We start from the raw sequence: 57,671 nt of genomic DNA on the forward strand, positions 1-57,671 counted from the left end.
TCACCCCAATCATTTGTCCCACCTTCGACGGCTAGCTCCATAAATGGTTACTCCACCGGCTTCGGGTGTTACAAACTCTCGTGGTGTGACGGGCGGTGTGTACAAGACCCGGGAACGTATTCACCGTAGCATGCTGATCTACGATTACTAGCGATTCCAGCTTCATGTAGTCGAGTTGCAGACTACAATCCGAACTGAGAACAACTTTATGGGATTTGCATGACCTCGCGGTTTAGCTGCCCTTTGTATTGTCCATTGTAGCACGTGTGTAGCCCAAATCATAAGGGGCATGATGATTTGACGTCATCCCCACCTTCCTCCGGTTTGTCACCGGCAGTCAACCTAGAGTGCCCAACTAAATGCTGGCAACTAAGTTTAAGGGTTGCGCTCGTTGCGGGACTTAACCCAACATCTCACGACACGAGCTGACGACAACCATGCACCACCTGTCACTTTGTCCCCCGAAGGGGAAGGCTCTATCTCTAGAGTTTTCAAAGGATGTCAAGATTTGGTAAGGTTCTTCGCGTTGCTTCGAATTAAACCACATGCTCCACCGCTTGTGCGGGTCCCCGTCAATTCCTTTGAGTTTCAACCTTGCGGTCGTACTCCCCAGGCGGAGTGCTTAATGCGTTAGCTGCAGCACTAAGGGGCGGAAACCCCCTAACACTTAGCACTCATCGTTTACGGCGTGGACTACCAGGGTATCTAATCCTGTTTGATCCCCACGCTTTCGCACATCAGCGTCAGTTACAGACCAGAAAGTCGCCTTCGCCACTGGTGTTCCTCCATATCTCTGCGCATTTCACCGCTACACATGGAATTCCACTTTCCTCTTCTGTACTCAAGTTTCCCAGTTTCCAATGACCCTCCACGGTTGAGCCGTGGGCTTTCACATCAGACTTAAGAAACCGCCTACGCGCGCTTTACGCCCAATAATTCCGGATAACGCTTGCCACCTACGTATTACCGCGGCTGCTGGCACGTAGTTAGCCGTGGCTTTCTGATTAGGTACCGTCAAGATGTGCACAGTTACTTACACATTTGTTCTTCCCTAATAACAGAGTTTTACGATCCGAAAACCTTCATCACTCACGCGGCGTTGCTCCGTCAGACTTTCGTCCATTGCGGAAGATTCCCTACTGCTGCCTCCCGTAGGAGTCTGGACCGTGTCTCAGTTCCAGTGTGGCCGATCACCCTCTCAGGTCGGCTACGTATCGTTGCCTTGGTAAGCCGTTACCTTACCAACTAGCTAATACGGCGCGGGTCCATCTATAAGTGATAGCAAAACCATCTTTTACTTTAGAACCATGCGGTTCCAAATGTTATCCGGCATTAGCTCCGGTTTCCCGAAGTTATTCCAGTCTTATAGGTAGGTTACCCACGTGTTACTCACCCGTCCGCCGCTAACTTCAAAGGAGCAAGCTCCTTATCCGTTCGCTCGACTTGCATGTATTAGGCACGCCGCCAGCGTTCATCCTGAGCCAGGATCAAACTCTCCATAAATGAATTATGATGTTTGATTAGCTCATAAAATACTAATTTGTGTGTTATCTCTAACACGTTTGAACCAACAATTTAATGTTGTGTTCGGAATTAACGTTGACATATTGCAATTCAGTTTTCAATGTTCATTTCTTAATCACAAGACTTAATTCTACAGGTTATAACTTGAAAAGTCAATAACTTTTTAAAATTAATTTTCGTTGTGTTTCGTATTTCTTTTTGTGTTTGTCGTCTTGTTTCGCTCGACTAGTAATACTATACACGCATAAAAACCTTTTAACAACAGTAAAATTTACACTATCGCTACAAAACTTACATTTATTAAACAAATATAATTCATTAAGGCTATATTATAGACGAATCTCTAGTAACTACAGTTCTTTCAATGCAGAAAATCAAAATATAAGGAAGCTTAATCCCTTTCTAAAATAGCTATATATCACTCTATTCGGAAAATTATTCACTATTCTTTTATCGTTGCTCACTGTGTTTTTCAAACTAATTCTCTAATTTATAATTTATATATTCTATTTCTTCCAAATGATAAACGTAAAAATTCCAAAAATATTGGTGTAATTATTCTTCTAAAAACTATAGATCAAGTAAAAATAACCTATGTCTTTGATTTTCTGAATATCAGAACTATTAAATAAATTCATATTTGCGCATTAAAAATTCACAAAAGGAAATTCCATACAAAAAGGAATGACACCCTACTTCTTATACCAGTTGAAAAGTTGTATATTAACAGGCCATTTTGAATAATATAATCGAAAATTTTTTACTGTATGCAGTAGTAAATTAAGCAAATACTAAACATTAACTAGAACTTTTGAACACTTTATTTAACTAAACCAAAAATAAATCACGTTTAATATAATCTTCAACTCTTTTATTCCTATAAACTACCACTTTTTAATTTATAAAGAACCACTTTTTCGCTTGCGAAATTAGTAGTTCTTATACAAGAGCTGGTGCTCTTGTAATCCTTAAATTATTCTCATATCTCTTGGAACGAGATCCACACTATTTTTTGCATAAAAAAGAAACCTCTCAGTCTCGACTTCTCGTACCTTATGACGCTGACTGTAAAAACTCTACTTTTCAATTTATTGAGGTTAGTAACTCTTACACATGAGCTTCAGCTTATGTGCTCATGGCTTAAACCAGCTATTTTTGGAAGTTAAGCTCCTTTTGCGCATAAAAAAAGAGACCCTTTCGGGTCCCTAATTGCCTGGCAACGTCCTACTCTTGCGGAACGTAAGTCCGACTACCATCGGCGCTAAGGAGCTTAACTACTGTGTTCGGCATGGGAACAGGTGTGACCTCCTTGCCATTGTCACCAGACAATGAACTGTATAAAAAATTATACATTCAAAACTAGATAGTAAGTAAAATTTGATAATGCCAAACAAAACACTTTTAAATTTGATTAAGTCTTCGATCGATTAGTATTCGTCAGCTCCACATATCGCTATGCTTCCACCTCGAACCTATTAACCTCATCATCTTTGAGGGATCTTATAACCGAAGTTGGGAAATCTCATCTTGAGGGGGGCTTCATGCTTAGATGCTTTCAGCACTTATCCCGTCCATACATAGCTACCCAGCGATGCCGTTGGCACGACAACTGGTACACCAGAGGTATGTCCATCCCGGTCCTCTCGTACTAAGGACAGCTCCTCTCAAATTTCCTGCGCCCACGACGGATAGGGACCGAACTGTCTCACGACGTTCTGAACCCAGCTCGCGTACCGCTTTAATGGGCGAACAGCCCAACCCTTGGGACCGACTACAGCCCCAGGATGCGATGAGCCGACATCGAGGTGCCAAACCTCCCCGTCGATGTGAACTCTTGGGGGAGATAAGCCTGTTATCCCCGGGGTAGCTTTTATCCGTTGAGCGATGGCCCTTCCATGCGGAACCACCGGATCACTAAGTCCGTCTTTCGACCCTGCTCGACTTGTAAGTCTCGCAGTCAAGCTTCCTTATGCCTTTACACTCTATGAATGATTTCCAACCATTCTGAGGAAACCTTTGAGCGCCTCCGTTACTCTTTAGGAGGCGACCGCCCCAGTCAAACTGTCCATCTGACACTGTCTCCCACCATGATAAATGGTGCGGGTTAGAAATCCAACACAGCAAGGGTAGTATCCCACCAACGCCTCGACGTAAGCTGGCGCTCACGTTTCAAAGGCTCCTACCTATCCTGTACAAGTTGTACCGAATTTCAATATCAGACTACAGTAAAGCTCCACGGGGTCTTTCCGTCCTGTCGCGGGTAACCTGCATCTTCACAGGTACTATGATTTCACCGAGTCTCTCGTTGAGACAGTGCCCAAATCGTTACGCCTTTCGTGCGGGTCGGAACTTACCCGACAAGGAATTTCGCTACCTTAGGACCGTTATAGTTACGGCCGCCGTTTACTGGGGCTTCGATTCGTAGCTTCGCCGAAGCTAACCACTCCTCTTAACCTTCCAGCACCGGGCAGGCGTCAGCCCCTATACATCACCTTACGGTTTAGCAGAGACCTGTGTTTTTGATAAACAGTCGCTTGGGCCTATTCACTGCGGCTCTCCTGGGCGTTAACCCTAAAGAGCACCCCTTCTCCCGAAGTTACGGGGTCATTTTGCCGAGTTCCTTAACGAGAGTTCGCTCGCTCACCTTAGAATTCTCATCTTGACTACCTGTGTCGGTTTGCGGTACGGGCACCAAAATTCTAGCTAGAGGCTTTTCTTGGCAGTGTGAAATCAACGACTCGAGGAAACAATTTCCTCTCCCCATCACAACTTGACCTTAAGAGTGCCGGATTTGCCTAACACTCAGTCTCATTGCTTGGACGTACAATCCAATAGTACGCTTCGCCTATCCTACTGCGTCCCCCCATCGCTTAAAACGAAATTTGGTGGTACAGGAATATCAACCTGTTATCCATCGCCTACGCCTATCGGCCTCAGCTTAGGACCCGACTAACCCAGAGCGGACGAGCCTTCCTCTGGAAACCTTAGTCAATCGGTGGACGGGATTCTCACCCGTCTTTCGCTACTCACACCGGCATTCTCACTTCTAAGCGCTCCACATGTCCTTGCGATCATGCTTCAACGCCCTTAGAACGCTCTCCTACCACTGTCCTTACGGACAATCCACAGCTTCGGTAATATGTTTAGCCCCGGTACATTTTCGGCGCAGTGTCACTCGACTAGTGAGCTATTACGCACTCTTTAAATGATGGCTGCTTCTAAGCCAACATACTAGTTGTCTGGGCAACGCCACATCCTTTTCCACTTAACATATATTTTGGGACCTTAGCTGGTGGTCTGGGCTGTTTCCCTTTCGAACACGGACCTTATCACCCGCGTTCTAACTCCTAAGATAAAATTGATTGGCATTCGGAGTTTGTCTGAATTCGGTAACCCGATAAGGGCCCCTCGTCCAAACAGTGCTCTACCTCCAATAATCATTACTTAAGGCTAGCCCTAAAGCTATTTCGGAGAGAACCAGCTATCTCCAGGTTCGATTGGAATTTCTCCGCTACCCACAACTCATCCGCTCACTTTTCAACGTAAGTCGGTTCGGCCCTCCATTCAGTGTTACCTGAACTTCAGCCTGGTCATGGGTAGATCACCTGGTTTCGGGTCTACGACCAAATACTCAACGCCCTATTCAGACTCGCTTTCGCTACGGCTCCACATTAACTGCTTAACCTTGCATCAAATCGTAACTCGCCGGTTCATTCTACAAAAGGCACGCCATCACCCATTAACGGGCTCTGACTACTTGTAAGCACACGGTTTCAAGTTCTATTTCACTCCCCTTCCGGGGTACTTTTCACCTTTCCCTCACGGTACTGGTTCACTATCGGTCACTAGAGAGTATTTAGCCTTGGGAGATGGTCCTCCCGGATTCCGACGGAATTTCTCGTGTTCCGTCGTACTCAGGATCCACTCAAGAGTGAACAAACTTTCGACTACAGGATTATTACCTTCTTTGATTCATCTTTCCAGATGATTCGTCTAATTTGTTCTTTTGTAACTCCGTATAGAGTGTCCTACAACCCCAACAAGCAAGCTCGTTGGTTTGGGCTCTTCCCGTTTCGCTCGCCGCTACTCAGGGAATCGATTTTTCTTTCTCTTCCTGCGGGTACTAAGATGTTTCAGTTCCCCGCGTCTGCCTTCAGATATGCTATGTATTCACATATCGATAACACGACATAACTCGTGTTGGGTTTCCCCATTCGGAAATCTCTGGATCAAAGCTTACTTACAGCTCCCCAAAGCATATCGTCGTTAGTAACGTCCTTCGTAGGCTTCTAGTGCCAAGGCATCCACCGTGCGCCCTTAATAACTTAATCTTTTCGACCTTCAACACGATAAAATCGGTTGAAAACCTAAAATGTTATTAATCTGTGAGTGTTCTTTCGAACACTAGCGATTATTTCTATTTTTTTGAATTCAAGCTTTTTAAAACTCTAATTCACTCGGTTTTGCTTGGTAAAATCATAAATTTTACTTACATATCTAGTTTTCAATGTACAAAATAACGCAATGAATACTCGTAATGAGCATTCAAAACTGAATGCAATATGTCAATGTCGTTCCTCTTCATCTTCTCAAGGAAGATGTTCCGAATATATCCTTAGAAAGGAGGTGATCCAGCCGCACCTTCCGATACGGCTACCTTGTTACGACTTCACCCCAATCATTTGTCCCACCTTCGACGGCTAGCTCCATAAATGGTTACTCCACCGGCTTCGGGTGTTACAAACTCTCGTGGTGTGACGGGCGGTGTGTACAAGACCCGGGAACGTATTCACCGTAGCATGCTGATCTACGATTACTAGCGATTCCAGCTTCATGTAGTCGAGTTGCAGACTACAATCCGAACTGAGAACAACTTTATGGGATTTGCATGACCTCGCGGTTTAGCTGCCCTTTGTATTGTCCATTGTAGCACGTGTGTAGCCCAAATCATAAGGGGCATGATGATTTGACGTCATCCCCACCTTCCTCCGGTTTGTCACCGGCAGTCAACCTAGAGTGCCCAACTAAATGCTGGCAACTAAGTTTAAGGGTTGCGCTCGTTGCGGGACTTAACCCAACATCTCACGACACGAGCTGACGACAACCATGCACCACCTGTCACTTTGTCCCCCGAAGGGGAAGGCTCTATCTCTAGAGTTTTCAAAGGATGTCAAGATTTGGTAAGGTTCTTCGCGTTGCTTCGAATTAAACCACATGCTCCACCGCTTGTGCGGGTCCCCGTCAATTCCTTTGAGTTTCAACCTTGCGGTCGTACTCCCCAGGCGGAGTGCTTAATGCGTTAGCTGCAGCACTAAGGGGCGGAAACCCCCTAACACTTAGCACTCATCGTTTACGGCGTGGACTACCAGGGTATCTAATCCTGTTTGATCCCCACGCTTTCGCACATCAGCGTCAGTTACAGACCAGAAAGTCGCCTTCGCCACTGGTGTTCCTCCATATCTCTGCGCATTTCACCGCTACACATGGAATTCCACTTTCCTCTTCTGTACTCAAGTTTCCCAGTTTCCAATGACCCTCCACGGTTGAGCCGTGGGCTTTCACATCAGACTTAAGAAACCGCCTACGCGCGCTTTACGCCCAATAATTCCGGATAACGCTTGCCACCTACGTATTACCGCGGCTGCTGGCACGTAGTTAGCCGTGGCTTTCTGATTAGGTACCGTCAAGATGTGCACAGTTACTTACACATTTGTTCTTCCCTAATAACAGAGTTTTACGATCCGAAAACCTTCATCACTCACGCGGCGTTGCTCCGTCAGACTTTCGTCCATTGCGGAAGATTCCCTACTGCTGCCTCCCGTAGGAGTCTGGACCGTGTCTCAGTTCCAGTGTGGCCGATCACCCTCTCAGGTCGGCTACGTATCGTTGCCTTGGTAAGCCGTTACCTTACCAACTAGCTAATACGGCGCGGGTCCATCTATAAGTGATAGCAAAACCATCTTTTACTTTAGAACCATGCGGTTCCAAATGTTATCCGGCATTAGCTCCGGTTTCCCGAAGTTATTCCAGTCTTATAGGTAGGTTACCCACGTGTTACTCACCCGTCCGCCGCTAACTTCAAAGGAGCAAGCTCCTTATCCGTTCGCTCGACTTGCATGTATTAGGCACGCCGCCAGCGTTCATCCTGAGCCAGGATCAAACTCTCCATAAATGAATTATGATGTTTGATTAGCTCATAAAATACTAATTTGTGTGTTATCTCTAACACGTTTGAACCAACAATTTAATGTTGTGTTCGGAATTAACGTTGACATATTGCAATTCAGTTTTCAATGTTCATTTCTTAATCACAAGACTTAATTCTACAGGTTATAACTTGAAAAGTCAATAACTTTTTAAAATTAATTTTCGTTGTGTTTCGTATTTCTTTTTTTGTGTTTGTCATGTTGTTTCGCTCTACTAGTAATACTATACACGCATAAAAACCTTTTAACAACTATAAAATTTACACTCTAACCGGCTCACAACAACCTCTGAACACTAATAAGCATACTTTATTATAATAATTCATATTAAAGTTCGTTTTATAACCAGTAAACATCTGAAATCTATCTTCAAACCATTGGAACACACTTGTTACGCGTACTTTAAATTCTTTTACATATTTTTAATTTTATTTACAAATGATTAAAGCTACCTATATAGGTAGCTTTAATCATTCATATATATGTTTAATAATATACTACATCTCTGTTCGGCCCATAATCGCTTTCGACAATGTAACTTCATCAGCGTATTCTAAATCGCCACCTACAGAAAGACCTTGAGCTAATCTCGTTACAGTAACACCAATCGGTTTTACTAACCTCGAGATATACATCGCTGTAGATTCACCTTCTAGGTTTGGGTTCATCGCTAAGATAAGCTCTTTAACTTCTTCATCTTTCAAACGATTAATTAAACTCGGTATATTAATATCCTCTGGTCCAATACCATCCATTGGAGAAATAGAGCCATGTAACACGTGATATAAACCTTTATATTCACGCATCTTCTCCATAGCAATGACATCTTTATCATCTTCAACTACACAAATAATTGTGCGATCTCTCTGTTTATCTTGGCAAATGTAACATGGATCTTGTTCAGTTATATGTCCACATTCACTACAATAGGTAAGTTCTCGTTTAACATCCACTAAAGATTTAGCAAATTGGACAACATCGTCTTCTTTCATATCTAATACATGAAACGCCAGACGTTGAGCGGTCTTCGGCCCAATGCCTGGCAGTTTCATGAAACTGTCAATAAGTTTTGAAATCGGTTCAGGATAGTGCATATGATCACATTCCAGGAATGTTTAAGCCTTGAGTGTGCTTGCCTAAGCGTTCTTGTGTAAGTTCATCAGCTTTATTCATTGCTTCATTCGTTGCAGCAATCACTAAGTCTTGTAACATTTCAATATCGTCTGGATCTACCGCTTCTTCTTTTATTTCTACATCTAGTACTTCTTTATGACCTGATACCGTTACAGTAACCATGCCACCACCAGCTGTACCTTGTACTTTCTCTTCTTTTAATTTCTCTTGCTCTTCGCCCATTTTCTTTTGCATTTTTTGCATTTGTTTCATCATTTGTTGCATATTTCCGCCACCGCGCATAAATTTTTCCTCCTTGAATCTTCTATATCATTTTTATGATTATTCTTTCGTTTCATTATACATGCCTTTTTATTCATTGTCATGTATCACTCTTCATCTATTACATTTACAGTACTCTCACCAAATAAATCTTTAGCTTTTTGAACAACGTCAACTTCTTCCGTTACTTCCGGAGTAGAGGATTGGCTATTACTTTCACCTTCTGTTGCTGTGCTACTCTTTCTATTTTGTAGATATTCCGTTCTAACTTTCATCCATTGATCGGCAGGCACACCTACAACTTTGACTGTTTTATCGATGATTTTACAAACAACATTCTCAATATTCTCTCGTTTTTCATCATCTTTATTAACAATTTCACAGTGTATTTCTTCTTCAAACTTAATCAGAACGTGCGTTTCACTTGCTGCAACTGGTTCTGAATTTTGCAAGAGGCTCACTAACGATTTCATATCATTGCTTTTCGCGTGATTAATGACCTCTTCCCAATGGTCTTTCAATTGCTTAATATCATCTTTATTGGCTTTGTCTAATACTTTAGCAATTTGTTGCATAGAAAAAGTGTTCTTAGACTGCCCACCTTTGTTGGTAGTTCGTTTAGTTTGTTGAGGCGTGTTGCTCGTAGTCACACCTTGCGCTTTTATAGTCTTCAATTCACTTTCTAACTGTTCCATTCTTTGCAACAGAACGTCATTATTAGGTTCTGTTGCAATACCTGTAGTCGCTACTGTTTGAACGCTCTCGGGTTTTTCTTTTATCATTTCAGCGATTTTAACTAGTAATACTTCGAAATGTACACTTTGATTTACACTGAATCGAATCGAAACGAGTGTATCATTGATGATATCAATCATTTTATAAAGAACATCTAAATCAAAATGCATTAATGCATCATATTCAGTTTCTACATTAGAAGTCTTATTCATTATCGTATCTCTCACAAAATAAATCATATCGTTAATCAAACGATTGACTTCTTTCCCTTGTGATATGAATTGGTGGTAAGTTGAAAAAGCACTTTTCACATCTCCTTGAACTACTTCTTTCAGTAATTCATTTAAGGCACTAGCATCTACACTACCAGTTACGTTCAGTGCATCTTGTAACGTGAGGTGCTCATCTCCAAAAGCAATGGCTTGATCCATGATACTTAACGCATCACGCATACCGCCTTCTGACGCTTTCGCAATAAATTCCAATGCAGCAGTATCGTATTCAATTTCTTGCGAGTTTGCTACAAACTTTAAACGTTCAACAATTTCATCTTCACTAATTGCTTTAAAATCAAACCTTTGTGATCTTGAAATAATCGTCGGGGGTATTTTGTGAGGTTCTGTCGTCGCTAATATAAATATTGCATGTGCTGGTGGCTCTTCTAACGTTTTAAGCAACGCGTTAAAAGCACCCGTTGTTAGCATGTGTACCTCATCTATAATATATACTTTGAATTTCGATTCACTAGGTGCATATTTAACTTTATCTCTAATGTTTCTTATTTCATCTACACCGTTATTACTTGCTGCATCAATTTCAATGACATCTGAATTCGTTCCACGCGTGATTCCCTTACATATTGCACATTCATTACAAGGTTCACCATCGGTACGTTCAAGACAGTTTATGGCTTTTGCGAACACTTTTGCAATACTCGTTTTACCTGTTCCTCTAGGCCCGCTAAATATATAAGCATGAGATTGTTTACTTTTAGCAATCGCATTACGTAGTGTCTTAGTTACATGCTCCTGACCCACAACATCTTCAAAGCTTTGCGGTCGGAACATTCTATATAAAGCTTGATAATTCACTTTCGCACCTCCAATAGCATTCATCAACTATTATAGCATTGTACTTTATACTTTGAATATCAATTAAAAGATTCTGGATAAACCACTTTTCCATTAGGTTGCTCCGTTAGTTGTTCCCAAAGGAATTTGACCATAAAATTTTTCGAAGGTAAATCAAACGGACTGTATATACTGTATATATGGTATTGTTCCGCTTCTTCATAACCTAATTTGCTGTAATACTCCGTAGCTCCTAAGACAATAATCGTTGTATAACCTTGCGCTTTTGCTCTCTCTTCTGCTGCTTGCACGAGTGCTTTTCCCAACCCCATATTTCTATATGCTGGTAAAACAGATAGTGGCGCTAATGCTAATGCAGTAAAACTTGTTTCTTCATTAACGATTTGGATTTCTGATAACAAAATATGACCGATTACTTCGCCGTCATCATTTTTCGCGACAACTTCTAATTCATAGTTATATTCTAAAGTTTTTCTCAATTTCACAACTAACGCTTGCTCATCATGCTGTGACTCAGCGATATCTTCAAACGCAGATTTTATTGTTTCTAAACTTGTATCATAATCATTTTCAGTTAAAGTACTTAAGTATATTTGCATCGACATCCCCCTTGTAACGTTTAATTTCCAAACTTTGACTCAACAACATCGGCTTTGTGAGAAGTTTTAAACGATACCAACATCCTATCAAAGTATTCCTTATATTTTAATATAAAAAAAGAGCGACTGCTATCAAAAGATACGTCGCTCAGTATTTATATAAGTTTATTTCATTCTTTAAAAAATTAAAACCGTGCACCTTCACTTCGAATGTGTATCACAAACGTAACCAAAGTCGTTAGCTAAATCTCGGCAACCCTACGGCACATACGATAATCCACTTAATGCTGCTTCCGTCAGGACCTGACATGGTTCGTGGGTTCATATTGCATAGGACCGAGATCTTCAAACACTACGTGCTTTGGGCAGACTTCACAAAAACACACCCTTAGCAAAGGAATTCAGTCTCGCGTAAAGCGGATTTCGAGTACAGGGAACCGCTACCTCCCCACTTAGCACGGCAAAATATATCATACTATAATTTAACAACTGATTGCAAGTATAACCTATCCTGGATACTATATCTTCATTATATAAATCACATTTTAGTCATTTTTACGATAAAATATATTACCTTTTGTGACGTCTAGAAAAATCATTGAATTTAAACTCTGTAGCTAAGTGTTTCGAAACATTATATTGGAATATTGTAGTATCTTTCAAATGTACAATGCCTCGAACTGTTGCCGTATATGGTGGTACCACATCGCCAAATATTTCTTGTTCTCTTTCTCCGAAGCCCTCAAACGTAATCGACTTATTAGAGTAGCTAATTTCTAAACCTAATATATCTTCTATATACTCATATAGTGATGCTTTAGCAATCTCCGTAGTAAGGTTCGGGACAATTGCTTCTATTAAGTAATCTTCATCTATAATCTTTACTCTGTCTTCTATTTTTCTAATTCGAACGATATGCCACAATACTGTTCCTTGTCGAACATTCAAGGCCTTTTGTACTTTAGGAACTTCACCCGCAGTTATCTTTTTAAACACCTTGACGTCAGTTTCATGTCGCAAGCCTAATCCTTGTTGAACTTCTCTAAAACTGGTTAAATCTGCAAAAGGAAATTCTGTTAAGCCTTGATAGATAACAACCGAACCTTTGCCGCGAATCTTCTGAATCATACCGTCTCTCACTAATAAGTTCAGTGCTTTACGTACTGTTTCACGAGAGGCACTATAGGTTTCTACTAACTCATGCTCAGATGGCAATTGAGTGCCATACGATATGCGTGACTCTATGATGTCTGTACGTATTGTTTCATATATCGTAATAAATTTTTTCTGTGTCATGCGCGCTCACTCACTGCCCTTTTCTAAATTATTGTGCAATTACAATTGCGCCAAATCCATCAATTAATTCATTTGTTACTTCACCATGTTGGATAATAATTTCTCCCTCAATAGCTAAATCTTCTGGAATCGTTACTTGTTCATTTGAAAAGTTTGCAATAACAAGCCACGTTTCATCATTGTAATGGCGTTTATAAACAAACAACTCATTATGCTCCATATATAAAGGTACTATACTCCCATACGTAATAATATCGTGTTCATGACGTAATTGAATCAAATGTCTATAAGTGTGCAATATAGATGATTCATCTTTAATAGCCGCTTCAACATTGATTTTATCAAAATTATTTGGAACATCAATCCATGGAGTACCAGTAGTAAAGCCCGCGTTCTCTGTATCAGTCCATTGAACTGGTGTTCTTGAAGTATCGCGAGATTTTTGCCCTAATATAGTAATAATTTCTTCTTCTTTATAACCTGCATCTTTCATATTTTGATAAGCATTTAAAGATTCAACATCACGATACTGGTCAATGTTTTCAAAATCTGGATTTGTCATACCGATTTCTTCACCTTGGAAAATATAAGGCGTGCCTTGTAACATATGCAGTACAGTAGCTAACATCTTAGCACTTTGTTTACGCATTTGTTCAGACGAGTCATCACCAAAACGAGAAACAACACGAGGCTGGTCATGGTTACACCAGAATATTGCGTTCCAACCGCCCCCTTCATATATACCAAGTTGCCATTCCATAAGTATATCTTTTAATTTATGGAAATCTAATTTAGCATTCGTCCATTTTTCACCATCGGCATAATCTACTTTTAAATGATGGAAATTAAAGACACTACTTAATTCTTGGCGCTTAGTATTCGTATATTTAATACAGTGATCTATTGTAGTTGAGGACATTTCACCAACCGTCATTATGTCTTTGTCTCCAAACGTACGACGATTCATCTCATGTACATATTCATGTACGCGTGGTCCATCTGTATAAAACTCTTTGCCGATTTTTTCAGAGTCTTTAAACTCACCTTTAGAAATCAAATTAAGCACATCAAATCTAAATCCATCTACACCAAAACTAATCCAATGGTTAACAATGTCATATAAAGCATCTCGCACCTCAGGATTATCCCAATTTAAATCAGCTTGAGTAACGTCGAATAGGTGCAAATAATATTCATTTGTTTTTTTATCATATTTCCATGCATTACCACCAAATTTTGACTCCCAGTTTGTTGGTGGTTGATTATCTGCTGATCGTCTAAAGAAGTAATAATCTCTATAAGGACTTTCTTTATCTGCATATGCTTGTTTAAACCATTCATGTTTTGTAGAGGTATGATTAATTACAATATCCATCATAACTTTTAAATCACGCTTATGCGCTTCACTTACTAATGTTTCAAGATCTTCTATTGTTCCAAATTTTTCATTAATTTTGTAATAGTTACTAATATCATAACCATTATCGTTCATTGGCGATTCATATACTGGTGTTAACCAAATGTAATCTACACCTAGATATTGTAAATAATCTAGTTTTTCAATAATACCTTGTAAATCACCTTCTCCATTACCTGTTGTATCATTAAATGATTTTGGATAAATTTGATAAACAACTGATTTTCTCCAATCATTATGTGCCATAACAATTACCACCTTTTCTTTTACTGTTTTCAAAAAGAAACTCGCTAATGAATTTTAGCGAGTTTAATTGTACTTATCTATATAACTTAAATTATTTTTCAACCATTTCTTTTGTTTCTTCTTTACTAAATCTTGATAGAACAACAGTTAAAATTGCTGGTACGACAATTGCTAAAAGAGTACAAATAGCATATATTAACCAGAAATCCTTTTGGATAGAAATAATAGCTGGCACGCCGCCTACGCCTACGCTACCTAGCACACGACTTGCACCTATAATACCACCTATCACACAAGATGTTGAAATCGCTGCTAGAAATGGATATTTTAGTGGTAAGTTCACCCCGAATAATGCTGGCTCTGTTACACCTAAGAAACCTGAAATACCTGAAGTCATAGCAAGACCTTGTTCTTTGCCCATTTTACGTCTTCTATAGACAAACCATGCGCCAAATGCTGCTGACCCTTGGCAAATGTTAGATATTGCAAGAATTGGCCATAGGTATGTGCCGCCAAGACTACTTCCCATTAATTGGAAATCTACCGCTAAGAACATATGATGTAAACCTGTGATAACGAGTGGTGCATAGAACAGACCATAAAGTGCGCCACCTAACCAACCAGCATGTTCAAAGACAAATGTCACGCCTTCTGTAATTCCTGTACCAAGCCATAATGCAACTGGCCCAATAACTATAAATGCTAAGAAACCTGTAATCAGTAGCGCTACCGGACCTACAACTAACATTTTAATTGAATCATGAATATATTTATTTAAGAACTTCTCAATTTGAGCTAATACATAAGCTGCAAGTAAAATCGGCAACACTTGTCCTTCATAGTTCAATTGCTTAATTTCTAAACCGAAAATATCCCAAGTAGGAATATTACCACTAGCAATATCATATTGTGAAGCTAGTTGTGGATTCATTAAAATTAAGCCTAGTACTAGACCAAGTATTTGACTCCCACCAAACACGCGCATACTACTCCAACCAATTAATGCTGGTAAGAATATGAATGCTGTACTTGCAATTACATTGATAATATTAGAGATATCTCCAAGTTGAGGAAATTGTTCTACTAACGGTTTAGGACCAAATAGCCCTTCCATCGTAAGTAAATTATTAATCCCCATAAGTAAACCAGCAGTAACAATTGCCGGTAAGATTGGAATAAATATGTCCCCCAACAATTTAATCAATCTTTGGACCGGATTACCCTTTTTAGCCGCTGCAGCTTTCGCGTCATCTTTTGACGCTTCACCTACACCTGTTTCTTCAATAAATTGTTTGTAAACTTCATCGACTGTGCCTGGACCAATGACAATTTGATACTGGTTATCAGCTTTGAATTGTCCTTTTACTAAATCATTATCACCCAATCGATCCTTATCTACTTTATCATCATCTTTCAAGACAAGTCGCAAACGCGTTACACAGTGTGTTGCTGTGTCCAAGTTGTCTTTGCCCCCAATAGCTTCGACTATATCTTGCACATCTTTCTTTTTAACTGCCATGATGATTCACTCCCTTTTTCTTTTAACATCACTGAAAGTATAACTTGTATAGACAAGTTTTGTAAAGGCTTTCATGTTAATTTGAAAAAATAATGTTATTTTCATGTTTTTGTATAATAATTTCAATAAATCCATTTAATTATTATACAATACCCTAAAACGACAAATAAAAAAGACAAGTACTCAATACACGATTGATTACTTGTCTACTCTATTTATTAGTCTTAGTTTTATAATATTATGGCGGAGGAAGAGGGATTCGAACCCCCGCGGGCCGTTAAGCCCCTGTCGGTTTTCAAGACCGATCCCTTCAGCCGGGCTTGGGTATTCCTCCAAATAAATACATTATTTATAATATTATAGCCCGTTTCAAAAGTCAATTAAAATTTCAGCACTATACCAACGCTTTTTCTTTTAAGTAAGCATCTACTGAATCTGCTACAGCTCTTCCTTCTTGAATAGCCCAAACCACAAGGCTCTGCCCCCTTCTCGCATCGCCCGCTGCAAATATATGTGGTTGATTCGTTCTGAAATCTTTATTATCAGCCACAATTTTATTACGTTTGGTTTGAATATCGAAAGCATGAGGCACGGTCGTTTCTGTACCGACAAAACCGATAGACAATAAGACTAGGTCTGCTGGCCAGTGACGTTCTGTACCATCCACCACGACCATGCCATCTTCTGTTTCTTCAAGTATTTGAGTATAAACACCTTTTACATTGCCGATACGATCAACATCGTAACGCATCGTCTGTACGCCATATGCACGTGGTTCAAAACCAAAACGCGACTCATATTCTTTATGCGCGTAGTCCATCTTGAATACAGGCATTGCTAATGGCCAGTATGTGTTCTCATCAAATGTAATCTCTTCTGGCTGCTTTGTGTATTTATTAAATTGAACGATAGACTTACAATTTTCACGCAGTGCTGTCGCTACACAGTCAGCACCTGTATCACCAGCACCAATCACAATAACATTTTTCCCTTTAGCCGAAATTTCAGGTTCGTTAATTTCTCCATTTAAAAATTGCCCTTGTTCAGTTAAATAATCCATTGCAAAGTGAATTCCAAATCCCATGCGCCCTTCCAATGGTAAATCTCTCGCATTTTGTGAACCTGTACAAAGTATAATTGCATCGTGTCGTTCATTTAATTCATCACGACTCACGTCTACACCAATTTCTGTATCTGTCATAAACTCAATACCTGATTGTTTCATCACTTCAATTCTACGACGTACGACATCTTTATCTAATTTCATATTAGGAATACCATACATTAGAAGCCCACCCGCTTCATGTGCACGTTCATATACTGTTACTTTGTATCCTAGTTTATTTAATTCATCTGCCGCTGTTAACCCAGCTGGACCACTGCCGACGATTGCTACTGTTTCAGATTGACGTTGCTTAGGCTTTGTTGGTTTAACCCAGCCATTTTCATAAGCTTCATCAATAATAGTGCGCTCAATACCTTTGATAGCCACAGATTCACGATTAATTTTCATCACACATGAATGTTCGCAAGGCGCAGGACAAACGCGCCCCGTAAATTCTGGAAAGTTATTTGTCTCGCTCAAGCGTTCATATGCTGTTTTAAAATCTTTTCTATAAACGAGATCATTCCATTCCGGAATATAATTCCCAATGGGGCAACCAATTGTTTCTTTTCCATGAGGTTCTCCCGTTTGGCAAAACGGGGTCCCACAATCCATACAACGTGCACCTTGTTCTGCTGCTTCATCTTTCGTAAACCTCTGTTGAAAGGCATCGTGATTACTTATACGTTCAACCAATGACAATTCATCTAATTGCTGTTTGTCATAATTCATAAATCCTTTGAATTCGCCCATGACAAATCCCCCTTTATGGTTAATATACCGCAGTCTGCTGTTGTTCTGATGCTAAGCTTGTACGTTTATCATTAAATGCATTCAACAAAGCTTCATCTAACTCACTCGAATCACGTTTTTGTAATTCTATTTTTTGCATCATCAATTTATAATCTTTCGGAACTACTTTGACTACTTTGTGTGCCACATTTTCAAAATCATTTAAAATAGCTTGTGCTTTTGTGCTCTGTGTATATTTAACATGAGCTTGTAGCATATCGTTCAAAATTTCACGCTCTGCTTTTACACTAATCGTATCGAAATCCAGACTATCTAATTTATGTTCTTTTTTAAAAGCTTCAACGTCTGATGGGAAAATGTAACTCACACCACCACTCATACCTTGGCCAAAGTTTTTACCTACATCTCCAAGTATAACGACACGTCCGCCAGTCATATATTCAAGCCCGTGGTCGCCAATACCTTCGACAACTGCTTGCACACCACTATTACGGATACAGAAACGTTCTCCTGCCTTACCATTAATGTACGCTTTACCATGTGATGCACCGTAAAAACAAACATTACCAATAATAATTTCATTCTCACGGTGTTTATTCGGCGCTTTCACAATAATCTTACCGCCAGATAACCCTTTACCAACGTAATCATTTGAATCACCTGTATGATGTATCGTTAATCCACTAGGCGTATATGCCGCTAAGCTTTGTCCACCATGACCCTGTGTTTGTGCATAAATCGTATCTTCAGGTAAACCTTCAGGTCCATGAATCTTAGTAATTGCACTACCAGTGATCACACCTACATCTCTTTGTTCATTTTTCAATTTATATTTACTTGTAAATGCTTCACCTTTTTCAATAGCCGTTCGTGCGTCAGGATACAATCTTGTTAAATCAAATCCTTCATCAAGATGATGATTTTGTTTTATTTTATTAAATCTGTCACCTTCATGTTGATACAACAACGCTTCAACATTCATAGTAGCTGCTTTAGAGCGACGTGTTGATAACTGGCTACTTCGTTGTAATAAATCCGTTCTCCCTACTAATTCATCGACTGATTTCAAACCGAGTTCAGCTAATATTTCTCTTACTTCTTCCGCTACAAAATGCATGAAGTTAACTACATGGTCTGCTCTGCCATTGAATAACGCGCGTAGATCTTGGTTCTGTGTAGCGATACCTACTGGACATGTGTCTTTATGACATACACGCATCATAATACATCCCATAACTACTAATGGTGCAGTGGCAAAACCAAATTCTTCAGCACCTAACGCACATGCGTAAGCGACATCTTTACCTGTAAGTAGTTTGCCATCTGTTTCCACTTTCACTCTTGATCTTAAGCCGTTCATCATTAAACTTTGATGCGTCTCTGATAGTCCAATTTCCCATGGCACGCCTGCATGTTGAATGCTTGTTTTAGGTGATGCACCTGTACCACCATCGTAGCCACTGATTACGATTTTATCAGCGTATGCTTTCGCGACACCTGCCGCAATCGTACCGACACCTGTTTTAGAGACAAGTTTCACTGTAATATTTGCATCTTTATTGGCATTTTTTAAATCGTGGATTAATTGTGCTAAATCTTCTATTGAATAAATATCGTGATGTGGCGGTGGTGATATTAAGCCAATACCTGGTGTAGAACCCCTTACTTCCGCAATCCACGGATATACTTTCGTACCTGGTAATTGTCCGCCTTCCCCTGGTTTAGCGCCTTGCGCAACTTTAATTTGTATTTCTTTTGCATGTTGTAAGTAATCACTCGTTACTCCAAAGCGACCTGAAGCAACTTGTTTAATAGCACTTGAACGATTTCTACCTGCTTCATCTATCACAAAACGTTCAGGATTTTCGCCGCCTTCACCACTATTACTTTTACCGCCCATTTGATTCATTGCTTCTGCAAGCGTTTGATGTGCCTCTTCTGAAATCGAACCATAACTCATCGCTCCAGTATTGAAACGTTGCACAATATTACTCGCAGGTTCAACTTTATCGATATCTATGGATTTCTGCTTTTTAAATTCCATCAAATGGCGAATATGATCTGTGCGCTTGTGATTAACTTCATTTGAAAATGCTTTGAATTTTTCATAATCATTTAAGCGACATGCATGTTGTAATAAGTGTATCGAAGTTGGATTAAACGCGTGATGTTGCCCTTGTTTGCGCCATTGGAACGTACTACCTGATTCAATGTACTCACTCTCAGGTGTTTGTCTCGCTTTATTTTCTTTATCAATTAACTCCATCGTTATCCCAGATAATTTCGACTGGGTGCCAGTAAAATATTTGTCTACAATTTCATTTGAAAGTCCTACAGCTTCAAATATCTGTGCCCCTTGATAACTTTGAACTGTAGAAATACCCATCTTAGCCATTACTTTGATGACACCTTCAGACAAGGTATGTGTGTAGGTTTGAACATTTTCATAAATATCCCCTTCTAAACGTTGGCTCAAGACCAATTGTTCAATCGTACGTTGTGCTAAATAGGGTACTACCGCATTCGCACCATAACCTAATAAGCATGCAACGTGATGTACCTCTCTCGTTTCGCCCGACAAAGCAACAATACTCGTACGCATACGTAGACCTTCTCGGATAAGCAATTGATGAATATGACTCACCGCAAGCAATATCGGCATGGCATAACCATTTTCCGTTACAAGTGTACGATCATCTAATACTAAAATTTCACTACCTTCTTTAACAGCAAGTATTGCTTTACCCCCTAAAGCGTCTAATGCTGCTTCTAAATCATCTTTATAAACAGTTGATAGATGTCTTACATTAAATCTACTCTGCTCAATTTCCTCAAGTTGCGCTTCTGTCATCACAGGACGTTTCAATTGAATTCTATTCAATACGTCCGCATCAGGGTTTAACAAATTCCCTTCACTGCCTAAATAAGCTAACTCACTTGTGACAATTTTTTCCCGATAAGCGTCAATAGGTGGATTCGTTACTTGAGCAAATAATTGCTTGAAATAATTAAAAAGTGTTTCATTTTTTTCATTTAATACCGCGATAGGTACATCATAACCCATTGCTCCGATTGGATCTTTTTTATTTTCAACCAGTTCTGTCATGTATTTATCCATTTCTTCCTTTGTATAGACAAATTGTTTTTGCAATCGATTCAATGTTGCACTATCCCACTCGGATGATTTATACGTCACATTTTCTAAATCCAAATCTACTTTAAAATCATTTAACCAACTTTCATAAGGTAGTTCGTCTGCGATGTTTGCTTTTAACTCATTATTTTCAATCACTTTATGTTGGTTAAAATCAACAAGTAATAGCTTTCCAGGATTCAACTGACCTTTAAAAGCAACATTCTTTTCGGGTACATCAACTACACCAACTTCAGATGAAAAAACAATGTAATTATCTTTTGTTATTGTGTAACGTCCTGGTCTTAAGCCATTTCTATCAGTTAAAGCACCAATCTTGTCTCCATTACAAAATGAAATCATCGTCGGTCCATCCCATGGTTCCATTAAATAACTATAAAACTCATAGAAAGCACGTACATTCGCATCATTGGCTTTGTTATATAACCAAGGCTCTGGAATCATGAGCATCGCTGCTCTTTCAGGCTCCATAGCTAACGATAAAAATTCTAAAGCGTTATCGACTATAGCCGAGTCACTGCCATCTTCATCAATAATTTCTTTCACCTTGTCCTTTTCGTCACCAAAAATAGTCGTGATCAGCTCATCTTGTCTAGCGCGCATCCAGTTTACATTACCTTTAATTGTATTAATCTCACCGTTATGCATGAGTAATCTATTAGGATGTGCACGTTTCCAACTCGGAAAAGTATTTGTACTGAAACGCGAATGAACAAGTCCTAATTTCGAAACATAAGATTCATGGTTCAAATCTTGATATAAAGCCTTGATTTGATCTGACCGCAACCATCCTTTATATACGATTGTTCTGTTTGACAGACTTGTAAAATATAAATCTAGCTGTTGCTGATTCGCATAATTTTCAATTTGTTTTCGAGCTAAAAACAATTTACGTTCTACATGTGAAACATCATTTAATGACACGAATACTTGTTGAATAAAAGGCATTGTATCGGCAACATGTGAAGCAATTGCATTGATGTCTACAGGTACATCTCTATAACCAATTACACTTAAACCTTCCGCTTCAAAGTGTGCATTAAACTGCGCCTCGTGCTGAGAACCTGCAATTTGTTCATTTGTAAAAAACATTCCAACGGCATATTGACCTTCTCCAGGCAAATCAAAGTCAGTTTGTTTTGAAAAATAATCGTATGGCACTTCGGTCATAATCCCTGCACCATCACCTGTCACACTGTCCGCACCAAGACCGCCACGGTGATCTAACCTACGTAGCATCTCCAATGATTTTTCGACTATAGCATGGTTCCTTTTATTATCCATATTGGCATAAAAGCCAATACCACATGCATCATGTTCCTCGCGACTATCATATAAGCCAATTTTCTGATTGTATTCGAGCATGATCTTCACCTCTTTTTCAAAAATTCTGAATATTAAATTAGTAAGTAAACTATATAGTAGTTGATCAATCTGTTCAATATATAAAATAGATGATATTATTCTATTTATTAGAACATTTTTGAATTTGGGGGGATACAATGGAAATCAAACAACTAAAATACTTTATAGAAGTCGCAAAAAGAGAGCATTTATCAGAAGCTGCACTTGAATTGGAAATTGCACAATCTGCAATAAGTCGTCAAATAACGCAACTCGAAAAAGAATTACAAGTTAAATTATTTAATAGAGAAGGACGTAATATTTATCTAACTGATGAAGGAAAGCAATTATTTTCAGAAGCAACTAAAATTATAGATCAATTCGACGAAACTGTCCGTTTATTTCACAAACAATCAGAGTCTAATCATTTTATAATTCGTATTGGTTATGTTGAAAGTTATATCTCACAAGTACTCACGCTATTAATACAATCTTTCGAAAACCAAAGCGATTCAATTGTCGAACCTATTCTAATGGAAGAGAGTGAAATTTTAAATGCTTTAACTACTGATCAAATCGATATTGCATTTACCGACCTATCAAATGACATCAAACAAAATCGCGAACTAAAAGTAAATGCTTTGTTCGAGGAAAACTACCACATCTATGCCCCTAAAGATGCACCAATTACTATGGCAACCCATCCGCCTCTAGTCCAGTTTTCGAACAAAACAATTTATGAGCTTTATCCATTACCCTCGCATATCAAGCAAACACTAGCCAATATTGTAATAAAACCTATACGTACCATCACCCATCCACAACTCGCACAATACATTTTAAATAAAGAGCGCGGATATATTATTGCAGCTTCCTATCACCTACTAGATAAGAATCCTGATAAATGGGTGGACATCTCCCTTGGGCACACAGAGCTAAAACGCACAATTTGTAGTGTGATGCGCCAAGATAATCGTAAAAATGACATTCGCTTAATGCTTTCAATGATCGATCAATTGTTGAGTCGCAGTACAACATATCACTAATCCAAAATTTATCCGCAAACCTATAAATCGTTGAATTCAACATATGAGACGCGTATAATCGCATTGTCTATAAAGAGAGGATTGAAATAGAGCGATGCCAATCAAAACACTACTTAAACGCCCTTTCAATTGGGTATTATTGTTGTTTTGCATCATATTTATTGGGTTGTTTATTTTCACATTTGTAAATGCTAAGTTTTACGATACACCTATTGGTCAAATTACAAATATTGAAAATAAATCTACATCTAAAACCATGGATGACCATCATAATAAAGATATAAAACATACAGAAACATTGAAACTTACAATTTTAAATGGAAAATTCGAAGGTCAAACTGCAGCGATTCCACACGAATATTATGAATCTCAAGCAGATAGTGAAAAATTTTCTGAAAACAATAAAGTTTTGCTACATATCGATAAATATCCAAATGATGCATATATATTAGAGAAAAAGCGTGATAGCCTCGTAGTAGCCATGACAGGTTTATTTTTATTAACTGTACTACTTGTAGGTAGGAAAATCGGACTTCAATCCATTTTATCTTTGGCAATTAACACAGCCGTCGTCATTCTAGCGATTTATATTTATAACCAATTTCATATTATGACTTTATTCAGTCTAATGAGTATTGGAGTTATCATATCTACTATATTAACCTTACTGCTAGTTACTGGTTGGCAATGGCGGACACTCATTACTATTGTCAGTACCTTGCTTGGTACATTTATATGCGTTGGGTTAACACAATTAGTAATTCAAATAACTGGTGGCGAAGGCTTAAAATTTGAAACGATGAGTTTCTTAACATTACCACCCAAAGAAGTCTTTCTCGCATCGGTAATGATTGGATCACTCGGTGCAGTGATGGATGTCGCCATTACAATTGCAAGTGGGATGACTGAAATCCTACGTCGCACACCCAATATTAGTATGACGCGTTGGGCACTTGCCGGACGCAATATCGGCCAAGATATTATGGGAACGATGACCAACATTTTACTTTTCTCTTATTTATCTGGAAGCTTACCGATGTTACTTATTTATTTAAAAAATGCAAATACCATTACCTACACAATTTCTATGAATTGGTCATTAGAAATTTCCCGGGCAATTACAGGTGGTATTGGTATTGTCTTAACAATTCCTATTACAATATTAATGATGCAAGTATGGTTCAAAATGCGAGGTGCTAAACAATGAGTGCAATAACAATTTTAGGTATCATACTGTTCATACTTATGCTTATTTTTGGTGGTAAAAAAGGACTCATCTCTTATCTGACATTATTCTTAAACTTTGTCATTCTATTAATAAGCTTGGTTATCATTATGTTTGGTGCGCCAATTTACCTTGTAACCTTAGTATTTTGTATCGTTATCGCAGCGTGTAATCTATTTGTACTTAATAGTTATAATACCAAGACACAAGCAGCTTTTTACGCAACAATTCTAACAACGGTAATCTTGATTGCTGCCATCTACTTGTCTGTATCTATTGGTAACCTACAAGGATTCACAACTGAGCAACAAGATGAAACGTACATTTTCTCTATGAATATCGGTATAGACATGGTTAAATTCATGGTCTTCACCATAGTACTTGCTGTCATTGCTGCAGTTATTGATTTAGCTATTACAATTAGTTCCCCCATGTACGAATTAAGTGAGACCAACCCTGATTTAACTCAAAAAGAACTATTTCATTCAGGGATGCGTGTAGGAAGAGAAATCTTAGCCACATCAGCTAATACAATTTATCTTGCTTATTTTGGAGGCCAACTCACATTATTTTTCTGGTTTTTCAAATTAAATTATTCGTTTGGTCACATTATCAACTCCAAAATATTTGCGCAAGAATTCATCTCTATTTTATTAGGAGGTATTGCAATTGCTATAAGTATCCCTATTACGGCTTGGCTATCCTCAATATTAATTAAAAAGGAACACAAAACAAATCCACCTACAACAAAAACAGTTGATTAAAATAAAAATCACTCACCTGCACTTATCAAAAGGTGAGTGATTTTTATTTTACTTTTTATATTCTTAATTCATTATAAACGCTTATTAAATTTGTTTATCTCTCCACTAAAATAAGCACTTTCTCCATGAACAACATAATCTAAGCCTTTTTCATCTTCAACTTTATCCGTACCTAAAGCACTAAACAATTTTATTGTTTTTGCAATTAAAAATGTCATTGCACCACTAAAAATAACTGTTACGAATACCGCGACAAATTGTACCCAAACTGTTTGAAGCGTCCCACTATATAGCATTCCATCAACAATCTCGTTATTCACTTTATGAGATTGAAATACACCAGTTAAAATTGCACCGACAATGCCACCAATACCATGTATACCAAATGCATCTAAAGCATCATTATATTGTAATTTTACTTTGATATAATTAATTGCAAAATAGCAACTAACACCGCCAATAAATGCAATTACTATTGCACTCATATAGTTTACAAAACCAGCAGACGGCGTAATGGCTACTAAACCAGCTAACATTCCCGATAACATTCCTATCAAACTTGTTGTTTTTTTCATAAAATATTCCATAACAGACCAACCAAGTGAACCTGCACTTGCTGCGAGCACAGTATTCACGAAGGAGGTCATCGCAATATCATTAAAAGTTAAGGCACTGCCTACGTTAAAACCATACCAACCAACCCATACCAATATGCCACCTATTAGTGTAATTATAAGATTATGTGGTGGTCGTTTTTCAAAGTTTTTTCCTGCTCCTATCATAACCGCTAGTACAAGTCCTGATATACCTGATGTAATGTGAACTACTGTACCACCTGCATAATCTATTGCACCTAATTGATCTATCCAACCACCACCCCACACCCAATGTGCAACTGGACTATAGACTATAATGACCCATAAAAACACAAAAATTAAATAAGGTATAAACTTCATTTTTTCTGCAATTGATCCTGACAAAATCGATACAGCAATTGTACAAAACATTAATTGGAATAACATGAAAAGTGCTAGAGGGATATGTGTAGCGATATCCGCTTGTGTATTGAATCCAACTTCCTTTAAACCAAAATACGTAAAGCCGCCTAAAAATATCTCTCCAGAACCAAAACTCAGGCTAAAACCTAAAATAACCCATGCAAATGTCACAACAACAATTGCAGACATACTTTGCATAATTGTATTCAACACATTTTTAGATTGTACAAGCCCACCATAAAATAAACTCAACCCCGGTGTCATTAACCAAACTAATAAGGTACACAAAAATAAAAACAAAACATCATTCATATTCATCCAAATCACTCCTTTGGTCAAAATCATACCCCAGGCCAAAATGAATAGCAAAAATGCGTCATGTAAATTAACACTATATGTTAAGTTACATGACGCATTTTTAAATTTATTATATTTGTTGTTGTAATATATAGACAGGTCTACCTTCTAATAAGGTTTCACCTACCATATTATAATGACACTGTTGATATAAGTTTTGAGCCACTTCATTATTATCATTGACCGCTAGACAAATTTCGTCGATATCTGGAAAGTGATGGTGTATATATTCTGGCAAGGATTGAATAATTTGTTTTCCATATCCGTGCCCTCTATAGTGAACATCTACACTAAACGACCTAAAAAACACCGCATTTTCATTTAACGAATAAGGCGCTACACCAGCACCTTCATGCAGTGTAAAAAAACCTATACATTGTTGCTCATCATTATATACGAGTACAGGATGTCGCTCCGAATCATATTGTGCAAGTTCAATGTTCACTTTCGGCGTTTTAGTAAATTGACGGTCTTCTGGCGTAATAGTAATTTGTTCAATATCTGAAATTAGTTCTGCACTATATGGAATCATACTTATACCTGTTAATTGTTCATTGATCCAAGTCACGACAGCAGGTGCAATTTTATTATACTCTAACTTATGTATCCATCTTATATCCGTAATTTCTTGGTCAGTTTCAACTTTGGACCAATCTATCTGCGCTGTTGTGTAAAAGCAATTCAGTTCAGTCTGCTCATTTTTTTGTGGATAAGCATCTCCAATTACCGTATCCATATAAACAAGCGAAATTTCCGGTACATCAACTTGAAGTTCCTCTTTCAACTCCCTCTGTAATGCTTGTTTATAAGTTTCCCCATCATCTATCTTGCCGCCTGGAAAATAATATTTCTCTCTATTTCTAGCTTGTACTAGTAGCAGTTCGTCATCTTCTTCAACAACTAAGCAAACACATTTAATCATAACTACGCACTCCAAACGTACTTCTTTTATTTTTATACGGAAATAATCGTACCATTTTCATACTAACTGCGCTTATGTTATCATATTTTATTATTCAAGAACATCTCATTTAGAGCTACATCATAGTATTGAACATAATAATCAACTTATAAAATGTTATAATATTAAACAATATATGAGTTTTCAAAATGGAGGATCCAATAAGAATGGCTAAAAAACCAAGAATTAATCGTATTTCTAACACAATCAATTTTGTAGGCATTGCAGTTGAAGGTTTCAACTGGTATGCCTATCAATCAAAAAACAAAAAGTTACTTTACGCTAGCATGGCAATTACAGGCACAGGCGCCATACTCGATTTATATACAGCATTAAAATCACCGCGTAAATTCGTTAAAGTTTTTTCAACTTTTACAGCAGCTAGTACATTATTCACGACTGTTAAACGTGTACAATCTATACGTAAAGAAGCATAATTTGTCATTTTCTGTATTAAAATAGTAACACAATTCAACTGCCCACAGTAAAACATACTCTGTGGGTATTTTTCTATTCATAACAACATAAAAGTGCCTCTAATGTATTATATACTGAATACGTTAGAGGCACTTTTTAAATTAGTGAATATATTTATATGAACTTACTTGTGATGCAGGAATCGTTCTATAAGTTACAATTCCTGGTGACGCACCGTAATTCATTTCTGAAATAGTAATACTACCGTTAGAATTAACAGATTCTACAAATGCAACATGACCATAATAACCTTGATCAGATTGTAAAATAGATCCTACTGTTGCCTTATGGTCAACTGTGTAACCATCAGCTGCAGCACCAGTATCCCAACTATTAGCATTCCACCAATATGTACTAATACCTTTACCAATTTGTGCACGTTTGTTAAATACATGATATGTACATTGGCCCCAGTCATATAAATTAGAATGATTGAATATCGGCGTGTTATAGCCAGTAGAACCTGATGAGCCTGATCCACCAGTTGAAGCTGTTCCCGATACTTTCAACTTCTGTCCCGGATAAATATTAGTATTTGATAAACCATTTAAACTCATGATTTTTTGATAAGTCGTGCCATATCTTGCAGCGATTGCTGATAAAGAATCGCCTGATTTTACTGTATATGTCGTTGTACTACCGCTGCTCGTCCCACCTGATGAACTTGAACCACCAGTTGAAGCTGTTCCCGATACTTTCAACTTCTGCCCCGGGTAAATATTAGTGTTTGATAGGTTATTTAAACTCATGATTTTTTGGTAAGTCGTACCGTGTTTAGCAGCTATACCTGATAACGTATCTCCTGATTTCACAGTATATGTTGACCCTGATGATGTATTCGTTGATGTACTTGTTGAACCAGAAACTTTCAATGTTTGATTAGGAAAAATAACGTTAGACGTCAAATTATTCAACGATTTCAACTTTGAAATTGAAATATCGTATTTATTCGCTATTGACCACAGGGAATCCCCACTCTTAACTTTATAAGTTGTTGCAGCATCAGCATTTGCTGAAGTTACAGCCGCTATCGCGCTTGTCCCTATTACAGTTGCAATTATTTTTTTACGCAATTATGTAAACCTCCCAATATTTCTTTTTACATTTTATCATTCATTGCTCACTATATTATTATACAACTTAAAATTGCGCGTGAGTATATTATTTGTATGACATTCATATTACAAACAAGCACTACTCGTAATATAAACGCCTTCATGATTCCCCATTCATTTAATACTGTTCAAATGTTTGAATCCGAATATCATCTATGCCAAAGTAATCACTTAGTAATGTTTGATAATTGTTTTGTGTTACTGGAATTTTTTGAACTTCCCCATTCTTTGCTATCGTTAAATGTGCATTAGATAATGTAACTCTTCCGTATGTTTTCGCTTTACTAACCAATAATTTTTGAACAAAAATAGAGTCTGAATGATGTTGATTAAATTCAATTCCCGCTGCAAAATCCTTAAGTGTTTTAGAGATATCAATTGCTCTATATTGTGTTTCCCAATCATCTTTTTTATACTTTTGCATTTCAATTGTATATGTATCAATATGTTTAACTCGAAACTTACCATTTACATCTATTACTTCATTTTGATTTGTAATAAGTGGCATCGCTTTCTTAGGAACATCCGCATAACCAACATCGACAAGATATTTATGATGATTCAAACTTACAATCAAAGCCATATGAGAGCCTTCCATTGCCCACTCTTTACCTGTATTAATTGTTGCAGAAACCATATAAACGTCAAAACCTTTTTCCTTTAAAAAGCTGTGAAACAATCTATTTTGTTCATAACAAAAACCACCTCTATGCTCTTGAATGATTTTATGAAGCATAGTTTCATCATCTAGTGCGATGAGTTGCTTATTTTGAACATTAATATTTTCAAACGGCACATGTAGTACATATTTGTGAATATAATGGTTCAACGTTTCTAAATCTACTTTATTGTAATAATCAGAATTAATATTTAAGTACGCTTCCAATCGTTTAAAGTTTGTCATTTACTGATACTCCTTTTAACACGATATTCTATTACTTGTACCATACTATTTTAGCTGATTTAATCCGCATCAGACAAACAGACTGTTTTGACGAGCATGGCATGTTATTTATGTCCAGTCCTTAAAATATTGTTGTCTCATAAATACCTAACATTCATATTCTGCTTTCATATAATAGATGTTATGATGATTTGTATAAATCATTTTAATATTGACACGAAGGAAATATACCGATACTGTGTATATTCAATATCATTTTTTAATTTACTTAGCATATATGGTGTAATTTTCAAAAAATGTGCTTTACGAATGGCTCAACAGCCCTATCTCGCACTTTTATTTTAAATTTATAACCGTTTTATATTCCTATGCAGGTTACATTAGAAAATGTATTAAATATTTTTTAGCGAACAAAACATTTGATTATTTTAAATTTTCAGAGTATTCATACAATATAGACTTATTAATGGGGGTAATTTTTTGACTAAAGAAACAGAACATACAGAAGATAAAAAAGATTTGCGTATACGCAGCAAAGTCATTAGTGAAGGTGTAAGTCGTACACCTAACCGTTCCTATCTACGTGCACTTGGCTTTGAAGATGAAGATTTCAAAAAACCGATGATTGGTGTAGCAAGTACATGGAGTGAAGTAACACCATGTAACATGCACATTGATGGTTTAGCGCGTGCATCTAAACAAGGTATTAGTGAAGCTGGGGCCTCACCTCTTATTTTCAACACCATTACTGTCTCTGACGGTATTTCCATGGGTACAGATGGCATGCGTTTCTCACTACCGAGTCGTGAAGTTATTGCTGATTCAATCGAAACTGTAGTAAGTGCAGAGAATTTAGATGGCGTTGTGGCAATTGGCGGCTGTGATAAGAATATGCCTGGTTGTATGATTGGTATTGCACGTCTTAACTTGCCTGCTGTTTTCGTATTTGGTGGCACGATTATGCCTGGTAAATTAGACGGCAAAGATTTAGATGCCGTTTCAGCATTTGAAGGCGTAGGTCAATACAATAACGGAGAAATCGAAAAAGAAGCATTACATAAAGTAGAATGTGCAGCATGTCCTGGCGCAGGCGCTTGTGGTGGTATGTTTACTGCAAACACTATGTCTTCAGCTATAGAAGCAATGGGCATGAGTTTACCTGGAAGTGCCTCTCATCCAGCTGTATCGACAAACAAAATGAAAGATAGTAGAGCTGCCGGAAAAGCAGTTTATAACTTATTAGAACAAGATATTTATCCTAAAGACATCATGACGAAAGAAGCCTTTGAAAATGCAATCACAGTCGTTATGGCATTAGGTGGTTCTACAAATGCTATTTTACATCTATTAGCTATTGCACATACGATTGAAGTAGATCTGACACTTGATGATTTTGAAAAAATTCGTAAACGTGTGCCACACATTGCTGACTTAAGACCAAGTGGTAAATACGTTATGGCACATCTTGATGAAGCAGGTGGTATTCCTGGAGTAATGAAATTACTTTATGACAACGGCTTAATCCATGGCGATTGCCTAACAGTAACTGGTAAAACTGTTGCTGAAAACTTAGAAAATGAATCTGGCTTAACTGATAATAAAGAAATTATTAATTTTGATAAACCTAAACATGCGACTGGTCCACTTGTTATCTTAAAAGGTAACCTTGCACCAGAAGGCGCAGTTGCTAAAATTTCAGGATTAAGTGTAACTTATATTAAAGGACCAGCACGTGTATTCGATTCTGAATCTAAAGCAACAAAAGCGATTCTTAATGACGATATTAAACCTGGTGACGTCGTAGTTATCCGTTATGCTGGTCCTAAAGGCGCACCTGGCATGCCTGAAATGTTATCCGCATCATCTATTTTAGTAGGTAAAGGATTAGGCGAATCTGTTGCTTTAGTCACAGATGGCCGTTTCTCAGGTGGTTCACATGGTCTCGTAATCGGACACGCTGCACCCGAATCAATGGTAGGTGGACCAATGGCCTTACTAGAAGAAAACGACACTGTTACAATCGATGCTGAAAATCTTGAAATAAGCTTTGATGTATCAGATGAAGAACTTGAACGTCGTAGTCAACAATGGCAAGCGCCACCATCAAAAGCTACTCGAGGTACACTCGCAAAATATGCTAAACTCGTGTCTTCTGCTTCTAAAGGTGCTATCACAGACTAATATATTAAAACATTTCTACCCACTTTAACTAAAGTATTATCATAATGAACATTTATTCCGTTCTTTATGGTAATGCTTTTTATTTTTGAATATTTTAAAAAAAGAATCGTGAAAAACACTTTTGCATGCGTTGTCGTTTTATTTTGCGAATTATTCGCACTTACGAATGATTTGTTACTATATAAGAAATTTTAAACAAAATTAAGCACAATTATATTAAAGTGAAGATAATAAAACGAAGTGAGGTGAATTATATGAGCTTTATCATTGATATCATCAAAGAAATCATCGGTTTATTCACTGGAAAATAATTTCTGAAATTGCTTTAAGGGACTGATATTTAATTAAATATCAGTCCCTTATTGGTAGTGTTAACTGAGTCATATTAAATTTTTATACATAAAACACCTCATTTTAAAGTTATGTTGGTGCATCTTTAAAACGAAGTGTCTTATTTTTGTATGAATTTATATAATTGTCCATTTTTGTAAAGCGCTGACGTCTATCGGAATAGTATGGAATCGGGTGAGAAATCTAATATTCTAATAAGATTTCATCGTACGAACGTAGCCCGTCAAAGAGGACTTGAAAATAGAATACAAGAGCTAAAGCTCTTGCATAAGAACTACTTGTCTTCATAAATGCAGTAGTAGTTCTTTAAAACCTTTATATGAATTGTACTACAAAGATCAAAATAATTACTATAGGTAAAATAAATTTAATTAAGTAATACCAAGGTATAAATAATCTAAGTTTATCTTTGCCAAAATGTGCTTTCAAATCATTTTTATCTAATAATTGACCAACAACTAGTGTTGTTCCTAATGCTCCCAATGGCATTAATATATTCGATACTAAAAAGTCCATATTATCAAAGATAGTACCTGCTGCAAATTGTATATGACCTAAACTCCCAAAAGATAGTGTTGCGGGGATACTGATTACGAACACTAATATACTTACATAAAATGCAACTGGCTTACGTTTTGAATTATCATTTTTTGTGAAGTTCGAAACGTTCAATTCTAATAGTGAAATAGAAGAAGTAAGTGCTGCAAATAAGAATAATATTAAAAAGATTAGGTAAAATCCTTGGCCAAATGCCATTTGATCAAATACTTTTGGTAATACTTTAAATAGTAACCCAGGCCCTTCTGTTGGGCTGTAGCCAAATGCTGAAATCGCAGGAAATATAGCTAAACCTGCCAAAATTGAAACCAGTATATTCATCGCTACAATAGAAATTGCTGAAGTCTTAATAGTCATCTCTTTTGACGCATAGCTCGCGTATGTAATCATGCCTGTTGTCCCTAATGATAATGTGAAGAAGGATTGCCCAAGTGCAAATAAGACACCCTCCATAGAAACTTCTTCTAGGCGTGGTTGCAAAATGTATTTTAGTCCTTCAAATGATCCTTCAAGCGTTAAAGATTTAATAACAATAACAATTAAAAAGATAAACAATAGTGGCATCATAAACTTAGAGGCTTTTTCTAAACCTTTTTCAACACCCATCATCACAATAAACATCGTTAACAATATAAAGATGCCTTGCCCAGTAATCGTTAAGAAAGGATTACTAATAATAGATTCAAACTGTATACTTCCTAATTGATTACCATTAAGGGTTAATATTTGAAGTGCAACGTTAAATATATAAATGATAATCCAACCACCTATCACACTATAAAAGCCAAATAGTATGAATACAGCTAAATTACCGTTCCATCCAATAACGTTCAACCATTTTTTCTTTGTTAACTTTTCATAAATTACAGTTGTATAAGTCTTCCCCAACTTACCAACAGTAAATTCCATCATTAATAGAGGTAGTCCGACAACTATCGTAAATATTAAAAACATTAATAAAAATGCGCCTCCGCCATACATACCAGCCATATATGGAAATTTCCACATTGCTCCTAGCCCTATAGCAGATCCTGCACTTGCTAAAATGAAGCCCGTCGATGACTTCCATTGTGATTGTTTACTCATAATTTTACATCCTTTGTGTTTTACAAAACTTCATTGCGTTAAAGCGTTTTAGTAACATAGCAATTACTATAACATTTTTCAGTGATTGTCTCAATATAAATTTCCTTTGTTGGTGCGCACTATGTATCTTAAGACAAAACATGAGAGCCTTCTGTTACATTGAACATTTTATGACGTTTATAAAACACAATACTTTTAATATTGAAAATTATCTGACATCTTATTGAATTAACAAGAAATATATGTTAAAGTTGCTTACGTTTTGTGCAAGTAAATTTCCTTTAAATCGAGGTATTAGAAATGAACAGACTCATCTTAATTTCTGGTCTAATGTTATTCTCATTTTTCTTTGGAGCCGGAAATTTAATATTTCCACCTATGTTAGGTTATACAGCTCAAGAAAATATGTGGGTTTCTATGACTGGATTCGCTATAACAGGCATCTTATTGCCTTATCTTACAGTAATCGTCGTAGCTTATATGAATGGCGGCGTTGAAAGTATTGGTAACAAAGTCCACCCTATTTTTGGGACAATCTTTGCTATCTTTATTTATTTATCTATCGGTGCATTATATGGTATCCCACGTGCTGCAAATGTTGCGTACGAAATTGGAACAAATCATGTTTTACCAGTACATAATCATGTTACATTAATCGTATTTTCAATAATATTTTTCCTAATTGTTTATTTTATCGCATTATATCCAAATCGTATTATAGATAATTTAGGTAAATACCTTACACCTATTTTAATATTTATTATAGCTATTTTATGTATTCTAGTAATCATAAATCCAGAAGGTTCAATTGGCCAACCAAGTGGTGATTATGCACAAACTCCACTCGTATCAGGTATTTTAGAGGGGTATTTCACGATGGATCTTGTGGCTGCGCTAGCCTTTTCTGTTGTGATTGTGCAAAGCTTCAAAATGAACGGCATTACCGATCAAAAAACACTCGTTAAAAACGTAATTAAAGCTGGTTTGATCTCTGCTATTTTACTATTAGTCATCTATTTTGCACTGGCTTATGTAGGTGCTACAACAACTCAAGCTGGCTTTAAAGATGGCACAGGAATTTTAACTTTTAATTCGTTACGTGTATTTGGCTCATTTGGCAACCTATTATTTGGCATCATCGTTATATTGGCTTGCTTAACTACTTGTGTTGGATTAGTAAATGCATGTGCGGCCTTTGCGATGAAAAAATTACCGAAAGTATCATATAAAATTTTCGTGCTTATCTTTTCATTATTAGGCTTTTTAGTTTCAACATTAGGTTTAGAACTGATATTAGAAATTGCAGTGCCCTTGTTAACATTTATATATCCAACGTCGATTGTATTGGTACTCATTTCATTAGTAAGTATTTTTATTCCATTTGAAATGAAATTTGCGTTTATCATTCCTACTATCGTGACTTTAATTATTTCAGTGTTACAGATACTCAATGATTTCAAATTATTCCAACCACTGAATGCGTTATATCAAGTGTTACCACTCTCTGATATTCAATTAAGTTGGCTCATACCATTTATAGTCTTACTTATCGTTGGATTAATAATAGATTTTCTCTTAAAAAATAAACCAGCAAAATCGTTATAAATTCATTGTGTTTCTATACAAGCGAGCTGGAGATAATATTGGTTTCGCTGTCATAGCCTTTTCTTATTTTGCTTTATGATGGTTTGTCATAATTAGCTTTGCTAAAATGGATATTATGCAAATAAATTTATTTTAGTTATATTTTTAAAAGGGGATGGGATATTACATGGATAATTTCAATGAATTTTTACAAACTATAGATAATGATAAACACAAAAAAACAATGACTGAGATTTTCAATTGGATTTCAGAAACCTTTCCTAATCTTGAGACAACCATAAAATGGAACCAGCCTATGTTCACAGATCACGGTACTTTTATTCTCGCTTTTAGTAAAGCAAAACAACACTTTTCAATTGCACCTGAAGCGAAAGGCATGACTGAATTTAGTGAACGTATTGATGCCGCTGGTTACTCACAAACGAACAATCTATTTCGAATAAAATGGACTCAAGAGGTCGATTACAGATTATTAAAAGATATAATTCAATTCAACATTGATGATAAAGCCGATTGTTCAACATTTTGGAGAACTTAAAATTTATTCCAAGATAAGATTACGGTAAAAGAAAGCGAATATAAGCCTAAATTTAAATTCGCTTTTTGTCCCATTGTTGTAAATAGGTAAAAAAATGATGATCTCTACTATATTTCAGTAGAAATCATCATTTTTTATCTGGAGCATTAGTGTCCTAAAAGCTTTTTCGTGCTAAAAGGTTAATAATCTTCGAAAAATGCAATAACATCTTGTTCTACTTCTATATGACCTTCACCATAAGTCATTAAATGTTTGGATGGCCCATAACCTTTCACTTCTTTTTGTTCATGTGTAATACGATCATAGATATAACGCGCACTCGTTGCATAAGCGCCATCGTCTTGTTCACCGAATTTGATAGTAATGGGTGCAGTGATTTGATCTAATTTTGACATCACATCTTCAACTACGATTTGAAATTGATTAAGTCCTGGTGCATAGCGCTCAATATTCGCAATTTGTTGCACTACCTCTGATTGTTGTAAACCAACCAAGTCGCCCATACGTTGACCATAATAAGTCAATCTACCAGAGAGACCAGCATCACTTTTTCGATATGGTGTAGACATAATAGCTATCGCATCTATAGGTTGATGCTCTGCCAATTTGAGTGATAATATACCACCTAATGATATACCACAGACACCAATACTTGAATAACCTTTATCCTGTAAAAATTGATAACCCTCTAATACATCTTGCCACCAATCTTCAATATCATAGGTCATCAACGTGTCTAACATTAAACCATGACCTTTGTATGCAGGAACATAACATGTAAAACCCGCTTTATGTAATTTAGTGGCTAGTAATTTTACATCTCTCACCGTACCCGTGAATGAATGTAATAATAATATAGCCCGTTCCGCTTCATTATTTTCCAAAAATATTGGGTTTGGCGCCTTAACATTTATCATCTTTGTCACTCCAAAATTTAGTTTCATCATTTATTGTAATTCAAATTCATAATGCGTACAAAGCATATAAACTATTACTTTTTTAAAATAAATACCCCTTTCAAAATCCAACACATTTTCGTGTTACTTTTGAAGGGGGTATTTTAATGAATTATTAACATTTATGACTTCTCTTAGTTTTTAGTTATTGGTTCATGTTAAAGAATTGTAATTCATATATTGATTTTTCATCATACGCATTAAAAGTGTCAATTTTACCATTTAAATGTATTTCTTGTGTTTTTCTACTTACATTATGCTGGTAAGCTATTCTCACATTTAAATCAGATTCATAACCGTTATTCTTAATTGTACTTTCAATTTCCGAATAAACGTCTTTATTAATCGGTAACAAATAACCTTCTTTACTAGGTAAAATATTAACATATTTTGTTTGCAAGATGTCTTGATTACCAAGATAGATTTCTATTTTTATATTTTTAGCAGCACCGCCACCCAAGTTATATAATTTCAAAAAATCTTGGTCTTCATCACTATCAATAGCAGTATTTCTTAAGTTTAATTCATCATGGTCTCTAGTAATCAGTATTTGATTAAAACCGAGCGCCGGTAAAAAACTGATTTTCATTTGGTACAGTTGCACACTGACTGATATAAAGTAAAACAGTGCCATTATAAATGTACCAAGTGAGCCAATCGCCGAAATAATATTTATCATAATTGTAAACCTCCATTGTTTTATTTAAGAGGCAGGATTTGAATTGTAACATATTTTACACTCAAAAAAAATAACGAGCCGCCAAAAGGCAGCCCGTAACTAAGAGGAAGTCTGTTAACATGCCCAAGGGCATGTTACAGACCTGCCTCTAGTTATCATGCCCGAGGGCATGAACAATTATTGTACAATGAACTTTTACTTTTCACAACCTAACATATATTTTTGATTTTATAAATGTTTTATAGCATTTACAATTGTATGCTATTATTATATTTATAAAATATGATTTAATATCAATAGGAGTTGTCGTATGTATAGTTCTAATCAAAGAGTCACCTCATTTTTAAAGATCACTTCATTTTCCACTATATGCTTTTTAACATTTTGTTTTTTCCTTACTTTATCTCCTAAAGCGATTTATGCCAATGATTTATACACGTCAATGACTGAACTTATGGAAGACACCGAAGAAGGTAGCGACTGGGAAATCACTTATAACAACAACCAGAGCAACGCGCTTATTGCAGCAATACACGGAGGTAATATCGAACCTGGAACTAGTGAAGTAGCAAAACTAACTGCTACCAAGGGGGCATATAATTACTATAGCTTCCAAGGTATACGTTCCACGAACAACGCAAGTTTACATGTAACTTCAGTTAACTTTGATGAACCTATTATAGAAGATATGCAACAACAAGTATCAAATTCTGTCATGATTCATGGTGCAAACGGCGATGCACCTATCGTTTATATTGGTGGTAAAGATGATGCTTTAAAAGCGTCTATCGAAGAACAATTAGAGCTTAAAGATTTCGATGTACAAACATCCCCTAGTCATTTAGAAGGTGAAGCTGACGAAAATATTGTCAATAAAAACAATCAAAATGCAGGTGTACAGTTAGAATTAACGACTGGATTACGACAATCCTTTTTTAACAACCAAGACCTAACTATGAATTCTAGGCAAGATCAAAGTAATTGGAGCTTTGCAATGTATGACTTTGCTCAAGCAATACAAACAGCAATACATGAACATGAATAATTTCATTAAAAATTCTCTTTTAAGCTAACATAAAAACGCAGTCGCTTTTTTAACTCAAACGACCGCGTTTTTTATCATTTATTTTCCGAATTTTATTACGTTTCATCTTCAACCACTTTATTTTTAGCAGCAGGATAGCCAAAAATAAAGATTAAAATGGACATAATGATTAATGCGACAACACCTGAATTCCAACTTCCAGTTGCATCATACAGATAACCAATTAGGAATGGTCCAATTGCAGCAATTAAATAACCGACAGATTGTCCAAACCCTGAAAGTGATATACTGCCTTCACTTGTATTCGCACGAATCGAGAAGAATGTCATACATAAACTGAAACATGCCCCCATAGCTAAACCTGCAATCACAATACCAATAATCAATAGCACGAGTGATTGTGTAAAGAACAGACTAAATCCGATTAAGAATAATATTGTAATAATCACGACTAAAATACGTTGATCTTTCAACTTAGAAGCAACAATTGGAAATATAAAAGTCATAGGAACTTGAGAGAATTGATTTAACATCAATAAATAGCCTGCTGTGGTGGGTTCTAACCCTCTATCTATGAGAATTGAAGGCACCCATGCAACCATCGTATAGAACACCATCGATTGAAATCCCATCGTCAATGCGACCATCCACGCTAATTTAGACTTTACAATATTTACTTTTTTTGAAGTCTTTAGTTTCGACTGATCCACTGTCGCTTGTTCCAATTTGGCACCTGTACGTGCTTTAGGTATCCACAACAATAACGCAATTACACCAAAGATAATCCAAAAAGATAATGACAATCTAAATCCTATAGGTGATATTTCGGATAATGGAAAACTTAATCCCCCACCTAAGCCAGCTGTAAAATTCATCGTCCCACTATAAATACCTGTCGCTAATCCAATTTGCATTGGAAAATACCATTTAACATAACTTGGTAAGACGACATTCCCAAATGCAATGGCAATACCCAGCAATAATGTCCCAATAATAAACAAATTAAAGTCACCAGCGATACGTAAAAACAACGCAACAATCAATAATATCGTAGAGTAAAATATCGTGCGCGACATCGTTAAGCGTGACGTAACTTTAGAGACAAGTGGTGATACAATCGCAAAAATAATCAGTGGTATAGTAGTTAAAATACCCGCTACACTATTATCAATTTCCATCACTTGTTTAATCTCTTCGATTACAGGACCTACAGAAGTAAGTGGCGCTCTTAATGTCGAAGCTATAAAAACAATAGCTATAATAACGCCCCAACGCTCATTAATTCTGTGTGTACGATAAAGTTCCGACATCTTACCCCACCTTTCTACAATAACTTAATTTTAACTCACCATATTTTAAAATCTTATATACTCTATATCATTCAATGTTACTATATTCATTTTAAAATAGCTTCTTTTATTAAAATAATCGCAGTCAATTTACCAACCAGTAAAAAGTATTATAGCGACCTATTTATACTATTGCTAATTACGTTACTACAATACTAAATATATTTAAAGATGATAAATTTTTAATTATAGAACTACTTTTGTAAAATGAATAGATACATGAGAAACTAAGCTATAAGATACATGACACATTTATACATATCTATATATGAGTAAATGGTAATAATATAATTTTGAATTAAAAAAAACTATGATAAAGGTTGATATCAATGACGGAAATTTGTTTTATTAGACACGGGGAAACAGACTGGAATACAGCAGGGAAATTACAAGGTCGCACAGACGTACCATTAAATAACACAGGCGTTAAACAAGCCGAAGCATGCAGCAAATTTCTAAATCATTCAGAATGGGATATTATCATCACGAGCCCATTAGCGAGAGCGAAAAAGACAGCAGAAATTATTCAGCAACAACTCACTATACCTTTGATAGAAATGGAGGCCTTTATTGAAATTTCATTCGGCGATGCTGAGGGATTATCAACAGAAGAACGTACAGCGTTATATCCCGATCGACTTTACCCAAACAAAGAACAAGCACACGTCGTAACAGATCGCTTTCTTAATGGGATAAACTCAGTTATAGAACAGTACAAAGATCAAAAAATTCTAATTGTCTCTCATGGCGCATTTATTAAAGCAGTATTTTCTTACTATTCTAATGGAGAAATCAGTACTGATTCACCAAGGTTGTCTAATGGCAGTCTAAGTACCCTTAAACTAACGAATAAACAAGCTACAATTTTAAATTATAATGAAGCGGCACATTTACCATCGCATTCTTCACTAGGAAAAAAGTAGCAGTCATTTTATAATTATTATGAATAATATATCTTGTAAATGAACTACTTTAGTTAAATGAATTTTATATCTTTAACGGTTAATTATAACTTTTTGTTATGATTAACCGTTTTTTTATAAAGTCCATGACAATATTTGAGAGCAGTAAGTAGATTGAATGAATATAGCGTTTTAAAAATAATTCAAAGAAAATTTCTAAAATGTGAACTCTATCTAAAAAGAAAACGTATATTTATTGAGTCAAATTAAAAAGGGGGCTAGTTGTGTAAGCTTATTTTGGATTTAATTTGGTAGTTAAAATCTAATGAGAATTAAGGTTAGACAACATGAATTACTTTAAAAACTAAAAATAGGGGTGAAGCTTTATGAATAAAAAATTATTAGTATTATCATCAACAGTCGCAGCTACAGGTTTTTTATTAGGAGCAGGAAATGGCGTAATTGGAAATAACACTGCACATGCGGACACAATGAATTCTCAAGAAAATAACATGAACAACAATATGCAACAACAAGCCATACCAATGGAACAAGGCATGAATGATATGCAAGGCAATATGAATCACAGTGATATGCCAATGGAACAAGACATGAATGATATGCAAGGTAATATGAATCACAGTGATATGCCAATGGAACAAGGCATGAATGATATGCAAGGCAATATGATGAACAGCAATATGGAAGAAACTATGATGCCATATTATAATTACACTGGCTACACAACATATGATGGTCATTTCACTCAAGATTATGATTTTGTAAGAGCGTTAAAATACGATAACGTAATGATTGATGGGTACAAAGTTAACACTGCAACAAATGATAAAGACGTGTCTACAAGTAAAAAAGTGAATGACACAATGGTTGATATGAATAAAGATGGCCAAGTCGTTAATATCACTTTTGATACTAAAGCCGATACGGTAAGCAAAGCAATGTTCAAAGAAGCACATATGTCTAACCATATGTCTGACGAAGGACAAACAGAAAACGGCTCATATATGACTTATGAAACAAATAATGGCATGTATACAGCACACTTCGACGAACAAGGATATTTAATGAAAGTAATGATAAGTTAATAAATAGTAACAAAAAAGGACCTGATTATAGGTCCTTTTACTATGCCAACAAAGTCAGCGACTTTGTTGGCACATTTTTATGTTTTATATGATAAATGATTGTTAGGGAGCAAGATAGAAATCTAATTTTTCTAATAATATTTCGACGTATGAGCCCACCTCGGCAAAGCCGACTATAAAATGGAACTCAAGCGTTGAAGATTTTGTATAATAATTACTTGTCTTCATAAATGCAATAGTAGTTTTTTTAAAGACTTGGTATAAGCGCATTTTCAATTCATTCAGCCACTGCCAATTAAGTTAAATTATATCCATTTGTAGTATTTCTTCTATATATGATTGATCATCATGGTCATACTTACTACCTTTAAAGTTTTGCGGTTCATTAATACCAGTAAGCAAGATGACCTCATTATTGCTATCTGTAGCATATAATAGCTCTCGTATACCTTCCTTTCTCGAGCATCCATTTAAAACCACACTCTTTTTATAACTATCAGGTAAATGCTGATTCATAAATTTGATAATAAGTTTAGGATCTACATACCCTACTTGCTCTGCAGCCAGCATCAACTTATGAACACCATCAGGAAGATCATCGACAGTCAAAGCGATTTTATCAAAACCTCTTAAGCCTATACCAGTAATCATCGTATTTAATTTTTTTCCAATACTGTCCGTATAGTTTAAAGCATTGTTTACTGATTCTCTAACTGCTAAAGCTGTATGTGCAAAATCTAAAATAATCGTATATGCACCTATGTCAATAATTTGAAAACGATGTAAAGGTGACTCAATCACATGAGCTGCTTGAATAATAACTTCGATATCGAAATCCATTTTATGCAATGCAAACATACTCGTCGCTAGGTTAATGTAATTATGCCCACCCTCAAAAGTAGGATGAACACAATACTTCGCTCCATCGATAATGATATCAATATGACTATTTTCCGCATGATATTGGTAATATGTTTCTTCTTGATTTGAAAAATATAAATCATCTTTTGCTATAGATCTATATTCAGTCATGTCCCAATTCACTAAATTCGATTTACTTAGATTATCCAACTTTAACTTAGCATTTAAATAATTTTCCATTGTGCCATGATATTCAAGATGTTCCGGACTAAAGTTAGTAAATACTGCTAACTCATTTTGAATGAAGTCAATGCGTCTTTGTTCTAAAGCAATAGAAGTTGCTTCATAAATTACATAATCATAATTTTCACGATAAAAATAATCTATGATTTCTCCCATTTCAAAATACATCGGCGTCGTTTGCGTCGTATGGTTAAATTTCATTTTGTTATAATGACTATCAAACACGCCCATCGTACCGATGATAGCTACTTTTTCACCTAACTGTGTTAATAAATTTCCAATCATATGACAGGTTGTTGTTTTTCCGTTTGTACCCGTCACTGCAATAAAATTTAAAGCGTCAATGGCATCTCCATAGTATAACTTCACTAATTGATTAGCCACATTAGGAAAATCATTGATATAAATTATGGGCATATTAAATTCGAAATCTTTAAAAGTAGACGGACTCGCATCTGTAATCATAATCAATGGTTTCATTTCATTTGCACGTTCCGCATAATAAACCGTATTATCCGAACACTTCAACATAAATATTGTGTCTTGCTGAATATCTTGATACATTGACGTAATTTTTTCACAAATCTTATCTGTCTTCACTTTTACGCTTAATGAACTCTTAACTATGTTTTCTCCAATTGTTAATAATATATCTTCAACAGTTATTTTCATTATATTCACCCAACATTTATCGTTTATTTTATAATACTTAAATATGCATATTAAAAAAGTAATTATAAAGTATACGTATAAATCAAAGAAAAGGATCACATTAATCTGTGATCCTTTCAAAATAATTTTTTAAATCAAAACCAAGTTAAATTTCATTACTAGACATAATCATTTGTCCTTTAGGTTGTTTATTATTAGGTGATGGTTCTAGTGTAATTGCTATTTTATCTTCTTTATCAACATCTACATTACTTAAGTCAAAAACAACCATGCCTTTATCATTCGCACTCGCAAATGTTCCTGCAGGGTGTGCTTGCTCGCCTTTTAATATCCATACTTGATAAACTTCATTACCTTCTGTTGGCTCAATATCATTGGCTTCAACCATTAATTTTCTATCTTTCGTACCATTAGATTTAGACAGATAGGCTTGCCCTTGCACTTCATCTCTGGCCATAGAATTTAAATTTATTGGTTTCGCATCATTCGTATTAATCATGGAAGATGATTGATTTTGAGATTCCTTATATCCAAAGTATTGCACGCCATTACCTATAATAGATAAGAACAATAGCGCTACTATAACGCCTATCGATACGCGTTTGGTAATAACACTTTTAGATTTTTTCTTCTTATGTTTCGAAATATGCGCTATTTGTTGATTTTCATGATTGTTATTTGCACTTGTTGTATCAATTTCATCTTCTTGCTGTTCTTTTTCTGCTTCTTCGTTTGAATTGTTGTCTTCATCTAGCACCGACGTTAAAATTCTTTTCTTCATACCTGTTGGCGGTTCAATTTCTTGATTACTATAAGGAAGTGAATCGTGAAGAACGTTTAAGTCGTCTAAAGTCTCATGGCTTTCAGATGACAAATCTAATTCTTTTTCAACTTGCTCTTTTTCACTTTCGCTCAGATTGCCATTAAAATAATCATATAGCTTATCAACTCTATTATCTTTCATCTTCTCCACGCTCCCTTCTTAAATGTTTTTTGGAATAATCGTTCAAATGCTTAATTGACAGTCTCATTCTACTCTTAACAGTTCCCAATGGAGTTTGTAATTTATCAGCAATTTCTTGCTGACTCAAACCTTTATAATAAAACAAATAAATGATCTTTTGTTGATCTTTATTTAAAAGTGAAATCATTTTTTTAATTTCTTCAGAGACTTCCTTATCCAATAAGTCATATTCTGGTAGACTATTGTTTTGTATTCCTTGGAAATCCTCATCAAACTCATTTTCAATATGCTTATTTTTTCTTAACATATCTATAGATTTATTACGGCATAACGTAATAAGCCAAGTCGACATTTTTCCTTTGTTTGGTTTGAAAATTGCTTTTTGATTCCAAATTTTCATGAAAACATCTTGCAAAACTTCTTCACTAGATTGAACATCTTTTGTGATTTTGTAAGCCAAATTAAATAACAATGACTCATATCGATCATATAGGATTTCTAAGCTCTCACTGTCCTTTTTATCGATTATTGATCTATAAAGATCATTTTCATCTATCATGCCGTCCCCTCCTTAGTTTAAATTCAGTATCTAGAAATACTTATCCTATATGTATATTTACATATGTATACAATAAACATACGAAAGTTATATGTTAAAAGTTTAACTTTCAAGAAAATTTTTATAATATCGCTAAATAATTAAAGCTATTTCCTTTTCCCCTTTTTAGCTTTAACCTATTAATCACATTACCACTAATGGCTCAAGCATTTCATTACAAAAGCGGTTGTACAATTGTTTTATCTAACTAACAAATGCAGTAATATTACAAGTCTTCATACTAGATTGTCTATAAATAAGTGTTACACTGGACGTAAATCATAACCTACTGGAGGGATTTTGATGAGTATCATTCTTACACTAATCGTAGGTGCTATTGTAGGCATCAGTTTATCGCTTTGGTTAACGAGCAACTCAATTCCCACTGTCATTGTCAGTCTGATTTCAGGTGTTTTAGGTGCATTTATAGGCACATCTTTATTAATACCATCAGGTATGTATTTCTTAATCACAGCATTTATAGGCGCATTTACGCTTACATTGCTTGTTCTATTCATCATCAATACAAGCATTGATGTTGTAAGAAACTAGGTTAATTTCCAACTACAAGTCGATATTAAACTTCAAAAAACATTCCTTGTAATATAAATTTTTAAAAGGAATGTTTACATATAACGCATCTTAAGTTATTCGTGATAGTAAGTGCTTTTCTGTTTTTGAAATGACTTACATCTTCTAATATCAAACAAGTGCATCTTGTTTTAATTGTTTTTCAAAACCATCCTTATCCCCGTTTTTTCTGTATATGAATTTCAATTTTCTTCATATAATTTCCTTTAAAATCGTATTCACTTTACATATATGCACCAATTAAACGAAAAATAATTTGGTTCTAATTCTTATAAATTACTGGCAAATTTCCGTCGCTTTTTCTAAAAAAAGTTGTGCTGCTTTAGAAAAAGTATGGTCTTTGCGCCATACGATATTATGTTTTGCTATTAATTTCGGTTTTAGCGGTACAAAACTAAGTTTGTTTTCAATAGAAGTGTTGATAATACTATCCAAAGTGATGACATACCCTATGCCAGCTTTGACCATTAATCCAGCGTTATATGCTAAATTGAAAGTACCTACAATATTCAGTGCTTCAAAACTACTACCAAACCAATCTGCAAATTCATTTTTAGAAATCGTTGTATCTAAAACTTGTCTGGAACAAATTAACGGTTTCGTTAATAAATCCTCCTTAGTTACAAAAGTTTGCTGTGCTAAGGTACTATCACTTTTAGCTACTACCCCCCAATGATCTAATGACGGTAAATTTAATGCTTTATACTTATTTAAGTTTGCTGGTTGAATAAATATCCCAAAATCCAACAATCCTTTATCTAACCGACTCTCAATATCTTCTGCATTACCACTATATATATGAAAATGAATACTAGGATACACTGATTGAATATTTTTAAAAACATTAGCTATTACTTGCATCCCTTTAGTTTCACCACAACCTATATAGACATTACCTTCAATGTTTTTATCAATAAATTTAAATTCATCCTGTATTTGGTGAGACATTTCTAATAATTCTTCAGCTCTCTTTTTTAGTAATAGCCCTTCATCTGTAATATAGATACTGTGGTTGCTTCTTTTAAAAAGTTTTACACCTAGTTCACTTTCCAAATCTTTAATTTGTCTAGATAAAGTTGGTTGCGTAATGTGCAATGTGTTAGCAGCACGTGTTATACTCTCTTCTTTTGCAATCGTTACAAAATAATATAGGGTTTTTAATTCCATTACATTTCTCCTCATTATGCGTTTTAAGCATATCTAATAATTACAATTAAGTATTTGTTATAACTATTTATACCCTTTACACTTTTATTATAAAAGTTCTGTAGGGGGTACATAGTGAAAAACAATAACTTAATTATACTCATTTTAACTATTGGTGTTTTTGGTATCTTAAATACTGAGATGGGTTTCATCGGATTAATACCTCAAATTGCTGAACGTTTTGGTGTTAGCACTTCAACTGCTGGTTGGCTCGTTTCCATTTTTGCTATTGGCATAGCAATATCAGGTCCAATTATGCCTTTATTATTATCTAAATTGGAAAGAAAAAAAGTGATGATTATTGTGCTTTTAATTTTTATTATTAGTAATATCATTTCAGTATTCACTACAAGTTTTACTGTTTTATTAATCGCTAGAGTAATTCCAGCCATTTTCCACCCAGTATATATCGCCTTAGCTTTTTCAGTCGCGTCTGATTCGGTCAATTCTAAAGATGCACCTAAGGCTGTAGCTCGTGTATTTATTGGTGTTTCTTCAGGCATGGTTGTAGGTGTACCTATCGTTAATTTCTTAGCAACTCAATTCAACTTGTCTATTGCTTTATCATTTTTTGCACTGGTTAATATAATCGTTTTGATTTTAACATTAATCTTTATACCTAAAATGCCAACAAAAAAATCTGTGACTTACGGCACACAACTTAGTGTATTAAAACGTCCTTTAACATGGATATCTATCCTCGTTTCTATACTATTTAATGCTGCTATATTTGGTGTTTACAGTTACTTAACCGATTACTTAAATATTGTGACAGAAGCGCCTAGTCACTATGTATCCATAATTTTATTCCTATATGGTATATCCAACATTTTAGGAAATATTATTGCGGGAAAACTATTAACTTCTATTCCACAAACAGCAATTTTTCTATTACCGTTTGCGTTAATTATTATATATGTATCAATGTTTGGCTTAGGATCTTTCCTTATACCAATGGCTATCATTTCAATCTTTTGGGGTACACTAGCCGGAATTTCCGCAAATATCACACAATATGTAATTACTTCATCTGCTCCTGATGCACCAGATCTTTCCAATGGTATATTTTTATCAGCTGTAAATTCAGGAACAACGATTGGTACATTTATTGGTGGTATATTTATCACTACACTAGGATCAAATTATGTCATTATGGTTGGTATCTTAGCCTGTGTCATTAATATCTTGTTCATCTTAATTAGAAATAAAAGTTTTAAAAAACAAGATAATATTGCATAATAAAATCCCTTAATCTAGATAGATTAAGGGATTTCGCGTTGATACTTTCATTAATCATTTTGAAATTTAAATTTAGGCATAAAAAAAGACGAGTTATACTCGTCTTTTAGCCGTTATTATAATTTAACAACGTTAGCTGCTTGAGGACCGCGGTCGCCTTCAACGATTTCGAATTCAACAGCTTGGCCTTCTTCTAATGATTTGTAGCCTTCTTGAGTGATTGCTGAGAAGTGTACGAATACGTCGTTTCCACCTTCAACCTCGATGAAACCAAAACCTTTTTCTGCATTAAACCATTTAACTGTACCGTTATTCATATTAAATTCCTCCATGTGCTTTTGCACTAATATTTGTAATCTGTCTTAAAAAATCAAAAGGAGTAAATTCAAAAGAATAAAACTACAAATCAATTTCACGAACTAAATTACTTAATACCTATTATAACGAGTTATACTCATTTTGTACACCCCTATTTCTAATTTAATTTTAATTTTTAATCTTTGATACGAATATATTGTGTTGCTCTACTCATTTTATTTACAGTTAAACCTGTGTGCACTACGTCTTTCATTAATATAATCATTAATTACATCACCGTTTAGAACATAAATTCACTACAAAAAAAACAATGAAGACACTCTATTAGGTGTGCTCCATTGTTTCAAATGACTCTAGTTCCAGGCTATATTATACTCTTTTACGTAATTGATCCATTATTTTACTAACATATTTTGAATAATCTTTGCCAGTTTTCTTTTTAAGTGTATCGCTTATTTTATACAAGCCTTGCTCTAATTTACCGTTTTTTACATATTTACTTAATGTGCTTTTTACCTTATTTATCAATTATAAATCTCCTTTTTTTACATTCTAAATGCTTATTAGTATTTCAGTCACAAAATCTGTGTCTTAATTTTTAATCTAATGAATAGCGTTTCAATAAGTGTAAGCAAAATATTAATACACCAATTGTCACTGCAAGAAGCAATGTTTCAATTGCATTATAATGCTCTACAATAATAAATCGAATCACTGCCGTAATTCCTACGTAAATAAAAAATTGTAATGAGAAATGATAATTCTTTCTGAAATATTGTATGATTAAAAGTATGAATTCGATATGCATGAAAGCAATCAACATTTTCTCTACGACATAATTATACTTCACATTTTTATTTTCTATAAAGGTATAAATCATACCCCAACATTCTTGAAATAAAAATACGACTAAAATAACTCCTAATATTGCAATACAGAGGTTTAAACAAAAATAAAGTGCTTTAGTGAAATAATCTATCACTTTGTTCAATATTAATAAATCTCCTTAGCTTGAGAATGTCCTTATACAAACACTTGTATAAGGACATCCATTTTAACATTTATATCATAAATTACATCATATAGAACCTTATAAATAAAATTTATAATTCAGCTAACCAACTAGAAATGTGCCCACTAACAATATTACCGAAATAATCATTGTCCAACTCAATATGGGTGCCACTTTATCAATCATTTTTTTGTATTCTTTATCTGGCGCATTATTTTTCTTTAAATGCCAGCACTTTGTTAATAAATACAATGCTTCTAGAAAATTAACGAGCAAGACTATAATGAAGATTGTGATGATCATAAATATATCTCCTTTTTTATAATGATATGTAAGCTTAATTATTGTGTTTTTTTCTTATGTTCATAGCTTTATAAACGAGGTAACCTGCATTTAGCATGGTAATTATTACTAATATAATTAATAATGGCATACTTAATGAAGATGAACCGAAAGCTATGATTAATACAAGAAAGATATTTATAAAACTAGAAATCATAAAACCCGTGTCTAAATCCTCTTCTTTCTTCATCAATACATCTCCTTAGTTTTTAATTCTTCAAACACTACACTAACATAATTTTTTTGCCATAAATATTTCATTGATAATATATTTAAAAGCAATACAAAATGGATTATACTTATATTGTTGATTAATTAATAAGGAGATACCATTTTGAAATTACTTTTATTCTTCATTGCTATTTTGATATTTTCATCAATTTGGACAGTGATAACAAGCAAGTATTTACCAAGTGAAGCTGTGGATAATAACAAGAACAATAGCCGATATAATAAAAGACAAAAGAAAATATTCATTGAAATTTTAGCCAGAACCTGTGTTTGGCTAGTTTATATTTTAGTACTCATACTTATATTTCGACTTTTTGGTTTTTGGGATACCAAAGGCAGCCTTTTCATGAACTATCCTGAAATTATATTTTTAGCTGCAACTTTTATATTAATTGTCGTAAATTATTTAGTTGTTAAGAAAAAATATTCTACTAGCGAGTAATAAAATAAGAATACATAATATAAAAAAGGATTGATGCAATTATGAAATTCATAAATTTTACTTCAATGACAGAAAAAGGATTAAATAAAAAAGTGAATGAATTTTTAACAGAAAATCCATATATCGAGATTATTAAATTCGATTATCAAATGGGTTATAGCGGCTGTGGCGTCGGCATACTTTATAGTGACACGAAAGTTTCTAATTTATAATAATCACCAGAAATTAAACTAGTAAGTGAACATCTAATAGTCTTTAAAATTTTTTAGAAACCAATTCACTTAAGGGGAAATTAAAATGAGCAAGTCTCTGTTTATACACAGCACAATTAACATTGCGCTTATGATCATCCTATTTATATTGAATTTCACCAATATAGGTGGATCAACAGCTTTAATCGTATTAGCAATTATATTTGTTTGTAATACGATATTATTACTAAGAGCAAACAGTAAACAAGTTAAGAAAGATGGCACTACTATGGATAATTATGAGAAATAATAGTACCAATTACATAGGAGGGATTTCATGAAATATAACGATTCTCAATCAAATACTAAAGATGTTAGAAAGATATTTTTAAAACCTTTTCCGATACCTTTAATGTTTATTGTATTTGCAATATACACCATAATAACTAAAGATAATACAGCTTATATAGTTACATCTATAATCGCATTAATATTTTTCACATCATTGCTAACGTTAGATATTAATGCCTACATAAATTGTAAAAGACGAAACAAGCAGAATAAACGGAATGGAAGATATGTATGAATTTTGGTAAATATAAATATGATTATAACTATTTACTTATGTCTACACCACTTTTAGTAGTATCATTATTTGTACCATCAGTATTTGTTGCCTTTCTTGTATGTATATTTTGTGGATTTGAGAATAAGAATGATTAATGATGGTATTTTCGTTGATGAAGACAAATCGGGTACTATGATTAATACAAGAAGACTGTTTATAAAACTAGAATGCAATGAATTTTTTAAATCTTTGTTGCCACTTACTAATAGTCACACATTGTAAAAAATGAACAATATGAAGTCAAATAATTTATATAAAAAATGATACAATAAATAATTTCTATGATAATTTCATGATATAATATAATGAAGGAAGAGCGTAAAGTAGTTAATTATTTTGAGAAAATTTTTATTTTCATTTTTATCGCTAGTATTAGTAATTTCTTTTAGCATTATTCCATTTTTTCAACAAGCACACGCAGCCAGCGAAGGAGTCCATAAGCCTAAAAGTAATGTCAGCACTAAAACTAAGAAAAAAATAATTAATATAATTAAAACTTCCAAAGAGTATAAAGAGTATGCCACTTCAACTTCTATTGACTCTATAAATGATGAAAATGTAATCGTTCACCTAAACAAAGGCGAGAACACAAATGTGTACTCTATCAATTATATCTTTGGTAAAAACCTTGCTAAACAAAATAATAACTTAGCGATGGTTGAACTGAAATATAATGAAGCCAACGGAAAAGTTTTCTATGCCCACTCAATGTACACAAAATTTGTAAAACATAATGGTAACCAGTTTGTTAATTTACAAGGAGTTTTAAATAACAAACCATATTATAATTTTAATCTCGGCAAAGACGGTAAATTGTATAATGAAAATTTCAAAGTTTCTTCTAAGAAAGAAATTGAAGCTGACTCTTATAAAAATTTACCTCACAAAGAACGAGGTTGGTGTGAATGGGCAGTAGGATCACTTTGTGGTACTGGTGGTGCTGGAGGTTGTTGGGCTAGTTGCTTTAGGTATTACCACAGGTTTGGGTGGCTTCGGTATAGCAACAATATGTGGCTTAATTACTTCATTAGGTTGTATAGGCGCGACAAACTATATTTGTAGTTGAACGAAATGAGGTTTTAGTATGGCGATGTTTATCATAATATTCCTATTTGTATACTCTATAGTTATAACGTTAATGTATTTTAAAAATCAAAAATAAATTAAAACACTCTTCCTTTGAAAGGGCGACTCTAATAACAGTCACCCTTTTGTTGCTTTTGGAATTATCTAAATCAGACAATCTCTTTTTTCTTTAATGCTAAATATGCACCAAGACAAGCTAGAACTATGCCCACAATTAGGTTTAAACTGATTTGAGTCTCTCCCATAAGGATACTTCTGCCTCTTCCTATTGCTGGAAACATCGCAACCATATCCCCACTTTCAGAGGCCCCAATATTACTGATCAATTTTAAATAGAATAGCCACGCTAAAAATGAAGATAATATAGCTAAGTATAGTAATCCGAACCAAAAATTCGGCTCTTGTGGCAACGTATATGAATAGCTTTTAAACCCAGTATAAATAACTAAAAATAGAACTGCCGATAACATACCTATAGTATTTGCTAAAACAGGATTAGTATTATTATTGTATAAAGATAATACATCTCCAATAGATGTGATTATAGTACCTATTAAAGCCATTACTATGCCTATTATAAACTCACTTGTAAGTTGGTTTAAGTCTGGGAATAGAATTACCACCACACTTATTAAACCTATAACCCCACCTAAATATATTCTGTTAGCTATTTTACTTTTAAATACTAGACTTATAAATATAGGCGTCAATTTAAAATATATATACATAAACATTTCTAGTATTTTTGTTTCATCCCTGTTTATTAAAATTATCTATCTCGGAAAATTACAAAAACACCCCCTTAAGCCTATGGCCTAAGAGGGTGTTTCATTTTACAATATTATTCCCACTCGATTGTGCTTGGTGGCTTAGATGTAATGTCATAGACGACGCGGTTAACGTGGTCTACTTCGTTTACAATACGACTTGAAATCTTTTGTAAGACTTCCCAGTCAATGCGTGCGAAGTCACTTGTCATGCCATCAATAGAAGTTACAGCACGAATACCTACTGTGTGATCATACGTGCGGTAGTCTCCCATAACACCTACAGATTGGATGCCTGGTAATACCGTGAAGTATTGCCAAATCTCACGTTCAAGACCTTCTTCACGTACAACTTGTCTTAAAATCGCATCAGACTCACGTACAATTTCTAGTTTATCTTCTGTGATTTCTCCAAGTACACGAATACCAAGTCCAGGACCTGGGAATGGTTGTCTCCATACTAAATGTTCTGGAATTCCTAATTCGATACCTAATTCCCGTACTTCGTCTTTAAACAATGTATTGATTGGTTCGATTAATTGGAATTCCATATCTTCTGGTAATCCACCAACGTTATGGTGTGATTTAATTGTTTGTGCAGTTTTCGTACCTGATTCAATAACATCCGTATACAATGTACCTTGAGCTAGGAAGTCTACGCCTTCTAGCTTAGACGATTCGTCATCAAATACATAGATAAATTCATTACCAATGATTTTACGTTTTTGTTCTGGGTCAGATACACCTTTTAGTTTACTCATGAAACGTTCTTGTGCGTCCACACGAATAATGTTCATATTGAAACCTTCACCAAATTGTTCCATTACCATGTCGCCTTCACCTTTACGTAAAAGACCATGGTCTACGAAGATACATGTTAATTGGTCACCGATTGCTTTGTGTAGTAATACTGAAACTACTGATGAATCTACCCCACCGCTCATTGCAGAAAGGACTTTACGATCGCCAACGAGGTTGCGGATTTTTTCAATTTCAATATCGATAAAGTTTTCCATTGACCATTGGCCTGTACAATCACAGACGCGACGTACAAAGTTACGTAATAAATCATTACCGAATTCTGTATGACGTACTTCTGGGTGGAATTGTACGCCATAGATACGGCGCTCTTTATCTTCGATAGCTGCATAGCTTGTACTTGGGCTATCTGCAATAACTTCAAAACCTTCAGGAATTTCAATTACTTTGTCCGAATGACTCATCCAAACATTTTGTTCTTCTGGTAAACCAAAGAATAATTCATCAGTTTTAGCATTAATAACTGCTTTACCATATTCGCGTTCATTAGCGCGCTCAACTTTTCCACCTAATAATTTAGTTGTAAGTTGCATACCATAGCAAATACCTAAAATAGGAATACCTAAATTATATATTTCTGGATCAATTGTAAATGAATCTTCTTCGTAAACTGAATTTGGTCCACCAGAAAGGATAATACCTTTAGGGTTCAAACTTTTAATTTCATCTATACTCATTTCATGATCGTGTAATTCACTGTACACTCCCATTTCACGAATACGACGCGTAATTAATTGGTTGTATTGGCTACCAAAGTCTAAAACAAGTATGAGCTCTTGCTCTTTCGCCATTTCCATAACTTTTAAATCTCCTTTGACTTAGAATGAATAATTTGGTGATTCTTTTGTAATTTGAACATCATGTGGGTGACTTTCTGCTAGTCCAGCAGGCCCCATACGTGTAAACTGTGCTTCTTCTCTTAGTGCTTCTAAGTTTCTTGAACCAGTATAACCCATACCAGATCTTACGCCGCCCATAAGTTGATAAATTGTATCTTGTAATGAACCTTTATAAGCAATACGGCCTTCAATACCTTCTGGAACGAATTTCTTAGGTGTTTTGTCCTCTTGGAAATAACGGTCATTGGAACCACTTTCCATAGCACCTAATGAACCCATACCTCTGTATACTTTATATTGTCTACCTTGGAATACTTCTGTTGCGCCAGGACTTTCTTCAGTACCAGCGAGTAAGCTTCCTAACATTACCGCATGTCCACCAGCAGCTAATGCTTTGATGATGTCACCAGAGAATTTAATACCGCCATCAGCAATAATTGATTTGCCTTGTCTACGTGCTTCTGTAGCACAATCATAGATAGCTGTAATTTGAGGTACACCAACACCTGCTACAACACGTGTTGTACAAATTGAACCTGGGCCAATACCTACTTTAACTACATCTGCACCTGCATCATATAACGCTTTTGTACCTGCAGTAGTAGCTACATTACCAGCGATTAATGTTACTTGTGGGAATTGCTCTTTAATATGCGCAACTTGGTCTAACACGCCTTTAGAATGGCCATGTGCTGTGTCGATTACTAACGCATCTACGCCAGCTTCAACTAATTTTTTAGCACGGATGTCTGTGTCTTTAGCGATACCAATTGCCGCACCAACTAATAATCTACCGTGTGCATCTTTAGCTGAATATGGGAATTCAAGTACTTTTTCAATATCTTTAATTGTGATTAAACCTTCTAAACGTCCTTCTTTTACTAGAGGTAGTTTTTCGATTTTATGTTTTTGTAATAATTTTTCAGCTTCATCTAATGTTGTGCCAACAGGTGCTGTAACTAGTCCATCTTTAGTCATCACATCAGAAATTTTAATTGAAAAATCTTCAATAAAACGTAAATCACGGTTTGTAATAATACCTACAAATTGTCTATCTTCTTTACTATTAACAATTGGTACGCCTGAGATACGATATTTACCCATCAATGCTTCCGCTTCAAAAACACTTTCTTCAGGTGTTAAGAAAAATGGATTTGAAATAACACCATTTTCAGAGCGTTTTACTTTTTGAACTTCGTCTGCTTGATCTTCAATGTTCATGTTTTTATGAATTACGCCAAGTCCGCCTTGTCTCGCCATTGAAATCGCCATTTTCGATTCAGTTACTGTGTCCATACCCGCTGAAATCACAGGAATATTCAATTTAATGCCTTCTGATAATTGAACACTTAAATCTACTTCTTTCGGTAAAACATCTGATTCTGCTGGTAACAACAACACATCGTCAAAAGTTAAAGATTCTTTTTCAAACTTATTTTCCCACATACTGGTATAGCCTCCTATTATTTGTTTTATAGTTATTATTTCATAACTTCCGTATTTTGTTGACTCTTTATTCCATTAAAAAAGAAATTCAAAATAATTGCTGAAATCGCGCCAAGTACAATACCATTTTGAGTTAACCATGCAAACTGCTCACCCAATGCTTCAAATGCTTGAGGTACTGCACTTATACCCGTTCCTAGCCCAACTGATACAGCAATTACTAACAAATTGTTTTGATTCTTAAAATTAATATTACCTAATATACTAACACCATATGCCATAACCATGCCAAACATAGCTATCATGGCACCACCTAATACTGGAAGTGGGATCATATTCGCCAATGCACCTAATTTAGGAATACATCCGCAAATGATCAATAATATCACCATGCCATATATCACATTGTTCTTTTTAGCACCTGATAACGATACTAACCCAACATTTTGCGAATATGCTGTATATGGGAAGGCGTTAAAAATTGACCCTAATATAATCGCAATGCCTTCTGCAGTATAGCCTTTACGGAAATCTTTACGTTCTAGTTTCTTACCTGTAATCTCACTTAATGCATGATACACACCTGTTG

General features: G+C 35.3%; 47 protein-coding genes, 1 tRNA gene, 4 rRNA genes and 1 other RNA gene (2 of these 53 cut by a window edge). 17 read left to right on the forward strand and 36 right to left on the reverse strand.

All coding sequences use genetic code 11. The features are described 5' to 3' along the window. The 15 genes from NSR03_RS11070 to gltB all read right to left on the reverse strand — a co-directional run. A 16S ribosomal RNA gene (locus NSR03_RS11070) occupies window positions 1-1,503 on the reverse strand (it extends 50 nt beyond the left edge of the window). Between the two features lie 1,232 nt (window positions 1,504-2,735). After that, window positions 2,736-2,850, reverse strand: a 5S ribosomal RNA gene (rrf, locus tag NSR03_RS11075). An 81-nt stretch (window positions 2,851-2,931) separates the two neighbouring features. Then, window positions 2,932-5,855, reverse strand: a 23S ribosomal RNA gene (locus NSR03_RS11080). Window positions 5,856-6,143: 288 nt separating this feature from the next. Further along, window positions 6,144-7,696, reverse strand: a 16S ribosomal RNA gene (locus NSR03_RS11085). The 16S, 23S and 5S rRNA genes sit together here, the layout of an rRNA operon. Window positions 7,697-8,227: 531 nt before the next feature. Continuing rightward, the gene (gene recR, locus NSR03_RS11090; protein WP_002505985.1) at window positions 8,228-8,824 is read right to left on the reverse strand and encodes a recombination mediator RecR; all 597 of its coding nucleotides are present in this window, start codon (window positions 8,822-8,824) and stop codon (window positions 8,228-8,230) included. A gap of 4 nt (window positions 8,825-8,828) precedes the next feature. Further along, on the reverse strand, window positions 8,829-9,146 hold the full coding sequence (locus NSR03_RS11095; protein WP_002484224.1) for a YbaB/EbfC family nucleoid-associated protein: 318 nt from the start codon (window positions 9,144-9,146) through the stop codon (window positions 8,829-8,831). Between the two features lie 86 nt (window positions 9,147-9,232). Further along, on the reverse strand, window positions 9,233-10,951 hold the full coding sequence (gene dnaX / locus NSR03_RS11100; protein WP_002512048.1) for a DNA polymerase III subunit gamma/tau: 1,719 nt from the start codon (window positions 10,949-10,951) through the stop codon (window positions 9,233-9,235). A 59-nt stretch (window positions 10,952-11,010) separates the two neighbouring features. After that, the gene (locus NSR03_RS11105) at window positions 11,011-11,550 is read right to left on the reverse strand and encodes a GNAT family N-acetyltransferase (protein ID WP_069820975.1); all 540 of its coding nucleotides are present in this window, start codon (window positions 11,548-11,550) and stop codon (window positions 11,011-11,013) included. A 191-nt stretch (window positions 11,551-11,741) separates the two neighbouring features. Further along, window positions 11,742-12,011, reverse strand: an RNA gene (gene ffs / locus NSR03_RS11110) — signal recognition particle sRNA large type. A 109-nt stretch (window positions 12,012-12,120) separates the two neighbouring features. Next, window positions 12,121-12,846 carry a trehalose operon repressor gene (gene treR / locus NSR03_RS11115; protein ID WP_002505988.1) on the reverse strand — a complete coding sequence of 242 codons (726 nt, stop codon included), beginning with the start codon at window positions 12,844-12,846 and terminating at the stop codon, window positions 12,121-12,123. Between the two features lie 28 nt (window positions 12,847-12,874). Then, window positions 12,875-14,509, reverse strand: a complete 1,635-nt coding sequence (gene treC / locus NSR03_RS11120; RefSeq protein ID WP_002512045.1) for an alpha,alpha-phosphotrehalase — start codon at window positions 14,507-14,509, stop codon at window positions 12,875-12,877. Window positions 14,510-14,600: 91 nt separating this feature from the next. After that, window positions 14,601-16,028 carry a PTS system trehalose-specific EIIBC component gene (gene treP / locus NSR03_RS11125; protein ID WP_002505990.1) on the reverse strand — a complete coding sequence of 476 codons (1,428 nt, stop codon included), beginning with the start codon at window positions 16,026-16,028 and terminating at the stop codon, window positions 14,601-14,603. Window positions 16,029-16,269: 241 nt separating this feature from the next. Further along, window positions 16,270-16,362 (reverse strand) — tRNA-Ser (locus NSR03_RS11130). Window positions 16,363-16,422: 60 nt separating this feature from the next. Then, the gene (locus NSR03_RS11135) at window positions 16,423-17,886 is read right to left on the reverse strand and encodes a glutamate synthase subunit beta (RefSeq protein WP_002505991.1); all 1,464 of its coding nucleotides are present in this window, start codon (window positions 17,884-17,886) and stop codon (window positions 16,423-16,425) included. Window positions 17,887-17,905: 19 nt separating this feature from the next. Continuing rightward, a complete protein-coding gene (gltB, locus tag NSR03_RS11140) occupies window positions 17,906-22,405 on the reverse strand; it encodes a glutamate synthase large subunit (RefSeq protein ID WP_069820974.1) in 4,500 nt (1,499 codons plus the stop codon). A gap of 137 nt (window positions 22,406-22,542) precedes the next feature. Here gltB and gltC point away from each other — a divergent pair, with 137 nt between their 5' ends. The 3 genes from gltC (at window position 22,543) to NSR03_RS11155 (ending at window position 25,419) form a co-directional block, all read left to right on the forward strand. After that, on the forward strand, window positions 22,543-23,430 hold the full coding sequence (gltC, locus tag NSR03_RS11145) for a glutamate biosynthesis transcriptional regulator GltC (RefSeq protein ID WP_002505993.1): 888 nt from the start codon (window positions 22,543-22,545) through the stop codon (window positions 23,428-23,430). Window positions 23,431-23,524: 94 nt separating this feature from the next. Next, the gene (locus NSR03_RS11150; protein ID WP_002505994.1) at window positions 23,525-24,637 is read left to right on the forward strand and encodes a YibE/F family protein; all 1,113 of its coding nucleotides are present in this window, start codon (window positions 23,525-23,527) and stop codon (window positions 24,635-24,637) included. Then, a complete protein-coding gene (locus NSR03_RS11155; protein WP_002512042.1) occupies window positions 24,634-25,419 on the forward strand; it encodes a YibE/F family protein in 786 nt (261 codons plus the stop codon). Before NSR03_RS11150 ends, NSR03_RS11155 begins: the two co-directional genes overlap by 4 nt. Window positions 25,420-25,490: 71 nt before the next feature. On the opposite strand, the gene NSR03_RS11160 is transcribed toward NSR03_RS11155, so the two are convergent. After that, window positions 25,491-26,735: an ammonium transporter gene (locus NSR03_RS11160; protein WP_002512041.1), complete on the reverse strand. Its 1,245-nt coding sequence runs from the start codon at window positions 26,733-26,735 to the stop codon at window positions 25,491-25,493. Window positions 26,736-26,844: 109 nt separating this feature from the next. Then, on the reverse strand, window positions 26,845-27,696 hold the full coding sequence (locus NSR03_RS11165; RefSeq protein ID WP_002512040.1) for a GNAT family N-acetyltransferase: 852 nt from the start codon (window positions 27,694-27,696) through the stop codon (window positions 26,845-26,847). Window positions 27,697-27,902: 206 nt separating this feature from the next. Between NSR03_RS11165 and NSR03_RS11170 the strand changes: the two genes are divergently transcribed. After that, window positions 27,903-28,172, forward strand: a complete 270-nt coding sequence (locus NSR03_RS11170) for a hypothetical protein (protein WP_002505998.1) — start codon at window positions 27,903-27,905, stop codon at window positions 28,170-28,172. Between the two features lie 141 nt (window positions 28,173-28,313). On the opposite strand, the gene NSR03_RS11175 is transcribed toward NSR03_RS11170, so the two are convergent. Next, window positions 28,314-29,285, reverse strand: a complete 972-nt coding sequence (locus NSR03_RS11175; protein ID WP_002512038.1) for a LysM peptidoglycan-binding domain-containing protein — start codon at window positions 29,283-29,285, stop codon at window positions 28,314-28,316. 160 nt (window positions 29,286-29,445) lie between these two features. Next, the gene (locus NSR03_RS11180; protein ID WP_021339668.1) at window positions 29,446-30,231 is read right to left on the reverse strand and encodes an arylamine N-acetyltransferase family protein; all 786 of its coding nucleotides are present in this window, start codon (window positions 30,229-30,231) and stop codon (window positions 29,446-29,448) included. A 480-nt stretch (window positions 30,232-30,711) separates the two neighbouring features. Between NSR03_RS11180 and ilvD the strand changes: the two genes are divergently transcribed. Further along, window positions 30,712-32,412 carry a dihydroxy-acid dehydratase gene (ilvD, locus tag NSR03_RS11185; protein WP_002512036.1) on the forward strand — a complete coding sequence of 567 codons (1,701 nt, stop codon included), beginning with the start codon at window positions 30,712-30,714 and terminating at the stop codon, window positions 32,410-32,412. 666 nt (window positions 32,413-33,078) lie between these two features. On the opposite strand, the gene NSR03_RS11190 is transcribed toward ilvD, so the two are convergent. Continuing rightward, window positions 33,079-34,410, reverse strand: a complete 1,332-nt coding sequence (locus NSR03_RS11190) for a sodium-dependent transporter (protein ID WP_172457956.1) — start codon at window positions 34,408-34,410, stop codon at window positions 33,079-33,081. Window positions 34,411-34,707: 297 nt separating this feature from the next. Between NSR03_RS11190 and brnQ the strand changes: the two genes are divergently transcribed. Continuing rightward, the gene (gene brnQ / locus NSR03_RS11195) at window positions 34,708-36,012 is read left to right on the forward strand and encodes a branched-chain amino acid transport system II carrier protein (RefSeq protein ID WP_021339667.1); all 1,305 of its coding nucleotides are present in this window, start codon (window positions 34,708-34,710) and stop codon (window positions 36,010-36,012) included. 166 nt (window positions 36,013-36,178) lie between these two features. Further along, window positions 36,179-36,550, forward strand: coding sequence for an iron chaperone (locus NSR03_RS11200; RefSeq protein WP_002512033.1), 372 nt, complete (start codon window positions 36,179-36,181; stop codon window positions 36,548-36,550). Between the two features lie 179 nt (window positions 36,551-36,729). Here NSR03_RS11200 and NSR03_RS11205 read toward each other — a convergent pair whose 3' ends face one another. Together NSR03_RS11205 and NSR03_RS11210 are read right to left on the reverse strand one after the other, a co-directional pair. Continuing rightward, window positions 36,730-37,467 carry an alpha/beta hydrolase gene (locus NSR03_RS11205; RefSeq protein ID WP_069820973.1) on the reverse strand — a complete coding sequence of 246 codons (738 nt, stop codon included), beginning with the start codon at window positions 37,465-37,467 and terminating at the stop codon, window positions 36,730-36,732. A gap of 184 nt (window positions 37,468-37,651) precedes the next feature. Then, complete coding sequence (locus NSR03_RS11210; protein ID WP_002506006.1) at window positions 37,652-38,185, reverse strand: hypothetical protein; 534 nt, start codon at window positions 38,183-38,185, stop codon at window positions 37,652-37,654. A 442-nt stretch (window positions 38,186-38,627) separates the two neighbouring features. On the opposite strand from NSR03_RS11210, the gene NSR03_RS11215 reads away from it, so the two are divergent. Then, a complete protein-coding gene (locus NSR03_RS11215) occupies window positions 38,628-39,230 on the forward strand; it encodes a poly-gamma-glutamate hydrolase family protein (protein ID WP_226957282.1) in 603 nt (200 codons plus the stop codon). Between the two features lie 95 nt (window positions 39,231-39,325). Here NSR03_RS11215 and NSR03_RS11220 read toward each other — a convergent pair whose 3' ends face one another. Then, the gene (locus NSR03_RS11220) at window positions 39,326-40,540 is read right to left on the reverse strand and encodes a CynX/NimT family MFS transporter (protein WP_021339665.1); all 1,215 of its coding nucleotides are present in this window, start codon (window positions 40,538-40,540) and stop codon (window positions 39,326-39,328) included. A gap of 368 nt (window positions 40,541-40,908) precedes the next feature. Between NSR03_RS11220 and NSR03_RS11225 the strand changes: the two genes are divergently transcribed. Both NSR03_RS11225 and isaB read left to right on the forward strand, forming a co-directional pair. Further along, a complete protein-coding gene (locus tag NSR03_RS11225; protein ID WP_021339664.1) occupies window positions 40,909-41,502 on the forward strand; it encodes a histidine phosphatase family protein in 594 nt (197 codons plus the stop codon). Window positions 41,503-41,867: 365 nt separating this feature from the next. Then, window positions 41,868-42,587, forward strand: coding sequence for an immunodominant staphylococcal antigen IsaB family protein (gene isaB, locus NSR03_RS11230; protein ID WP_046465650.1), 720 nt, complete (start codon window positions 41,868-41,870; stop codon window positions 42,585-42,587). A gap of 300 nt (window positions 42,588-42,887) precedes the next feature. Here the strand turns inward: isaB and NSR03_RS11235 are convergent, their stop codons facing one another. The 3 genes from NSR03_RS11235 to NSR03_RS11245 form a co-directional block, all read right to left on the reverse strand. After that, window positions 42,888-44,363, reverse strand: a complete 1,476-nt coding sequence (locus NSR03_RS11235) for a Mur ligase family protein (RefSeq protein WP_021339662.1) — start codon at window positions 44,361-44,363, stop codon at window positions 42,888-42,890. Window positions 44,364-44,508: 145 nt separating this feature from the next. Continuing rightward, window positions 44,509-45,327, reverse strand: coding sequence for an anti-sigma factor (locus NSR03_RS11240; RefSeq protein ID WP_002506012.1), 819 nt, complete (start codon window positions 45,325-45,327; stop codon window positions 44,509-44,511). Next, on the reverse strand, window positions 45,317-45,886 hold the full coding sequence (locus NSR03_RS11245) for an RNA polymerase sigma factor (RefSeq protein ID WP_002506013.1): 570 nt from the start codon (window positions 45,884-45,886) through the stop codon (window positions 45,317-45,319). Before NSR03_RS11245 ends, NSR03_RS11240 begins: the two co-directional genes overlap by 11 nt. A gap of 342 nt (window positions 45,887-46,228) precedes the next feature. On the opposite strand from NSR03_RS11245, the gene NSR03_RS11250 reads away from it, so the two are divergent. After that, window positions 46,229-46,477, forward strand: a complete 249-nt coding sequence (locus NSR03_RS11250) for a hypothetical protein (protein WP_002506014.1) — start codon at window positions 46,229-46,231, stop codon at window positions 46,475-46,477. 315 nt (window positions 46,478-46,792) lie between these two features. Here NSR03_RS11250 and NSR03_RS11255 read toward each other — a convergent pair whose 3' ends face one another. Beyond that, window positions 46,793-47,683, reverse strand: a complete 891-nt coding sequence (locus NSR03_RS11255; protein ID WP_021339661.1) for a LysR family transcriptional regulator — start codon at window positions 47,681-47,683, stop codon at window positions 46,793-46,795. A 114-nt stretch (window positions 47,684-47,797) separates the two neighbouring features. Between NSR03_RS11255 and NSR03_RS11260 the strand changes: the two genes are divergently transcribed. Further along, on the forward strand, window positions 47,798-48,961 hold the full coding sequence (locus NSR03_RS11260) for an MFS transporter (protein ID WP_021339660.1): 1,164 nt from the start codon (window positions 47,798-47,800) through the stop codon (window positions 48,959-48,961). 116 nt (window positions 48,962-49,077) lie between these two features. Here the strand turns inward: NSR03_RS11260 and cspD are convergent, their stop codons facing one another. The 5 genes from cspD to NSR03_RS11285 all read right to left on the reverse strand — a co-directional run bounded on the left by cspD (window position 49,078) and on the right by NSR03_RS11285 (window position 50,823). Then, window positions 49,078-49,278 carry a cold-shock protein CspD gene (cspD, locus tag NSR03_RS11265; protein WP_002506017.1) on the reverse strand — a complete coding sequence of 67 codons (201 nt, stop codon included), beginning with the start codon at window positions 49,276-49,278 and terminating at the stop codon, window positions 49,078-49,080. Between the two features lie 370 nt (window positions 49,279-49,648). After that, window positions 49,649-49,807, reverse strand: a complete 159-nt coding sequence (locus tag NSR03_RS11270) for an Rv0909 family putative TA system antitoxin (RefSeq protein ID WP_021339658.1) — start codon at window positions 49,805-49,807, stop codon at window positions 49,649-49,651. A 70-nt stretch (window positions 49,808-49,877) separates the two neighbouring features. Beyond that, window positions 49,878-50,261: a phosphate-starvation-inducible PsiE family protein gene (locus NSR03_RS11275; protein ID WP_230456613.1), complete on the reverse strand. Its 384-nt coding sequence runs from the start codon at window positions 50,259-50,261 to the stop codon at window positions 49,878-49,880. A gap of 132 nt (window positions 50,262-50,393) precedes the next feature. Next, on the reverse strand, window positions 50,394-50,594 hold the full coding sequence (locus NSR03_RS11280) for a hypothetical protein (protein ID WP_002512023.1): 201 nt from the start codon (window positions 50,592-50,594) through the stop codon (window positions 50,394-50,396). Window positions 50,595-50,628: 34 nt separating this feature from the next. Beyond that, window positions 50,629-50,823 carry a hypothetical protein gene (locus NSR03_RS11285; protein WP_021339657.1) on the reverse strand — a complete coding sequence of 65 codons (195 nt, stop codon included), beginning with the start codon at window positions 50,821-50,823 and terminating at the stop codon, window positions 50,629-50,631. Between the two features lie 144 nt (window positions 50,824-50,967). Here NSR03_RS11285 and NSR03_RS11290 point away from each other — a divergent pair, with 144 nt between their 5' ends. The 5 genes from NSR03_RS11290 to NSR03_RS11310 all read left to right on the forward strand — a co-directional run bounded on the left by NSR03_RS11290 (window position 50,968) and on the right by NSR03_RS11310 (window position 53,187). After that, window positions 50,968-51,306 carry a hypothetical protein gene (locus tag NSR03_RS11290; protein WP_021339656.1) on the forward strand — a complete coding sequence of 113 codons (339 nt, stop codon included), beginning with the start codon at window positions 50,968-50,970 and terminating at the stop codon, window positions 51,304-51,306. 41 nt (window positions 51,307-51,347) lie between these two features. Continuing rightward, a complete protein-coding gene (locus NSR03_RS11295) occupies window positions 51,348-51,518 on the forward strand; it encodes a hypothetical protein (RefSeq protein WP_021339655.1) in 171 nt (56 codons plus the stop codon). An 85-nt stretch (window positions 51,519-51,603) separates the two neighbouring features. Continuing rightward, complete coding sequence (locus NSR03_RS11300) at window positions 51,604-51,807, forward strand: hypothetical protein (RefSeq protein ID WP_021339654.1); 204 nt, start codon at window positions 51,604-51,606, stop codon at window positions 51,805-51,807. 272 nt (window positions 51,808-52,079) lie between these two features. Next, window positions 52,080-52,220, forward strand: a complete 141-nt coding sequence (locus NSR03_RS11305) for a hypothetical protein (RefSeq protein ID WP_021339652.1) — start codon at window positions 52,080-52,082, stop codon at window positions 52,218-52,220. Between the two features lie 241 nt (window positions 52,221-52,461). Further along, window positions 52,462-53,187, forward strand: a complete 726-nt coding sequence (locus NSR03_RS11310) for a halocin C8 precursor-like protein (protein ID WP_226957283.1) — start codon at window positions 52,462-52,464, stop codon at window positions 53,185-53,187. A gap of 173 nt (window positions 53,188-53,360) precedes the next feature. On the opposite strand, the gene NSR03_RS11315 is transcribed toward NSR03_RS11310, so the two are convergent. The 4 genes from NSR03_RS11315 to pbuX all read right to left on the reverse strand — a co-directional run. Beyond that, complete coding sequence (locus tag NSR03_RS11315) at window positions 53,361-53,834, reverse strand: DMT family transporter (protein WP_257614871.1); 474 nt, start codon at window positions 53,832-53,834, stop codon at window positions 53,361-53,363. A 218-nt stretch (window positions 53,835-54,052) separates the two neighbouring features. Next, window positions 54,053-55,594 (reverse strand): glutamine-hydrolyzing GMP synthase, encoded by a 1,542-nt coding sequence (guaA, locus tag NSR03_RS11320; RefSeq protein ID WP_021339649.1) that lies wholly within the window; start codon window positions 55,592-55,594, stop codon window positions 54,053-54,055. A gap of 21 nt (window positions 55,595-55,615) precedes the next feature. After that, window positions 55,616-57,082, reverse strand: a complete 1,467-nt coding sequence (guaB, locus tag NSR03_RS11325; RefSeq protein ID WP_002506046.1) for an IMP dehydrogenase — start codon at window positions 57,080-57,082, stop codon at window positions 55,616-55,618. A gap of 35 nt (window positions 57,083-57,117) precedes the next feature. Next, a protein-coding gene (gene pbuX / locus NSR03_RS11330; protein ID WP_002506047.1) for a xanthine permease PbuX crosses the window boundary here: on the reverse strand, window positions 57,118-57,671 show its end. It continues 715 nt past the right edge of the window; the window shows 554 of its 1,269 coding nt (coding positions 716-1,269); its start codon lies beyond the right edge, outside the window; it ends in the stop codon at window positions 57,118-57,120.

The sequence above is a fragment of the Staphylococcus sp. FSL W8-1207 genome, from assembly GCF_038003745.1.
Taxonomy (GTDB): domain Bacteria; phylum Bacillota; class Bacilli; order Staphylococcales; family Staphylococcaceae; genus Staphylococcus; species Staphylococcus equorum.

What these genes read in the sequence shown, in the direction of transcription:
- NSR03_RS11105 (WP_069820975.1), bottom strand. Translation starts at nt 11,550, where the DNA reads ATGCAAATATACTTAAGTACTTTAACTGAAAATGATTATGATACAAGT.
- NSR03_RS11255 (WP_021339661.1), bottom strand. Translation starts at nt 47,683, where the DNA reads ATGGAATTAAAAACCCTATATTATTTTGTAACGATTGCAAAAGAAGAG.
- NSR03_RS11215 (WP_226957282.1), top strand. Translation starts at nt 38,628, where the DNA reads ATGACTGAACTTATGGAAGACACCGAAGAAGGTAGCGACTGGGAAATC.
- NSR03_RS11305 (WP_021339652.1), top strand. Translation starts at nt 52,080, where the DNA reads ATGAATTTTGGTAAATATAAATATGATTATAACTATTTACTTATGTCT.
- NSR03_RS11295 (WP_021339655.1), top strand. Translation starts at nt 51,348, where the DNA reads ATGAAATTCATAAATTTTACTTCAATGACAGAAAAAGGATTAAATAAA.
- NSR03_RS11095 (WP_002484224.1), bottom strand. Translation starts at nt 9,146, where the DNA reads ATGCGCGGTGGCGGAAATATGCAACAAATGATGAAACAAATGCAAAAA.
- NSR03_RS11285 (WP_021339657.1), bottom strand. Translation starts at nt 50,823, where the DNA reads ATGAAGAAAGAAGAGGATTTAGACACGGGTTTTATGATTTCTAGTTTT.
- NSR03_RS11280 (WP_002512023.1), bottom strand. Translation starts at nt 50,594, where the DNA reads ATGATCATCACAATCTTCATTATAGTCTTGCTCGTTAATTTTCTAGAA.
- treC (WP_002512045.1), bottom strand. Translation starts at nt 14,509, where the DNA reads ATGGCACATAATGATTGGAGAAAATCAGTTGTTTATCAAATTTATCCA.
- treR (WP_002505988.1), bottom strand. Translation starts at nt 12,846, where the DNA reads ATGACACAGAAAAAATTTATTACGATATATGAAACAATACGTACAGAC.
- NSR03_RS11210 (WP_002506006.1), bottom strand. Translation starts at nt 38,185, where the DNA reads ATGATAAATATTATTTCGGCGATTGGCTCACTTGGTACATTTATAATG.
- guaA (WP_021339649.1), bottom strand. Translation starts at nt 55,594, where the DNA reads ATGGAAATGGCGAAAGAGCAAGAGCTCATACTTGTTTTAGACTTTGGT.
- cspD (WP_002506017.1), bottom strand. Translation starts at nt 49,278, where the DNA reads ATGAATAACGGTACAGTTAAATGGTTTAATGCAGAAAAAGGTTTTGGT.
- NSR03_RS11245 (WP_002506013.1), bottom strand. Translation starts at nt 45,886, where the DNA reads ATGATAGATGAAAATGATCTTTATAGATCAATAATCGATAAAAAGGAC.
- gltB (WP_069820974.1), bottom strand. Translation starts at nt 22,405, where the DNA reads ATGCTCGAATACAATCAGAAAATTGGCTTATATGATAGTCGCGAGGAA.
- NSR03_RS11180 (WP_021339668.1), bottom strand. Translation starts at nt 30,231, where the DNA reads ATGACAAACTTTAAACGATTGGAAGCGTACTTAAATATTAATTCTGAT.
- NSR03_RS11250 (WP_002506014.1), top strand. Translation starts at nt 46,229, where the DNA reads ATGAGTATCATTCTTACACTAATCGTAGGTGCTATTGTAGGCATCAGT.
- treP (WP_002505990.1), bottom strand. Translation starts at nt 16,028, where the DNA reads ATGGCAGTTAAAAAGAAAGATGTGCAAGATATAGTCGAAGCTATTGGG.
- NSR03_RS11225 (WP_021339664.1), top strand. Translation starts at nt 40,909, where the DNA reads ATGACGGAAATTTGTTTTATTAGACACGGGGAAACAGACTGGAATACA.
- guaB (WP_002506046.1), bottom strand. Translation starts at nt 57,082, where the DNA reads ATGTGGGAAAATAAGTTTGAAAAAGAATCTTTAACTTTTGACGATGTG.
- NSR03_RS11240 (WP_002506012.1), bottom strand. Translation starts at nt 45,327, where the DNA reads ATGAAAGATAATAGAGTTGATAAGCTATATGATTATTTTAATGGCAAT.
- brnQ (WP_021339667.1), top strand. Translation starts at nt 34,708, where the DNA reads ATGAACAGACTCATCTTAATTTCTGGTCTAATGTTATTCTCATTTTTC.
- NSR03_RS11150 (WP_002505994.1), top strand. Translation starts at nt 23,525, where the DNA reads ATGCCAATCAAAACACTACTTAAACGCCCTTTCAATTGGGTATTATTG.
- recR (WP_002505985.1), bottom strand. Translation starts at nt 8,824, where the DNA reads ATGCACTATCCTGAACCGATTTCAAAACTTATTGACAGTTTCATGAAA.
- isaB (WP_046465650.1), top strand. Translation starts at nt 41,868, where the DNA reads ATGAATAAAAAATTATTAGTATTATCATCAACAGTCGCAGCTACAGGT.
- NSR03_RS11170 (WP_002505998.1), top strand. Translation starts at nt 27,903, where the DNA reads ATGGCTAAAAAACCAAGAATTAATCGTATTTCTAACACAATCAATTTT.
- NSR03_RS11135 (WP_002505991.1), bottom strand. Translation starts at nt 17,886, where the DNA reads ATGGGCGAATTCAAAGGATTTATGAATTATGACAAACAGCAATTAGAT.
- NSR03_RS11205 (WP_069820973.1), bottom strand. Translation starts at nt 37,467, where the DNA reads ATGATAAATGTTAAGGCGCCAAACCCAATATTTTTGGAAAATAATGAA.
- NSR03_RS11300 (WP_021339654.1), top strand. Translation starts at nt 51,604, where the DNA reads ATGAGCAAGTCTCTGTTTATACACAGCACAATTAACATTGCGCTTATG.
- NSR03_RS11200 (WP_002512033.1), top strand. Translation starts at nt 36,179, where the DNA reads ATGGATAATTTCAATGAATTTTTACAAACTATAGATAATGATAAACAC.
- NSR03_RS11165 (WP_002512040.1), bottom strand. Translation starts at nt 27,696, where the DNA reads ATGATTAAATGTGTTTGCTTAGTTGTTGAAGAAGATGACGAACTGCTA.
- gltC (WP_002505993.1), top strand. Translation starts at nt 22,543, where the DNA reads ATGGAAATCAAACAACTAAAATACTTTATAGAAGTCGCAAAAAGAGAG.
- NSR03_RS11160 (WP_002512041.1), bottom strand. Translation starts at nt 26,735, where the DNA reads ATGAATATGAATGATGTTTTGTTTTTATTTTTGTGTACCTTATTAGTT.
- NSR03_RS11235 (WP_021339662.1), bottom strand. Translation starts at nt 44,363, where the DNA reads ATGAAAATAACTGTTGAAGATATATTATTAACAATTGGAGAAAACATA.
- NSR03_RS11155 (WP_002512042.1), top strand. Translation starts at nt 24,634, where the DNA reads ATGAGTGCAATAACAATTTTAGGTATCATACTGTTCATACTTATGCTT.
- NSR03_RS11220 (WP_021339665.1), bottom strand. Translation starts at nt 40,540, where the DNA reads ATGTCGGAACTTTATCGTACACACAGAATTAATGAGCGTTGGGGCGTT.